The following is a 50,140-nucleotide window of genomic DNA, read 5'->3' on the forward strand; positions in this document are numbered from 1 at the left end:
AATTCGCTTAATTAAATAAGCTATTTTGAGGCTGGAAAAACGTGTTGATAGCTAGGCAAAAAAATTTGCTATTTAGTTGTTCTAAATGAGAATTTTTTAACGCAGGTAGCGACACGTTTAGCCCCGCAAAATGATTAAGTATTATTGCGGATTGGTATTAAGCTACAAACACAACTCTCTAAATGGTAATGTGGCTGCGCCAATTGATACCGGAAAATTATCAATATTAGAAACCACCAGCTTTGGCATAGGGCGTTTAGCGCCACGTCTAAATTGTGCATAAACCTCAGTTCGTGCAATAACTTTTTCAGCCAACTCTTTTGGAATATGGCCACCAATAATAATCGCCTCAGCATCTAATAAAGCAGAGCAACAGGTTGCCACTAAATCAAATGAGTCTTGAACTTTAAACAGCCACTCTTCAACGCCAGGCCAATCGGGGTCAAAGTTGTCATGCAGGTCGTAAATAGAAGTAACCGCTACGCCATTTTTTTTCAAAATACGTTTTAGTAATTCAAGATTAGGGTGGGCATATAATTTAGGCGGTAGCATGTCGCCAAGCTCACCTGCGTTTCCGTATGTACCGCGCAGTACGTCGCCATTATTTACAATACCACCACCAAATGCGGCCGACACAAACATATAAACAAAGTTTTTATATTCACGACCAATACCAGCAACACCTTCACCTGCGGCTGCGCCTGTAGCATCGTTAACAACCCAAGTTGGGAGCTGAAAATGCTGCGACACAATATCGATAATATCAACCTGCGACCACTCTTCTAGCATATGGTGGGTATTCATTTTCCCATCCATTGAGCTAAAAAAGCCAGAGATACCCACGCCCATTCCCAGTACTTTTTCACTTGGAATGTCACGCTCAGCGCTTATTTCTTCCACCAGCTTTTGTGCACATTTAAGCACATTATTAATGCTCATATCCGACATTAGCTGCATATGGGTGTAAACCACCTTTCCCGTAAAATCCATTACAGCAAGCGAAATAGCATCAAGTAAAATAGCTAAGCCAAAGGTAAATCCGTAATCGGGGTTAAGGGCAATGCCAAACCCCGGCTTACCTTTTTTATTAGGAATAAGCGTATCGCTTTGTACAATTACACCGTGCTGGGTTAACGACTTAAGTAAACGCGACACAGTTTGCTGTGGAATACGAGTTGCGCTCACAATATGACTTTGAGTTACGCACTTTTCCCAAAACACCACTTTTATAATATCGCGCTCAATATCTTGAAATAGCTTTTCGCCTTTTCCAAGCTCAAAACCAGAGCGTAATAAGTTACTGTTGTTTAACGAAAACATAGGTATTAACCCTAACAAAATTGGAGCACAAGATTACGTGAAACCATTATAAAGAACAAGTGGGCAAACTGCGCCTACTCAATCACTATCACTCTAAAATCGTTCACATTTGTGTTAGTTGGCCCAGTAATAATTAAATCATCAATTGCTTTAAAAAACTGATGGCTATTATGACCTTCTAACTGTGCGTGTAAGTTTTCGCCAGCATCTTGTGCGCGAGCAATCGTACTGCTATTTATATACGCACCTGCAACATCTTTACTACCATCTACACCATCGGTATCACAAGCAAGTGCGTAAATACCCGCTTCGCCATTAAGTGCCTCAGCCAACGCCATTAAGTATTCCTGATTGGGCCCGCCATCGCCATAAACATCAGCAACGGTTACTGTAAGCTCGCCACCTGAGAACAACATAACGCGCTTGCCTTGGGCTTTTTGCTCAAGAGCGATAGCCGCATGTTGCTTTGCAACTTCTTTAGCCTCGCCTTGAATATCATACCCTAGTACCTGGGTTTCCCAACCTTGATGTTGTGCAACACTTATAGCGCTATCAATAGCATGCTGTGCATTTGCAACAATAAAGTACTCACCCACGGTATCAGCAACTCGTTCTTGCTCTGGTTTTAATAAATGCGCTTCAACCTCTGCAATTACCGGCCAATTGTACTTTTGTAAAATAGCCAGTGCATCGGCTTTAGTACTGCCATCGCTAATGGTAGGGCCCGATGCTATATCACTTGGTTTGTCCCCTACTACATCTGAAATAATGAGCGTAACGTAATCCGACTTAGCGGCCTGCGCTAACTTACCGCCTTTAACAAGTGACAACTGCTTACGTACTACATTTATTTCATCAACGCTTGCACCACTTCTAAGTAAAAACTGATTAAGCTTTTGCTTTTGTGAAAAAGGCACATCATCAACAGGTAGGCACATCAACGACGAACCGCCCCCCGAAATAATAAACAAAATAGGAATATCAGCTGGATTATTTCTTACAAGCTCCAATAACTCTTTGCCAGCAGCTAAGCTGTTATCGTCTGGTGTTGGGTGGTTTGCACTAAGCACTTTAATTCGCCCAGTATCGCCGCTACTTTCGTAGCCATAACGCGTTACCACTGCGCCAAAACATTTATCACCATAAAAGCGATTAACTTCGGCGGCCATTTCAGCGGCGGCTTTACCCGCCCCCACTACACATAAACCTTTGCTTGCATCTATATTTTCTAAATACTTACTCATGCAAGCACTCGGTTTACAGGCATTTACCGCAGTGGTAAATAAATCAATTAAAAACGACTTTTTAGAATCCATTAGTCACAGCTCACGAAAAAATTGAAGGAATAGCTAAACAAATTAATATCATCACAATAAACATGCTAAGTAGCATAACGATATCTTTGCCAGTTAAAATTGAGTTTGACACTGTCTCGGCATTTTGTACTTTTGTTACTTCGTTTACTTCTCGTGGAATTAAACGACTCGTAACATAAATAATCACAGCAGCGCTTACAAAACCGATAAAATTCCACCAAAACCAGAAAATATCAGGCGCAAATACCGACACCAACAAGTTAATTAATACACCACTAATTAAGCCAATATTGGCATGCAATGCAGCACTGCGTTTACTTAGTACAGCAACTAAAAATACTGCCAGTATTGGGCCATAAAATAACGAGCCGACTTTGTTAATAGCTTCAATAATGGTCGGCGCTATGTCACCGGCAAAAAGTGATAGTACTAAGGTAATTGCGCCCCATGCTAAACCTAAGTATTTAGCTAACTTTAAGTAAGATGGTTGGTCTAGCTCTTTATTAGATATACGGCTGTAATCTTCAATACTTACCGCCGAAAGTGAATTAATTGCAGAACTAAGTGACGACATCGCTGCCGACAAAATAGCGACAACCAATAAACCAATTAAGCCATGCGGTAGGTAATCTAAAATAAATATAGGCATCATCCAATCAGGGTTATCTGCTGGAATTTTTGCTAAAAATTCAGGGTTACTCATTGCCAGAGTGCCAACAATTAAACCCGACACGCAATATAAAATAGTAATAGGAAAGCGCACTACACCATTTGCTAAAATCATGTAGCGTAGGTTTGTAGGATCTTTTGCACTGAGCGCACGTTGCGCTTGCGTTTGATCACACCCATAGTAAGAAGCGTAAAGTACCACACCACCAAAAATCATAGGCAAAAAGCCAAAGCCATCTCCACTAAAACCAAACGAATCAAATTTTATGGCTTCTAATCGGCTCGAATCAACATTAGCAATAAAGGTATCAACGCCACCTAAGTGATAAAGTCCAAAGCCAATACAAGCAATAGTACCCAGTACAATGATGATCATTTGAATTGCATCACCGTACACTACAGCTTTCATCCCGCCTTGCAGTGAATATAAAACGGTTATAACACCCGTTAGTACAATAGCTTGCCATGCTTCTATTCCCATGGTGCCTTGTAAAATAAGCGATACCGCGTAAATCATAATGCCGGTCGCAAACGCACGGCTAAATTGAAAAACCACACTAATAAGTACACGGGTTGAGCGCCCAAAGCGCATTTCTAGATAGTCGTAAATACTGACAATGCCGCTTTTATAAAGCTTGGGTAAAATAGTCGCTAAAATTAAAATCATCGCCAGCGGAACACCCAGCTCATACGAGAGCCATTGCATACCTCCACCTTCACGCAAACCAACAAATGCAGGAGCTGAAATAAAGCTAATAGCCGAAAGCTGAGTGGCCATTACCGACAAAGCCAAAGGTTTCCAACCTAAGCTTTTACCCCCTAAAAAGTAATCATTTTTATTGGTTTGTTCGCGTAGCATAAATCCCATTACCAATAAGGCACCAAGATAAAGAGCAACTATTGAAAAATCTAATATATTCATAATTAATTCGCGTATTCACAATATGAAAACACTGCGCCTTTTCAAAAATAAAATACCAAATGGCTACCTGCCCTTATCTTTTTAATAAACGAGCCTAGTCAAAAAGATAAACCTGTAGCTAACTTAGCTGAAAAATGCATCACAATGCAAAAAACCTATTAACCCCAAAGTGAGTTAATAGGCATAAAGCATTTATTTAAAAGTCGTATTTAACTCTTAAAGTAACGCGTCGTGGGAGAATTGGGCGACCGACAAAGTATGGGTTATCTGCCGTTTGGCTATTACCTAGACGAGGTGAACCTTCAGTAACACCGTCAGAATCAAACAGGTTAAATACCCCAACGCTTAAGCGTACTGTTTGCTCTGGTGCAACTTGCCAGTTATAGCCTGCATCAAATCTAAATAAGTGGAATGAATCAAGTTCTACCGAGTTTGCATCGTTAGCAAAGTTTTTACCTGTAAAGTTATGATAAATAGAAGCATCCCAGTTATCTGCGGTGTAGCTAATAGATGAGTTAAATAATATTTTTGGTTTGCGACGTAATTCGTTACCAATAATAGAAGGGTCTGAGTCAAATTCAGTAAATTCGTGATCGGTATAGGTCATATTGGCATCAACAGCCCACTCATCGGTAATATCGTAACGACCGGTAAGCTCAACACCCGTTGCTTTAGTTGATTGCATAACTGGCAGCTCTAATACACCCCCATTACCATCATTTACAAAGTCTACGCTGCGTCTGTCTTTTAAGTCAGTTCTAAATAACGCAATGCTACCGCTAAAGTCGTTATCAAAAAACTTAATACCAAGCTCGCCTTGCTCAACAATTTCGGCTTCGTAGTTGGCAGGCTCGCCTAAATCATTAAACTGAATACCTCTAATTTCTGGGAAGAAAAACCCGCGAGATGCATTGGCATATACATTTAAATTATCAGTTAAGCGATATAACGCCGCCCCTGATACAGCAAATTCAGACGTGTCGACTTCGCCGTAAGTCATTACACCACTGCCCGTAGTGTTAACTTGTAAGTTAGGTGCAAGCGTTGGATCATCTGAAATCTGAACTACTTGGCTGCCTTCGCGACTAATTTTTCCTTCAATTTCTTCGTAGCGAACACCAAAGTCAAAAATCCAGTCGTCACTTTCCATTTGATCCGCTACGTACAATGCTCGGCGGGTAGCGCTAATGGTTTGGTTAGTATAAGAAATACCTGGGCCACTAATACCATTTTGAGTGTACTGAACCTCGTCGCCATTAACATCTGTATACGTTAAGTCGATTAAGCGAGGATTGTTATTAAACTCACCTAAGTAAGTTGTAATAACGTTGTCGTCGTCGGCTTCACTGTGAGAGAAAAATGTACCGACTGTAATATCATGGCTAAAATCACCTACAAAAATACTTTTGATGATATTAAACTCTGCAGAAAAATCTTCAGCTGGGCGGTCGCGGTCTAAAATACGGTTAGCAAATAGTAAGTCATCACTTGCAAGTGCGACACCTGAATTAACATAAGAAAACTCAGCACCGCTTGCATCACCTAGCCCTCTGTTAGCTAAAAAGTCGTCTTGGCTTTCAGGTACATTAATAATACCGTCGCCGTCTAAAAATAAATTAAATTCGTGTTGGTATTTAGCGTATTTACTGCGCATATTAATGGCAAAATCGTTAGCGAGTTCTTTTTCAAACACCACTGAAATAGAACCACCTTTAGTAACTACACCATCGCTGATTGGCGATTCATAACGACCATTTGCTGTATCGTACGTTAAGTTAGATACTTGCGCCGTTTGCAGTGATTCGACTTCACGACCATCGTTACCAATTAAGCGCTCGCGGCTGTCGCCATCAAGTGGAATAGGTAAGTAAAACTGAGCTTGGTCGTCAATGTACTGTCCGTAAACAGTAAATGAGCCAGAGCCATCATCAAATTCTTTACGAATATTACCACGCAACTGTGTACCTTTAGTCTCAAGGCCTGTATCTAAAGGGCCCTCGTCGTAACGGTAAAAGCCAGAAAGCGCATAATATAAGCCATCTTCGTTAAGCGGACCGCTCGTTGCAAAATCTAAGCGAGTACGCCCTTGGTCAGAAAGCTCCATTTGTACGGTACTTTGCGGATCATCACTGCCCGTTTTAGAAATATAGTTAATAATGCCGGCCACAGAACCTTGGCCAAATAAATTAGATACACCACCACGCACAAACTCTACGCGTTCAATACCCAAATCATTACGGTAATACACATCAAACGCCGATGAGTTTAAACCAAAAACACTCAGTGTAGGTGAACCATCATAAGATAGCGGCGTAAATTGAAACTGACCCGATGAAGGTAAGCCTCTTACTTGTAGGTTAGTAGCGACTTCACCGCCACCGCCTTCTACTTTAATACCCGGAATATAGCGAAGCACATCCGCTTGGCTACTTGAAGACAGCTTTACCAGCTCGTCTTCACTAATAGATGTTACTGATTGTGGAGTGTCTGAAATAACACGCCCTTTACTGGTACCAGAGACGATAATACGCTCAACGTTGTTAGCTTTTTTTGCTGTATCTGGTGCAGCTTCTTCTGCTGCATAAGCGCCCTGTGCAAGGCATAAAGATACAATAGAGGCGATCGTTGTTTTATTCACGGGTATTCTCCAATTGTGCTAGTTGTCAGTGTGTATTTACTTAGAGTGTGGCTAAGCAAAGCCGAAATAATCAAGTAAACATGTTAGTTTTTTGTTACTTCGAACAGGATTTAAGCACAGAAAAAAAACATTTACAACCCATAATGAGTGCTTTAATATTATCAAAATCGGGAATAACACACAAAGAGCACCCAATATGACTACTATAAACAGCGGTAAAATTGACTCAGCAACGGCTTCATCGCTTGCAGACCTTGCTACTAAAACACTTATAGCAAATGACTTAGGTGGCTATACAGTACCAACACATGGCCTATACCCGTTTCAGTGGAACTGGGATTCAGCCATTACAGCACTAGGCTGGATGAAATCAGACGAAAGCCGCGCATGGCAAGAAATTGATGTGTTATTTTCAGGCCAATGGGATGATGGCATGGTGCCGCACATCTTGTTTCATAAAGATTCTGATACTTATTTTCCTGGTCCTGACGTATGGGGTTCGGATAAAAAAATTAAAAGTACGTCTATTTCACAGCCGCCAGTAGTCGCCACCGTAATGAAAGAAATGCTTGCCAGCGCTAAAGATAAAGCACTTGCAGAACAAAAAGTTAAAGCGTTATTTTCACAAGTAGTTGATTATCATTTATGGTGGTACAACGACCGAGATCCTGAAAAAACAGGCTTAGTAGTAACCTACCACCCGTGGGAATCGGGCATGGATAACAGCCCATCGTGGGATGATGCTCTTCATGCTGTGCCATGTGTAGATTGGGAATATACGCGCCGTGATACAAGTCATGTAGATTCTTCTCAGCGTCCACATAAAAGTGAGTACGACCGCTTTTTATACCTTGTAGACTTTTTCAAACGTAACAACTTTGACAGCAAAGTAATTTACGAAACCTGTCCGTACAAAATGAATGACCTAGGTATTATTGCTATTTTGCATCGTGCAACCAAAGATTTACTCAAAATGGGTGAACAACTTGGCTTAATCGATGCTCGCACTGATTACTTAGCACAGCGTTTACAAATAACAGAGCAAGCCATAAATACTTTATGGTGTGAACAAAGCCAGTACTTTTATTGCAGAGATGTTTTAACTAACAGCTTGGCTAAAGTTAAAACATCAGCCGCGCTATTAACTGTATATGCAGGTTTAACAAGCGATGAGCAAACTAAAATAATTAATACAGCCACCGAAGACTTTATTGAGTCGAGCCAATTTAGTGTGGCTTCTACTCACCCTAAAGAAGAAAAATACGAGCCACAACGCTACTGGCGTGGCCCGATTTGGTTACACATCAACTGGATGATAGCCATAGGCCTTAAAGAAGCCGGCTTTGTAACAACCGCCGAAAAAATTCAAGATGATACGCGCAACCTAGTTGTTAAGTCAGGCTACTACGAATATTTTAACCCAGAAACAGGTGCAGGCTGTGGTGGTAAAGATTTCTCGTGGACAGCTGCAATAGCATTACATTGGCTACTTGACTAACAACTAAGGCAAGATCATGAAACACACAATATGCTTTGGTGAAGTACTGGTTGATTTACTTTCAAATAAATTAAGCCAAAACAGCAACAAACACGAAGCGTTTACAAAGTTTGCAGGCGGTGCGCCTGCAAACGTAAGCGTTGCCATTGCAAAGCTAGGCGGTAATGCCTACTTTGCAGGAATGCTAAGCACTGATAGCTTTGGCGACTTTTTACATAATGCATTAAAAGAGCAAGGTGTAAAAACCGACTTTATGCGTTTTACCAACCAAGCAAAAACAGCTCTCGCGTTTGTATCACTCGATAACGATGGCGATCGCACGTTTGAGTTTTACCGTGATAACACCGCCGATTTGCACTTTAGTAACGATGACTTTAGTCGCGAATGGTTTGAGCAATGCGATATTTTTCATATTTGTTCAAACACATTAACCGACAAAAACATCAGAAACACCACCACTTACGGTGTTACATTTGCAAAACAAAATAACTCAATTGTGAGCTTTGATATTAACTTGCGCCTCAATTTATGGCCAAGCGATGCCAACCCTCGCGAGCATATTTTACCGTTATTAAAAGACTGCTCAATTATTAAAGCCTCAAAAGAAGAGCTTGAATACTTAGCGGGTGAGCAATCGAGCGATGAGTTTATTGCCCAAACACTTAATAACGGTTGTGAGCTATTTGTAGTTACCGATGCAGGCAACCCTATGCATTGGTATACAAAAAATGCCAAGCAAACGCTTCACCCTAAAAAGGTTACTATGGTTGATGCCACCGCTGCAGGAGATGCGTTTGTAGGTGGACTGCTATATCAACTAGGCTTACAAAACCTGACACCCAGCTCTTTTAGCGAGCTTTGCAACACGCCTGAAATACTAACAACTATTTTTGAATTTGCTTCGTTATGTGGTGCCCATGCCGCATCTTACAAAGGGGCATTTAACTCCCTACCTAACCAAAAGTCTCTACACGATTTTAGGAGCGAACTATGAAAAGCACACCTGATAACTTTAAAAGCCGTGAATTTTTAACGCAGCACATTAGCGACACACTAGCGTTTTATGAGCCAAATATTGACGACGAACATGGTGGGTTTTACCAAAACTTTTCTGATAACGGTGAGGTGTTTGATAAACACACGCGCCACTTAGTAAGCTCTACTCGCTTTGTATTTAACTATGCGCGTGCGTACCAAACCTTTAATGACGAAAAGTACCTAAACCGTGTTAAATCGGGGATTGAGTTTATTCGTAAGCATCACCTTGTTGAGCAAACAGGTGGCTACAACTGGTTATTAAAAGTTGAAAACGGCCAAGCCACCGTGCTTGATAACACCAATCATTGCTATGGCTTTGCATTTGTTATTTTAGCGTACAGCTGGGCATATCGCGCAGGTGTTATAGAGGCGCGCGAATACCTAAACGATACATTTCAAACAATGGAAACACATTTTTGGGATGCAAAAGCCGGTTTATATAAAGATCAGCATAACAGCGACTTTACAAAATGTGATTCATACCGCGGCCAAAATGCCAACATGCATACTTGTGAAGCACTTATTGCCGCCTATGAAGCCACAAAAGACGAAATATTTTTAAACCGTGCGCTCACACTTGCCGACAACATGGTTAACCGCCAAGCTAATTTAATGGGCGGATTAATCTGGGAGCATTACGATATAAATTGGCAGGTCGATTTAGAGTACAACAAAGACGATCCTAAAAATTTATTTCGTCCGTGGGGCTTTCAACCTGGCCATCAAACAGAGTGGTCAAAACTGCTTATGTTTTTAAATAAGCATAAGCCACAAAAATGGCTTATTGAACGCGCTCAAGCCTTATTTGATAACTCAATAAATGTAGCGTGGGATAAAAAGTACGGCGGTATTTGCTACGGCTTTGCTCCTGATAAAACTATTTGCGATGACGATAAATACTTTTGGGTGCAAGCCGAAACTCTGTGTTGTGCCGCGTATCTTTATCAAGCAACAGGGGATGAAAAATATCAGCAATGGTATGGCAAAATTTGGCAGTATTCGTGGCAGCATTTAGTTGATCATAAATACGGAGCCTGGTTTAGAATTTTAACCGCTGACAATAAAAAAATAGACACGATGAAAAGCCCAATAGGTAAAACTGATTACCATACAATGGGTGCCTGTTTTGATGTGCTCGAACTATTAAAGTAACTATGTAGTTATAACTTTTACAGTATTGTGTAGACCTTTTAACCGCCAGTTTGGCGGTTTTTTTCTTAAGTGTTAGCCCATTTTTAAAAATACAATTCCAAAAATCTCTAACTACTTACTTATTTACGATATAGATAACTTTAAAAACATTAACGATATCTATGGTCGTTTAGTAGGTAATAGCGTTTTAAGTGAATTTACCAATATACTAAAAAATTAAATGCCAAATAGCTCTCTAATTGCACGATGGGGAGGTGTAGAGTTTACTGTTATTTTATCAGGCACCTCCATAACCGATGCGATGGCACAAGCCAAGGAGCTAAAAGAGTATGTGGGCACTCATCCAATTGCAAATGTAGCATTTACTATAAGTATTGGGTTAGCAACGATACAAAAAGACGATACAGTGCTAAAACTACTGGAGCGGGCTGATACAGCGCTATATAAGGCTAAAAATAATGGACGCAATAAAGTATGTGTTAGCGATAACGATTCAACCGTTATCGCTCAATCAACTTACTTAAATGGGTTTATAGCCTAAGCTTAAGCGTGCTGCCCACAAGCAAATCCACAGCTCCACGCATATTGGAAGTTGTAGCCTCCAAGCCACCCTGTTACGTCAGTTACTTCGCCTATAAAGTATAGGCCTTTAGCTTTTTTAGCTTCAAAGGTTTTTGAGCTCAACTCGTCGGTATCTACACCGCCCAATGTTACTTCTGCTGTTCTATAACCTTCTGTGCCATTGGGTTTAATTTGCCACGCATGAATATAATTTACTAACTCATTTATTTGAGCATGGGTAAGCTGATTAATATTACAATCTGGTATCGCTTTGCTTTCGTGCAGTATTTCTATAAAGCGTTTAGGTAAAATAGTTGCAAGGCTATTTTTTAACGACTTTTGGGCTTGCGTTTCTCGCCAATCAGCAAGTTGCTGCCTTAAATCAATTTCAGGTAATAAGTTTATAGTTACAGCCTGCCCTGCTCGCCAAAATGAGCTTATTTGCAATATTGCTGGGCCCGATAACCCTCGATGAGTAAAGAGGATGTTTTCTTTAAATACGGTGCCGTCTTCGCTTGAAACTTCACAAGGGATACTAATTCCCGAGAGCCCTTCAAAACGCTCTTTATCATGCTGATGCAAAGTAAACGGCACAAGTGCAGCCATAGTTGGTAACACACTTAAGCCAAACTGCTCTGCAATTTTATAACCTATTGGTGTAGCCCCTAGTTTTGGCATGGTTAAGCCACCTGATGCTATAACTAACGACTCACAGCTTAAGGTTTCTTGCTCTGTGGTAACGCTATAGCCGGTTTCGGTTTTTGATACACTGATCACTTCACTGCGTAGCTTTATATTTACTCCGGCCCACTCACATTCGGTTAGTAAAATATCAACAATGTCTTGTGCATTGTTATCGCAAAAAAGCTGGCCTAGTGTTTTATGGTGATACGCCAAGCCATGTCTGTCGACCAGCTCAATAAAGTCATGCTGTGTATAACGACTTAAGCATGATTTAACAAAATGAGAGTTTGTGCATAAGTAGTTATCCGGGGTTGCATTTTCATTTGTAAAATTGCAACGCCCACCACCACTTATTAAAATTTTACGACCTGGTTTTTTCCCCATATCAAGTACTGTAACGCTTCGGCCACGGTATCCAGCTTGCGCTGCACACATTAATCCTGCTGCTCCCGCACCTATTACAATTACATCTACTTGGGTCATTTATTTATCTCATTAAAAAATTTGCTCGATTATAGCAAAGTTTAATAGCTAACAACGCAGCATTTGAATTATTAGTAATAACACAACAAAAACACATCAGTAATAAGTAGGGAATAATTACCCTCACAATAAAACAACCCTTTATACTTATTTTTAATTTATATGACAAATACTAAACAACGAGTAAACCGCTAAAAACCTGGGTTATAACTAAATGAAAGAGGTACATAATAAATTGATATTTTAACCTGGTTAACAGATCGTTTACTTTTGTTCCCGCATCGTGATCTTATATCACGAAATAATAAATAAAAATCTAGGGATAATTATGACAACTAGTAAAACTTTTAAAAGATGCGCAATTGCAATTACAGTTAGTACGCTTTTTGCAGCAACATCTGGCATGGCTCAATCAGTTTCAAGTTCAATGGCTGAAACATCGGCTAAACTACAAAGCCAAGGCAGTTTCGAAACTCAGTTCATTATTAAATATAAAAATAATAACGAAATGGCGAGCTTTTCAACTGCTGACGCAAGCCCGTCTAGCATGAAAAAGCGCGCACAAAGCTTTGTTAAAAACTTCGCTTCTAAAAAAGGCAAAGTAAAAGCAAAATATATTCGTGCAATGGCACTTAATAACCACCACGTAATGCGTGCTGATAAAAAATTAAGTGCGGCAGAGGCCCAAGAGTTTATGCAAGAAATGGTTGATTCAGGCAATGTTGAATACATTGAAGTGGATCAAATGTTAAAGCCGTTTTCAACTCCTAACGATCCACGCTTTGATGACCAATGGCATTACTACGAGCAAGCCGGTGGTTTAAACTTACCTACTGCATGGGATACCGCAACGGGTAGCGGTGTAGTTGTAGCTGTACTAGATACGGGTTACCGCCCACATGCCGATTTAAATGCTAACATTTTACCGGGTTACGATATGATCTCTAACCTATCGGTAGCTAACGATGGCGGTGGTCGCGATAGCGATGCACGTGATCCTGGTGATGCAGTTGCTGCGAATGAATGTGGCACTAACGGTGCACAAAACTCTAGCTGGCACGGCACGCACGTAGCCGGCACAGTTGCTGCGGTAACCAATAACGGTGAAGGTGTTGCAGGCGTAGCTTATAACGCAAAAGTAGTGCCTGTTCGTGTACTAGGTAAGTGTGGTGGTTTAACCTCTGATATTGCAGATGGTATTATTTGGGCATCTGGCGGAAGTGTTTCAGGCATTCCTGCTAACTCAAACCCTGCAGATGTAATAAATATGAGTTTAGGCGGCAGCGGTTCATGTAGCTCGACAACTCAAAATGCAATTAACACCGCGCGTAGTAACGGCACTGTGGTAGTTATTGCTGCAGGTAACGATAACGATAACTCAGCAAACTACAATCCAGGTAACTGTAATGGTGTAGTAAACGTAGCATCAGTAGGTCGTAATGGCGGTCGAGCTTATTACTCAAACTACGGTAGCAATATTGATGTTGCAGCACCGGGTGGCGCGCAAAGCTTTGCAAACGACTCAGAAGGTGTTCTATCAACTTATAACTCAGGTTCGTCTACACCTTCAAGCGACAGTTACGGTTATTCGCAAGGTACATCAATGGCTGCGCCTCACGTAGCAGGTGTTGCGGCACTTATTAAGCAAGCAAAACCAGATGCAACGCCTGACGAAATAGAAAGTATTTTAAAATCAACAACCCGTTCGTTCCCTGCTACATGTACTAGCTGTGGTACGGGTATTGTTGATGCTGCCGCAGCTGTTGCAGCAGCAAGTGGCGGCACTACTCCACCTACAGGTGGCGATAGCGAGCTTATTAATGGTGAAGCTAAAACAGGTTTAAGTGGGGCTGCAAATGCACAAGCGTTTTACACGATGACCGTACCAAGCGGTGCAACTAATGTAACATTCACTATGAGTGGTGGTACTGGTGATGCTGATTTATACGTACGTGCGGGCAGTAAACCTACAACTACTACCTATGACTGTCGCCCTTATAAAGGCGGTAATAGCGAAGAGTGTTCTATTGATAACCCTACAACAGGCACTTACCACGTAATGCTTAACGGCTACTCTGCGTATTCAGCTGTGAGCTTGGTAGGTAATATTACTGGTGGTTCATCGTCTGGTGGCGGTACAGGCACTCCACAAGCTGGCGGCGGCACTATAAGCGATGTGACAGCCAATACTGGTCAGTGGAAACATTACACGTTAGATGTACCTGCAGGAATGAGTACGTTTACAGTAACAACGTCGGGTGGAAGTGGCGATGCAGACTTATTTGTAAAATATGGCAGCCAACCAACAACCACTACGTACGATTGTCGCCCTTATAAAAATGGCAACGCAGAAACATGTACATTTACCAATCCACAAGCAGGTACTTGGCACTTGAGTGTTAACGCTTATAGCACTTTCTCTGGTTTAACACTTAGCGGACAATACCAACCGTAATTTAAAGTTTGAGCCGTAAATAAAAAACCGATGTTGTTTCCAACATCGGTTTTTAAATAGTAAGTAGCTGATTAATTAAAGCTAGAACCTACACTTTATTACTGTTATAGCTTCTCTAGTACTGATTCTGCGCGGCTTACAACAAACTCTTTGTCTTGCTCTACAAATAAACCAGTTACTACTGCATTTTCAACAATCATAGCGTAACGCGTTGAACGTAAACCACCAAAACTAGCGGTATCTTTATCAAGCCCTAACGATTTAGTGAAACTTCCATCGCCATCAGCAAGCATTGTAATTTCTTGCGCGTTTTGCGAGTCGCCCCATGCTTTCATAACAAATGCGTCATTAACAGATACACAGTAAATAGCATCAACACCTTTTGCTTTAATTTTATCAGCAAGAGTAATAAATTCAGGTAGATGTGCATTTGAACACGTTGGTGTAAATGCACCTGGGACTGCAAATAACACGACTTTTTTACCTTCAAACAACTCTTTATTTGTAAGAGATTGCATACCGTCGTCAGTTAATTGCGTTAACGTAACCGATGGTAATTCTTGGCCTTGCTCAATCATGGTGGTTCCTTTAAAAGATCAATACAGAATAAGTAACAATCATACTACGTAACCTATTACAGTGTAGGTAAAGTGTAACTAACTTAGTAACTCAGAGTAGTCTAGCAAAGGTTTGTAGACCGCGTTCACTACATTTTATGAAAACTATTTTAGCTTCTATAGTTTTCATAAAATTTATTGCTCTGTAGTTAAGGTAAATTCAAATCATTTATAAAGCGAGAAAAGTCATTACCTAACTTTTTATCCCGCATGCTGTACTCTACAATTGCTTTTAAATAGCCTAACTTATCTCCGCAATCGTGAGAGCGACCACTCATATGGAATGCTTCAACGGTTTCTTGTGCCATTAATGCGTCAATAGAATCTGTAAGTTGTATTTCACCGCCAGCACCTACAGACGTTTTTGCAAGTAGAGGCCAAATATTCTTACTCAGTACATATCGCCCTACAACAGCAAGATTTGAAGGTGCTAAATCTGCATCAGGTTTTTCAACCATTGCTTTAATTGCAGCACTTTTACCTGGCATTAACTCAACACCGTTTATATCAGCAATACCATATTTACTAACGTCTTCTTTAGCTACTGGCTCAAGCATTATTTGACTTGCTTGAGTTTCTTTAAAGCGTTTAATCATGGCCGCTAAGTTTTCAGTTTTTTGGTCCGCTGTATAAGCATCAAGTATCACATCAGGCAGGAGCACTACAAAGTTATCGTCACCAACTATTGGCTTAGCACACAAAATAGCATGCCCTAGCCCTTTAGCTTCACCTTGGCGTACACTCATAATGGTGACATCAGGCGGACAAATAGAACGAATCTCATCTAATAAAGCACGTTTAACACGTTTTTCAAGAGTAGCTTCTAGCTCGTAACTTGTATCAAAATGGTTTTCGATTGCATTTTTAGAGCTGTGTGTAACTAATACAATATCTTTAATACCGGCAGATACACATTCGCTGACAATATATTGAATTAGAGGTTTATCAACTATAGGGAGCATTTCTTTTGGAATAGCTTTTGTCATAGGGAGCATTCTCGTCCCTAAGCCTGCTACTGGAATTACAGCTTTCATATCTATCCTTAGTGATTAAGTTTGTAAATAAACTAGCAGATACAAAATAGATACCAGCTGAATAAAGTTACTTCTTTTGAAGGAGTAAATTTGAAGCTGCTTTTAAAGTGAAGACTCTACACTTTGGGAATATAAAATAGATAGGTAAATAGTGAACTTATTAATGATTTTGTTGGGGGGGTGAGATTACATTAGCTAAATAAAAAAGTCTGAAGTTGTTATTAATAACAACTTCAGACTAATCAATATTTAACAACACCTTACTGAAGGTAGAGTTATAAAACCTTTTTATAATTAAAGACCAGCGCGATCTTTAATTACTGCAATAAGTGGTGAGCTAGCAAAGTTGCCTTCAGCCCAAGCAATATCAGCACCATCTGTTAGAGCACTTTTTGATAAGTTTTTAACTATATACTCACCAGTATCCACTGCATTACTAGCAACAGCATGGCGTAATAAGTTATTACCATTACATTGTACTGCATCATAAATATTACGAATTTTTACACGAGAGCTTTTAAGCTTGCTGCGTAATCGGTTTTTATCGTCTGCCGCAATATATTCACAAATAGATACTGCTAATTGATCTTCAGCATTTGCAGGTGCTGTATACGAAAAAGAACTTACAGCGACAACAGCAGTAAGTGCAACTAGCTTTGGTAATTTAAACATGACAAACCCTTTATAATACTTTGTTCTTATATAGACTATCAAATATTATATCAATCTATCAAAAATTACGCAATAATGTTAATGTTCTTTATACAAAGTTACGAATTTATAACTAGATTTGTTTTTTTCATCAGGAAGGTTTTCTTGCTCTTCTTTCACGTCCCAATTAGCAACTTTATTGTAATCAGGAAACTGTGTATCGCCTTTAATATCTAAATCAATAAAGGTTAAATACAAGCGTTCTGCTTTTGGTAAAAATTGCTCATAAATATTACCGCCACCAATAATCATTACTTCTTCAACAGCACAAACTAGTGCTAGTGCGGCCTCTGGTGTAGTTACCACTTCAATACCCTGTGCAGTATATTCGCTGTTTCGAGTAATAATAATATTACGACGCCCAGGTAAAGGACGGCCTATTGACTCAAAAGTTTTACGACCCATGATCACAGGTTTACCCGTAGTTATTTTTTTAAAATGCTGAAGATCCGCAGGTAAATGCCATGGCATTTTATTATCTAGGCCAATTACACGGTTATTTGCCATTGCTGCAATCATTGAAATTATCATAATAAACACCTAGTACTTTATTCTTAAACAAAGAAAAAGGAGCATAAGCTCCTTTTTAATAAATTCTATTTAATTAACGCTCGTAGACAACTTCTACGTCGTAATCATCTTCATCCCAGTCGTCCCAATCATCATCATTGCCTTTACCTTTAGTGGCTTTTTCATGATAGGTATCCCACTTGAATTCAACTTCTTCATCTTCAACTTGTACAAACTTCTCTTTAGGCATGCTATCAAGTAGTGTCATTATGTTGTGGATTAAAGGTTGAGTATTAAGTTTATTAATTGCTGAAATGTGATAAATATTTTCAGTTTCGCCCAGCTCTTCTGCAATCGCTTCGCATAGCGCTTTTGCTTCATCTTCTGGTAATAAATCTATTTTATTAAACACTAACCAGCGTGGTTTTTCAGCTAATTTAGGACTGTATTGGTGTAGCTCGTTAATAATCGAGAATGCATTATCAACAGGGTTTGAACCATCTACCGGCATTACATCAATAATGTGCAATAACACACGACAACGCTCTAAATGCTTCAAGAAGCGAATACCTAGGCCTGCACCATCAGATGCACCTTCAATTAGACCCGGAATATCGGCTATAACAAATGATTTATTTGCTTCAGGACGTACCACACCTAAATTAGGAATAAGCGTCGTGAATGGGTAATCAGCTACTTTTGGTCTTGCTGCAGATACACTGCGGATAAACGTAGATTTACCTGCATTTGGTAATCCTAGTAAGCCTACATCAGCCAATAATAGTAACTCTAACTTTAAGTTACGTACTTCACCGGGTGTGCCCAATGTTTTTTGACGAGGTGCTCGGTTAGTACTTGATTTAAAACGTGCATTCCCCAAGCCGTGGAAACCACCTTTTGCAACCAAAATTCGTTGACCATCTTGAGTTAAGTCGCCAAGTCCCTCTTGGGTATCAACATCCATGATGCGCGTGCCTACAGGCACCATAACAAATAAGTCATCGGCTTTTCGGCCTGTACAGTTACGGCTACGACCGTTAGTACCACGTTCAGCTCTATGAAAGCGCTCAAACTGATAATCAATTAGGGTATTTAAGTTTTCATCAGCTTGTAGATAAACACTACCACCGTCTCCACCGTCACCGCCGTCTGGTCCACCATCTGGAACATATTTTTCACGACGGAAAGACACGATGCCGCTGCCACCGTCTCCAGCTTCTGCGCGAATTTCTACTTCATCTACAAACTTCATGATTACTCACTTTAGGGATTGGCTTGTTTAATAACTCTATTATATACCCAAGCCAACACAAATGCAGGCTTGGGTATATATTTTGACTGACTACAAAACAAAAAACCCCGCAAAGGCGGGGTTTTTAACTACCTTACTGATTACTCAGTTACGATAGTTACGTATTTACGGTTTAAAGGACCTTTTTGTTCAAACTGAACTTTACCATCTGCTTTTGCGAAGATAGTGTGGTCTTTACCGATACCTACGTTAGTACCAGGGTGGAAACGAGTTCCACGCTGACGAACAATGATGCTACCCGCTAGAACTGATTCGCCACCAAAACGCTTAACACCTAGGCGTTTGCTTTCTGAATCGCGACCGTTACGAGTACTACCAGCTGCTTTTTTATGTGCCATTTCTAAGTACCTCTAATTAAGCGCTAATGCTAGTGATTTTAACTTCAGTGAACCATTGACGATGGCCCATTTGCTTACGAGAATGCTTACGGCGTCTAAATTTAACAACCTTAATCTTCTCACCGCGACCATGTGAAACAACCTCAGCTGTTATCTTGCCACCGTTTACGAACGGTACACCGATCTCGATTTTCTCACCATCAGCAACTAAAAGTACTGAATCAAATTCTACTGCCGCACCAGTTTCAACGTCTAATTTTTCAAGACGAATCGTTTGACCTTCAGTCACACGATGCTGTTTACCACCACTTTGGAAAACCGCGTACATAATTAACTCCGTCTGTGCACCCTCAAATCGGCGCAACTAAAATATTCTTCGATAGGGCGCGAAGTTTACGCTAACGCGAAATAACTAGCAAGCCTATTTTGTAATTAAAATGAATAAAAAGTAGCTGCTTTGAGAGCAATTCAATATTTACCCCATTTTATATTAATTAGCCCTTTTGCCAAGCGCTTTTTAACTCTTAGTCGAAATAAATTAATGTACTCAAATATGACCCTCACAGCTTAATATCTAAGCACACCATAAACTGTATATTGATTATCAATTAATCAGTTATCTTGGCTAATTCAGTCTAAATTAAGTACTTTAATAGTGTTTTTTCAATCAATCGTCACAAAATATCGAGCTAGTGCATTTTTTGTTGTACAATCTGCGCCGTTCACACATAAAAATTGGCTCGGAGATCAATGGATATAAAAGCTATCCAGGCGTTAATCGAAAGCGATATGAATGACGTCAATCAACTTATACATGCGCAAATGCGCTCAGATGTGGCGTTAGTTAATCAGCTTGGTTTATATATAGTTAGCAGTGGCGGCAAACGCGTTCGTCCAATGCTCGCGATTTTAGCAGCCAAAGCGCTCGGTTATCAGGGTAAAGATCACATAACACTTGCAACAATTGTTGAGTTTATTCATACAGCAACGCTATTGCATGATGATGTTGTAGATGAATCAAACTTACGACGTGGCACACCTACAGCAAATGCTGAATTTGGTAATGCTGCTAGCGTATTGGTTGGTGACTTTATTTACACTCGTTCATTTCAGCTTATGGTTGGCCTTGGAAAAATGCAGGTTATGCAAGTACTTGCCGATGCAACAAACATTATTGCTGAAGGTGAAGTATTGCAGTTAATGAACTGCAACGACCCAGATACGACCGAAGCCAGTTATATGCAGGTTATTTACTCTAAAACAGCTAAGTTGTTTGAAGCAGCGACAGGCCTTGCTGCCATTATTACTGAGCAAGACCAAACTACTCTCGATGCACTAAACCTATATGGTATGCATTTAGGTACTGCGTTTCAGCTAGTAGATGATGTACTCGATTACAATGCAGATGCTGAGCAGTTGGGTAAAAACATTGGTGATGATTTAGCTGAAGGCAAACCAACGCTTCCACTTATTTATGCTATGCAACATGGTAGTGAGCAGCAAACGCAGCTTATTCGTGATGCGATAGAGCACAGTAATGGTATGGAGCATTTAGAAGACATTCTATCGGCACTAAAGCAAACTAATGCGCTTGAATTTACAATGCAAAAAGCAGAGCTTGAAGCTGACAAAGCTATTGCGTGTTTAGACTTTTTAGCTGAGTCTGACTATAAGCAAGCACTCATAAGCCTTGCTCGTATTGCGGTTGACCGCGACCACTAGTTTTAACTAGTTACACAGTGTGAAATTAATTCTGAGCAATAAAAAAGCCTGCAAATGCAGGCTTTTTTGTTATTCTACTTTGGCTATTACGCCATGAAATCAACACCTTCTTTGATGTCTTTTTTCAGTGTTTCAAGCATGTCATTTTTTGCTTTTGTTTCAAATGCGCTTAGTTCGCCGTAAGAAAGAATTTCTTCTACGCCGTTTTTACCTAAACGTACTGGATGTGCAAAGTACTCTGCATCGCCATTTTCAACAGCAACGTAAGCGTAATCTACAACTTCTTCACCTTGTAGGCCTTTAACTAAAGACATACAAAAACGAGCTGCAGCAGCACCCATAGATAGCGTAGCTGAACCACCGCCTGCTTTAGCATTTACAACTTCAGTACCCGCATTTTGGATACGTGGAGTAAGTGCAGCAACTTCTTCATCAGTGAAAGAAACACCTTCAACTTGAGAAAGTAGAGGAAGAATGGTTGTGCCTGAGTGACCACCAATTACTGGTACTTTAACAGTTGCTACGTCTACGCCTTTAAGTTCAGCAACAAATGCTTCTGAACGAATAACGTCAAGCGTAGTAATACCGAATACGCGTTTAGCGTCGTAAGTACCTGCTTTTTTGAATACTTCAGCAACGATTGGAACTGTGCCATTTACTGGGTTAGTAATAATACCTACTAACGCTTTAGGACAACTAGCAACAATGCCTTCTGCTAAAGTTTTGATGATACCAGCATTTACATTAAATAAATCAGCACGATCCATACCTGGTTTACGTGGCATACCCGCTGGGATAAGAACGATGTCAGAGCCTTCAAGCGCTTTGTTTAATTCGTCTGCGCCAAAGCCTGCTACTTTAACATCTGTTGGGATGTGAGAAAGGTCAACCGCAACACCTGGTACTACTGGTGCAACATCATAAAGTGATAATTCAGAGCCAGCTGGTAAGCCTGTTTTTAATAATAAAGACAACGCTTGGCCGATACCGCCTGCAGCACCTAATACAGCAACTTTCATTGGAATTCTCCGTAATTTGAGGTAGGAAACATTTGTGGCTCTTAAGATAATGAAATTAGCGACTAAAAACAAATTTATCCTGTCTATTTCAAGTATATTTTCGACCATAGTCGTAAACTTTTGTGATTTAACGCATCAAACTGGCAAGTTAACTAAACAACTGCTGCATAATTATTCATTTTTGTGTAGAATTTGCGGCATAAATAACAAAAACGAATAAAGACTATGCAACCACAAGATAAACAAGAAGCACTGGTAAAAGCATTTAAATCACTATTAAAAGAAGAAAATTTTGGCTCTCAAGGCGAAATAGTTGATGCATTAAAAGATCAAGGCTTTGACAATATAAGCCAAAGTAAAGTATCGCGCATGCTAAGTAAATTTGGTGCTGTACGCACACGTAACGCCAAACAAGAAATGGTTTACTGCTTACCAGCTGAAATGGGTGTACCTACGGCTAAAAGCCCATTACGCCAATTAGTAATCGACATTATGCACAACGAAATGATGATCATTATTCGTACCAGTCCAGGTGCTGCTCAGCTTATTGCGCGTTTATTAGATTCATTAGGTAAAGCAGATGGCGTACTAGGAACAATTGCAGGCGACGATACTATTTTTATCGCTCCTGCTAAAATATCTGAAATAGATGTAACACTTGAACGTGTTCGCATTTTATTTGATACGGTTTAATAGCAAACTAAATTTGTTTTAAAAACCCGACTGAAGGCGCAAAGAAAGCAGAACCCATATCGGCTTGAGTAAAATCAAGCCAGTGGTCGTAACAATCCCCTTCCCCTAAACGACTATTAAGTACTTTTTCAAATGCGGTGCCCGTACAAGCGCATGTAATTGATAACATTCCCTGCTCATACACATCGCCATAAGGCATGCTCTGATTTAATAATAGCGGTTGTCCGTCTTCGTCTTTTAGCTCACTTCGCGAAGCATGGCTGGTTTCGATCGCGGGGGTAATTAGCGTGTTATCAAGGCGCGTACGCCCCATTATTTGTTCTTGCTCGCTCAATGATAAGTGCTGCCACATAGTTAAATCATGCTTATAACGCTGTACATGAATATAACTCCCCTGATCTTCAAAATTGCCAGGGTTACTAATTAAAGCCGTAGCGCGCTTTTTTCTTCCATGTGCGGTGTCGCCACCATAAACAAAACCATTAAAATCACGACCATCTAAAAAGCGAAAATTACGAATTTGCTCCACCAGCTCAACATCGGGGGCAAATAATTTTAAAATTTGCAGCGCAAATAAATGGTTAACGTCTTCACGGTCAGAGCGAATTTGCACAAATAAATCGCACGGTTGTACGCTCATTTGATGATCGCTATGGTTTATATTAGGAAAGCTCTGTAATTCGCTTGGGATGTATTCAGGGAGGATATGCGGCCAATATTGCGCACCAATAGCAACCATACAAGAGAGCATTGATTCTGAAAATTGATCGCTAAATTCTTCTTCAATAGCGCTTACTTGTTTTAACTTTGCGCGAAGTGATTCATCTTGACCATCAAACACATTAAAAAATAAGTGCAAACCGTGTAAGTTTGCTTCAGCACAAATCCCTGATTGCGCTTGCGCCATTGTTATTCCTTAGTTTTACAGATAAAAACACAGCGAATAACAAATTAATTACGATTCGAAAAAATTCACCGTGTGAGGTTTTATTTTTATTATAACCTGTTCATTATTTTCAAATGACTGGCCATATTGTGCAGCAACTTCAATTTCTTGTTTATCAATAACAAGTGAATAAACATACGCCGAACCAATAAAGCGACGACTTATGATTGTAGCTCGCTTGCTGAGTTTGTCACTTTGGTTATCTGCCACTAATTCTATTTGATGAGGGCGCACATATATAAGCCCTACGCTTACGTTTTGCTTACTCTCAACATAGGACTCGACTAAACCAAATGGTGTTTTGTATTCAGTTGCTGTTAATACTTCTGCGCTCAAGTATATGCCTTGACCCAGAAACTCTGCAACCTCCTTTGAACATGGAGCTGCAAAAAGCTGCTCAGGCGTGCCTTGTTGCTCAATTTTACCGCGATGCATAATGGCAAGTGTATCTGAAAAGGCAAACGCCTCTTCTTTTGAATGTGTAACAAACACAGCAGATACTTGGGTTGCCTTAATAATTCGACGTATATCGGCAATTAATTCAAAGCGTACTTGTGTGTCGATATTTGAAAAGGGCTCATCAAGTAGCAATAAACTAGGCTTATAAGCTAATGCACGAGCAATAGCTACACGCTGCTGTTGACCACCCGATAACTGATGCGGGAACCTGTCGGCACAGCCAATTAAATGTACCAGCTTAAGCATTTCATCAACGCGTTGCTGCTTTTGAGCTTTACTCATTTTACTAAGCCCAAATGCGATATTATTTGCTACCGTTAAATGCGGAAACAATGCATAATCTTGAAACATCATGCCGATGTTACGGTGCTCAGGCGAGACAAACGATTGCTCATCACTCACTAATTTACCGTCTATAAAAATAGACCCTTGCTTAGCTTCAATTAAACCTGCAATCGCTTTTAACGTGGTCGTTTTGCCGCACCCACTCGCTCCGAGTAGACAAACAATTTCATCTTTACCCACCGTTAAATCTAAATCGTGAATAACCTTTGTGCCGTTATAGTGATAGCTCACGCCTTGTAAAATTAAACTACTCATTTAACTACGCTGCTCCATAGAACGATTAATAAAATACAAAGGAATAAACCCAACAATAACAATAAATAATGCCGATATAGAAGCAAGCTCTAACTGCTCGTCACTCACATACTGAAATACATGAGTAGCTAAGCTTTCAAAATTAAACGGTCTGAGCAATAGCGCAGCCGGCAGTTCTTTCATGCACTCAATAAATACCAATAACGCAGCAGTAAGCAATCCTCTTCGCAGTAAAGGTAGGTGCACTAAACGCAGTGTTTGTCCTTGGCTTTTACCCATTGATTGGCTTGCCATATCAAGTGATGGGCTAATACGTAAAAAACTCGACTCAATTGCTCCGTGTGCAATGGCGTAAAACCTAACAATATAAGCAATAATAATAGTAAAAATGCTACCTGTAAGCAGCAAGCCAATATCTAAATTATACGGCTCGAGCGCTGTGTTAATGGTGTTCTCTAATAACGTAAGCGGTAATAAAACCGCAATAGCGAGTACAGTTCCTGGCAACGCATAACCTGTGCTTGCTAAACGCCCGGGAATAAGCGGATACGCTTGCTTTGCCACACGCTGATAAAAAACGACAAAAACACTCAACGTAATCGTTATTAGGCTCACAACCCCAGCCACTTTTAAACTTTGCCAAGCGTAACTAAAAAACTCTACATTCCATGCTTTATCAAAGTAGGTAATGGCGTAATTTATAAGTACTGCAATAGGGATTACAAACGCGATAAATAAAATAAAGCTGCAAAATGCCGTTGCGAGCCAAGCTGACTTTCCTTTTAATACATAGAGAGATTCACTATTTACACTTGATTGGCGCTCAAATACCGCTTGGTTACGACGACTAAAGCGCTCTGCCATTAATGCTAAAAATAACAGTAATAACATCACACCCGATATTTTAGCTGCCGCTGTAAGTGAGTAATAACCAAACCACGTATCGTATACGGCAGTCGTTAATGTACTTACGGCAAAATAACTCACTGTTGCAAAGTCAGCCATGGTTTCCATACTTATAAGCGCAAGAGCCGCCACAATAGCCCCACGAGAGAGTACTAAGCTTACTTTAAAGAAACTTTGCCAAGGAGATAATCCCATTAACTGGCTAGCTTGTACTAATTTGAATGACTGCTCGCGAAGAGCCGTTTTAAAAATCAAAAATAAATACGGATAAAGCACCAAGGCAATCATAACGATGGCGCCGGGTAATGTACGTATATCAAAAAACCAATAGTCATTAGGCGATTGCCAACCAAACCATTCTCTCAGCGCTATTTGCACCGGGCCCGCATAATCTAATAAATCAGTGTATACATAGGCAATAATATAGGTGGGCATAGCAAGGGGCAGCATAAGTGCCCATTCAAACTGTTTTTTACCCGGGAAACTACAGTAAGCCGTTAGCCATCCAAGTGGCAAAGCTATGGCGCAGCTAAGGACGCAAACACCTAAAACAAGCAATACGGTATTGGTTATGTAATCCCAAAGCACGGTATCCCACAGGTGGGAAAACACCTCAGAGCTACCTTGTAGAGATTCAAAAAGAAGAAAAAACAACGGGGCCGATAGAATTAAGCCAGTCGACCACGCAAAGAGCTGCCATTTAGACAGCTTAAATTTATTAGTCATTAAAGATCGAACTTCACCTCATCAATTAGCTTAAGCGCTAACGGACGATATTTACTAATCTCATCAAGTGGCAAGCTGTCTTCTTTAAAACTCCCCCAAGAGGCAACCAAACTTGATAGTTCAACACCCGACTTAACTGGATACTCCATATTTAATGAGGCATACATGTTTTGTGCTTTGCTGTCGGTCATATACTCTATGAGCTTTAATGCATTTTCAGGGTTTTTAGCATATTTGGTAATAACCGCACCCGAAACATTTATGTGTGAGCCACGATTAGTTTGATTCGGAAAGTTAATATTTACGGCTTCAGCCCAACCTTTTTGTTCTTTATCTTCTAGCATTTTACCAAGGTAGTAACTATTACCTAATGCCAAGTTACATAAACCTTCTTTAACGGCTTTAACTTGAGCACGATCGTTACCTTGAGGTTTACGTGCTAAATTAGCCTTAACACCTTCAAGCCACTCTTTGGTTTGCGCTTCACCATGGTGTGCAATCATAGAAGCCACTAAACCTAAGTTATATGGATGCTTGCCAGAACGCGTACAAATTTGTCCTTTGTATTTAGGATCTGCTAAATCTTCATAAGTGAGCTTAGGTAACGCACCAATTCGCTCTTTTGATGAATACACATTACGCACTCGCTTAGTGAGCGCGACCCATTGGCCATCACCGCCACGAAAAGCTGCAGGCACGTTATTATTTACACTGTCACTTTTTATAGTTTGTGTTAATTTTAAATCTTCTAATTGAATAAGCGCACTAAAGTTAGAGGTTAATACTAAATCGGCTTTACTATGTTTACCTTCGCGTTTAACACGCTCAATTAACCCTTTTTTAGCAAAAACAACATTGGTTTTTATTCCCGTTTGTTTTGTAAAATCGTCTAAAATTGGCTGAATCAAAAACGGCTGACGAAAAGAATAGATATTAACAACGTCACTTGCAAAGGCTGGTGCCGATGCTGCTAATCCTAAAACAAGTGTAAATACTGTCTTCATTATTTCACCTAAATAATTGTTATTATCATCGAATTCTACCGCGCTCATTCAAAAAGTGCACACTTTAAATAAATGTAAATATGTAAATAACACCCAAAAAGGAAATGCCGTGTAAGAGATGTCTCACGGATGTGACAGCTAATGAGTAAAAATCAAGATAAAAAACACACAAAAACAACCTAACCAACTGTATTTATTGGATATTCACATTATTACTATTGCATAAATACTAATTGAACGTAGTTTTATCCCTATTTTAGTTGCTCTATTGCACTATAATTTACGCATCAACCAAGCAATGACGCTTATTGAGTAAAAGGAAATGGACTGCTTACTCAACCAACCAATGATTAGGTTACCAGGACAACACGGATTTTAGGACAGGCTCAGGATGAGTATCACAACGCGATGTTGTAAAAAGGACAGCGTCAGGAAGATGCGAAAAGGATAACAACACGGCTAAGTTGTTTAACAGGATGTTTAAGGAATAAGTGGACAGGCCTTTAAGGCAACACAATGGATTGGTTAAAATAGGGATACACTAGGAAGTGTAATTAAGGATTTGGTAATAGTATTTACCCTACAGGATGTTTAGGAATTTAAGGATACAGGCCCGGATGGTCTACATTACATAGAACTAAAAAGTAATATAGTAATAAACATGGATTAGTAAAAATTGGAGTTGATTAAGTTCAATTGCAGGATGCAGAAAATTAGAAGATTCCGCAAGCGCGCCTAGAGATAGAGCGCGCTTTTCTTTGCCTAAAATTTGGGTTTAGTAAAGCTCTAAGCAACTACCACTAACTTTTGCAGGGTAATACTGCATCCCAGCTAATCAATATTAATACCTTCAAATACTTTATTAATATTTTAAATTTCGCTAAGTTTTTCATTAATTGCGCCGATAACTAAGTAACGCAAGGATCATAAATACTCAATGGATATGAATTTTAAAATGCCGCAAAGCAATACCTTTTTATGTAAAGTATCAGACGCAAGTACAGCAAAACCAATTGGTGTTTTTAGTGCCCAAACTCCCAACGAAAATCCGTATAAAGCTTTATTTAGCCCCAAAGGTTATAACTTTTTAAATATGCCAATGAGTGAGTTTAAAAACATACTTAACGTAATTATCCAGTTAGAAAGCGATATTTCTATTAGTAAATGGGGTGAGGGTTCTCGACCTGATGAATTTAGTTATCAGCTTAATAGAATAGCAAACGCTATTGCGACTACTCACTTTAAGGGAAAAACCGATATTAGCTGTTACTTTTTAAAGCGAGTCGAAGAGGCTAAGGATATGATTGGTGAGGACTGCACCTCGTTTATTCAGGCTCACAATAGCGTAAGCCAATTATATAATACGGTTTTACAATTAACATCTGAAGAAGGCTTCAGAGCAATTCAAAATAAAGCACTTGCTCACTTAAAAGAGCAGCAAGCTTTCGCTTAACTGCGTAAAACTACTCTTCTAGCAGTCGGCCTTTATTGCGCTTACCAAGCAAATACGCATCACGAAACTTAATAAAATGCTGTTCTAATTTAGAAGATGCATCCATTTCTCCCGCAAGCGCTAGCACCATAATAGCCACTTCAGCAGTGCCTAGTTGATGCGCATGAGGGGCAACACGTAATCGGTAATCAGATAGTTTATCAGCAGTAACAGAAAGTACAGGCAAGTTATCTAAGTATGGGCTTTTGCGAATCATTTTTTTAGCTTCACGCCAGGTACCATCTAAAAATATAAATAGCGGTTTTTTACCCTCTTCAATACTTATTTCGGTAATGGCCCTGCCCTCTTCTACATCTTCAGCAGGGAATACTACCATTGGCTGATATTGTGAATCGCTTATCAAAGCTAAAAGAGCGGGGTTAGGGTCTGTTCTATCCCATCTAAATGCGTGGTTATCTGGCACTATTTCAGCAATTAAGCGCCCAGTATTAGAAGGTTTAAAACTTTCATTGTGATACATTAATAAGCACACAGCGGCTTTACAATCTGCATGCTCAACACCTTTACAAATACAGTAGTGCTTAGCTATTAAGCATTGCTCACAGCGATCTAATTTACCGCCTCGAGCATTAAACTCTCGACGGGATTCACTTATTTGTTGAGCGCGTAATGCTAAAACTGAGTTTTTCACTGTATTTACCTTCAATTAATTAAGCGCGCATTGTAGCTATATTTGGTGATAATAGATATGTAAGGGCTGTGAGATGGATATTCTAGCGCTCAGGTTAGGCATCAACAAAGTAATAAAAACCCGTATGCGGAGTTTACCTCGCGCAAGTTTTTAATTTAACAAGCGCCCCCGTAGTCGCGAGTTTACCTCGCGCAATTTTTTGAATTTAAAAAACGCGGCATAAAGCCGCACCTACGCATAATTAAAACCTGCTCTTTCACCCATAAAAAAACCCAAGCCAGGCTTGGGTTTTTCAAACAAATGCTAAAAAGTTAAATTACTTCTTTTTAACTGCTTTTTTGTTTGGTAAGTCAGTGATCGAACCTTCAAAAATTTCAGCTGCAAGGCCGATTGATTCATTCAATGTAGGGTGAGCATGAATAGTAAGCGCTAAGTCTTCACCATCAGCACCCATTTCAATACCTAAACCGATTTCGCCAAGCATTTCGCCCGCGTTAATACCGATCATAGCACCACCGATTATACGGCCACTTTCTTTATCAAAAATAAGTTTAGTAGAACCTTCAGTACGAGATGATGCAATAGCACGACCAGAAGCTGCCCACGGGAATACCGCAGTTTCAATTTTTAGGCCTTGCTCTTTTGCTTCTTTCTCAGTAACACCTACCCAAGCGATTTCTGGGTCAGTATACGCAATCGAAGGAATACATTTAGGGTCGAAGAAATGCTTCTGACCAGAAATAACTTCTGCAGCAACATGACCTTCATGAACCGCTTTATGCGCAAGCATAGGCTGGCCAACTAAGTCACCAATTGCAAAAATATGGCTTACGTTAGTACGTAGTTGCTTATCAACATTAATAAAGCCACGCTCATCAACGTTTACGCCCGCTTTTTCAGCATCAAGTAAGTTACCGTTTGGAGTACGGCCAACTGCAACAAGCACTTTGTCGTAACGTACAGGTTCTGCTGGTGCATTTTTACCTTCAAACGTTACGTATAAGCCATCTTTTTTAGCTTCAACACCAACAACTTTAGTTGAAAGCATTACGTTGAATTTTTTGCTTACGTATTTTTGGTAAATTTTGATAATGTCTTTATCAGCTGCTGGAACTAATTGGTCAGCAAATTCTACAACATCAATTGCAGAACCTAGTGCACGGTAAACCGTACCCATTTCAAGACCGATAATACCACCACCAAGTACAAGTAGCTTTTCTGGTACATCTTTAAGCTCTAGCGCGCCAGTTGAATCAATTACACGGTCATCTTGTGGGATGAAAGGTAAGTTAACTGGTTTAGAACCTGCTGCAATAATCGCGTTATCAAACGTGATAGTTGTAGAGTCTTTCTCGCCTTCAACTACTAAAGTATTGCTGCCAGTGAATTTGCCGTAACCAGATACAACTTTCACTTTACGCATTTTAGCCATGCCCTCTAGTCCACCAGTTAACTGGCCAACTACAGAATCTTTCCAAGTACGAACTTGGTCAAGATCGATCTTTGGTGCGCCAAAAGTAACACCATGAGATGACATTTCAGCTGCATCATCAATCACTTTAGCTACGTGTAAAAGTGCTTTTGAAGGAATACAACCAACATTAAGACATACGCCGCCTAATGTTTCACGAGATTCTACCAATGTAACTTCTAAGCCCAAGTCAGCAGCGCGGAATGCCGCAGAGTAACCACCAGGACCACCGCCTAGTACAACAACTTGAGTTTTTAATTCGTTGCTCATGCTATTACCTTAATTGTTTGAACGGGACACTGCCCTAAAGTTTAACTGCCATGTTTCTGCAAGGCAGAAAGTGAGAGCAGATCACAAATTTGTGCAAAGATTGTATCATTGCAAATGGTAAAAATCCCAGCTAAAAACAACTGGCTGGGATTTGATTCTATTCATTGTCCAGCGATTACATCACCAATTGGCGAATATCGCTCATGTAACTTGCAAGAGTCACAGTAAAGCGTGCAGCTAAGGCTCCGTCAATAACCCTATGGTCGTATGACATAGACAGCGGAACCATTAGTTTTGGTTCAAACTCTTTGCCATTCCATTTAGGTTTCATTTCAGATTTAGACACACCTAAAATAGCAACTTCTGGTGCATTAACAATCGGCGTAAATGCCGTACCGCCAATACCGCCAAGGCTAGAAATAGTAAAACAACCACCTTGCATATCAGACGATGTAAGCTTCCCGTCACGTGCTTTAACAGATACTTCCATTAATTCGCGTGATAGTTCAATAATGCCTTTTTTATCAACATCTTTAAACACTGGTACAACTAAACCGTTTGGCGTATCAACTGCAACACCAATGTTAATGTACTTTTTAAGGATTAAGCTTTCGCCGTCCTCAGAAAGCGATGAGTTGAATTTTGGAAATTCAGCAAGTGCTTTTGCAGCTGCTTTCATTACAAACACAAGCGGCGTAATTTTAACACCCAGCTTTTTCTTCTCGCTAAGCACATTTTGCTCTTTACGGAATACTTCAAGGCTTGTGATATCAGCTTCGTCAAACTGTGTAACATGTGGGATTTGCACCCAGTTACGGTGTAAGTTTTTGCCTGATAGCTTTTGAATACGAGACAGCTTTTGCTCTTCAATTTCGCCAAACTTAGCAAAATCAACTTTAGGCCATGGAATAAGACCAAGCTCGCTACCACCAGCGCTACTACCTGCTGACAATTGACCAGACTCAACTTGCTTAACTAAGTTTTTAACGTAGTTTTGCACGTCTTCTTTAACTATACGGGCTTTGCGACCAGTGCCTTTAACATTAGCTAGGTTAATACCAAACTCACGCGCTAAACGGCGAACAACAGGTGATGCATGAGCATACGCGCTGTTTTCTGTGAAGCTTTCATTACTTGCTTTTGCAGGTGCTGCTTGAGCCGGTGCCGACTCAGTTTTAGCCGCAGCTGCAGGTGCTGATTTTTCAGCTGGTGCAGGTGCTGCTACTGGCGCGCTGCCTGCAACTTCAAATACAAAAATTAATGAGCCAGTCGATACTTTATCGCCAGCGGCTACTTTAATTTCTTTAACTGTACCTGCAAATGGAGCTGGTACTTCCATTGCAGCTTTGTCGCCTTCAACGTTTAAGATTGATTGATCTTCTTCAACCGTATCGCCAACTGCAACCATAATTTCAGTTACTTCAACTTCATCGCCACCAATATCAGGTACATTAACTTCTTTAGTACTTGGTGCTGCATTTGCTGTTGAGCTAGCTGCTGGCGCTTCTACAGGAGCCGACTCTTTAGCCGGTGCTGCAGATTCACTTCCTGCTACTTCAAAAACAAACACTAATGAGCCTGTTTTAACTGTATCGCCAGCGGCGACTTTAATTTCTTTAACTATACCGGCAAATGGAGCGGGAACTTCCATTGCTGCCTTGTCGCCTTCCACGTTTAAGATAGATTGCTCTTCTGAAACGGTGTCGCCAACAGCAACCATGATTTCAGTTACTTCAACTTCATCATCGCCAATGTCTGGTACGGTTACTTCTTTAGTTGAAGAACCTGTAGAAGCAGCAGGTGCTGCCTCTTCAGATTTAGCTGGAGCAGCGGCTGATGCTTTTTCTTCACCAGTGCTTTCACTCTCGCCTTCAAACAAAAATACTAAAGAGCCAGTTGTAACGGTGTCGCCAACGTTTACTTTAATCTCTTTCACTGTACCCGCTTGCGAAGCAGGTATTTCCATTGATGCTTTGTCGCCTTCAACATTAAGTAATGATTGGTCAACATCTACTTTGTCGCCAACGCTTACTAATATTTCGGTTACTTCTACTTCGTCGTCACCAATATCTGGTACTTTAATTTCAATACTCATTGCAAACCTCTTATGCGTACAGTGGGTTAAGTTTGTTAGTGTCGATGTTGAACTTTTTAAGTGCTTCAACAACTACTGACTTCTCAACTTCACCGCGTTTAGCAAGTTCAGATAACGTAGCAACAACAACGTAGCCCGCGTTAACTTCAAAGTGACGACGTAGGTTTTCACGGCTATCAGAACGACCGTAACCATCTGTACCTAGCACTTTGTAGTTGCTGCTTGGAATAAATGAACGCGCTTGTTCTGCGTAGTTTTTCATGTAATCCGTTGCTGCAACAGTCACAGAGTCGTTTAATACGCTTGTGATGAATGCTGTTTTTTGCTCGCCTTCAGGGTTAAGCATGTTGAAACGTTCAACATCTTGACCTTCACGCGTTAATTCGTTGAAAGACGTTACAGAGAACACGTCAGACGCAATGCCATACTCTTCGCTTAGAATCGTAGCGGCTTTACGTACTTCAGTCATAATAGTACCTGAGCTTAATAGCTGTACGTTGGCTTTTTTACCTTCGTAACTTTCAAGCTTATAAATACCTTTACGAATACCTTCTTCAGCGCCTTCTGGCATAGCTGGCTGATGGTAGTTTTCGTTCATAAGCGTTAGGTAGTAGTAAATATTTTCTTGGTCATCACCGTACATACGACGAATACCGTCTTGTACAATAACAGCTACTTCAAACGCGTAAGTTGGGTCATATGAAATACAGTTAGGAACCGTATTAGCAAGAATATGACTGTGACCATCTTCGTGTTGCAAGCCTTCACCATTTAGCGTTGTACGACCCGCAGTAGCACCTAATAAGAAACCACGTGCTTGTTGATCGCCCGCCATCCATGCCATGTCACCAACGCGTTGGAAACCAAACATAGAGTAGTAAATGTAGAATGGGATCATTGGTAAATCGTTAGTGCTGTATGAAGTTGCAGCAGCAACCCATGACGACATTGCACCTAACTCATTAATACCTTCTTGAAGCACTTGCCCTGATACAGTTTCTTTATAATAAGAAACAATATCACGATCCTGTGGCGTATAGTTTTGGCCATGCGGGTTATAAATACCGATTTGACGGAATAAACCTTCCATACCAAATGTACGCGCTTCATCGGCAATAATTGGTACGATGTTTTTACCAATGCCTTTATCTTTTAATAAGATATTAAGTGCACGAACAAAACCCATAGTGGTTGAAATATCACGCTTTTGCTCTTCAAGTAGCGGCTTAAACGCGTCTACTTCTGGCAACTTAAGTTTTTCACTAAAACGTGGGATACGCTTAGGTGTATAACCTTTAAGTTCATCACGACGAGCATGTAGATATTTATACTCAGGTGAACCTTCTTCAAGCTCTAAATAAGGTAGTTCTGCAAGTTGCTCTTCAGATACTAAATCATCAAGACCAAGGCGTGAACGTAAATGCGCAACATGCGACATGTCCATTTTTTTCACTTGGTGCGCAATGTTTTTACCTTCAGCTGCTTCACCCATGCCGTAACCTTTTACAGTTTTAGCAAGAATTACAGTTGGACGGCCTTTAGTGTCTTCTGCTTTTTTAAATGCAGCAAATAATTTTGATGACTCATGACCACCACGCTTAAGCGCGAAAATTTCGTCATCTGTCATGTCAGCAACAAGTGCAGCTGTTTCTGGGTAACGACCAAAGAAGTTTTCGCGTACATACGCGCCATCTTTAGCTTTATATGTTTGGTAATCGCCATCAACAGTTTCGTTCATTAACTGTAGTAATTTACCCGTTGTGTCTTTAGCTAGAAGAATATCCCAACCGCTGCCCCACACTAGTTTAATTACGTTCCAGCCAGCGCCTTTAAACAAGCCTTCCAGCTCTTGAATAATTTTACCGTTACCCATAACTGGGCCGTCTAAACGCTGTAAGTTACAGTTAACTAAGTAACAAAGGTTATCTAGTTTTTCACGTGCAGCAAAAGAGATTGCACCGCGTGATTCTGGCTCATCCATTTCACCGTCACCTAAAAACGCGTATACACGTTGGTTTTTAGTATCTTTTAAGCCACGACCATCTAAGTATTTTAAGAAGCGCGCTTGGTAAATAGACGAAATAGGACCTAAGCCCATTGATACCGTAGGGAACTGCCAAAATTCAGGCATTAACTTAGGGTGTGGGTACGATGGTAAGCCTTCGCCATCAACTTCTTGGCGGAAGTTATCTAGTTGTGCAGCCGATAAACGACCTTCAACAAATGCACGTGCATAAATACCAGGAGAAATATGACCTTGGTAATAAACTAAGTCACCACCGTCTACATCATTTGGCGCTTTAAAAAAGTGGTTAAAACACACTTCATAAAATGCAGCAGATGATTGGTAAGACGCCATATGGCCGCCTAAGTCGAGATCTTTTTTAGATGCACGTAGAACGATCATAATCGCGTTCCAACGTATAATTGAACGAATACGACGCTCAAGATTTACATCACCTGGGTAAGCAGGTTCTTGATCTACAGGAATAGTATTAACGTAGTTCGTGGTAATACCCGTTGGCATATCAACGCCGTCTAAACGGGCTTGCTCTAATACTTGCTCAAGTAAAAACTGAGCTCGTTCAACACCTTCTTCGCGCACAACTGATTCAAGAGCTTGTAACCACTCTTGTGTTTCTAGCGCGTCTACGTCAATTTTATTGACTTCAGACATATGGAGGTTTCCTTATGTTTAAAATACGAATATTGTTAATTTAATATCACAGCTACTTAATTTGTGTGTTCAAAGTAGTTATGTACTAACTTAATTTTGTTTAGTGCGTCTTAAACTACGTTCAATTCGCGAATGTTCTTTGCCTGCTTCAAGTAGTGCTTCTTCGATAAATGCTAAGTGCGCATTACTTGCTAAACGGGCTTGTTCTGGATTACCGTCAATAACGGCATCCATTAATAAACGCCTGTGTTGGGCTAATTGACTGCTAATATCTGACTTTTTTAATAAAACAGTTAAATTTTGCAATACATTTTGCTCAAGCAGCGCTTTCATGCCTCTTACTAAATGCAGTAACACCACATTATGCGAAGCTTCTGCCACGCTAAAGTGAAATGCATTAATTGCTTTTGCTTTTTGCTGTAAATCATCATTAACTAGGGCAATTTTATCAAAGCTTTCTTTCACTTTGCTAAAATCGTTGCTGGTCCCGCGCAGTGCCGCGTAGTAAGCAGCAATCCCTTCTAATGCATGACGAAATTCAAGTAAATCAAACTGCGACTCAGGGTGTTTACTAATCAAATCAAAAAGTGGATCAGTAAGCCCTTCTTCGAGCTGATTTTTTACAAACGTGCCGCCACCCTGGCGACGCGTAACTAAACCTTTCGCTTCTAATTTTTGAATTGCCTCACGCAGTGACGGGCGAGACACTTCAAATTGCTTTGCTAGTTCACGCTCTGGTGGCAACTTTTCACCTGGTGCTAACGAGCCTTCAAGAATCATGTTCTCGAGTTGCTGTAAAATAACATCAGATAACTTTGCTGCTTTGATCTTTAAAGACATGAATCAACGTCCGCGTTGTATAAATACCAAGAGCCCATAAAGCGGGGCTTTGAGTAGTATGATTTACCCAAAAGGTAAATTGGTCATACCAAAAATTTTCAATACGGTATCAAAAACCTTATTAGCTGTCAATTTACAGGTAACTTGAGCAATTAAAGTAGCGTAACGCATTTTGAACGAAGATTAAACAATGCGCAATTTACAAAAATTGTTATAACGTTAATAGGATGAAAACAATTGGTCTGACCAGAAGAAATTAGAATATTAGCTCTATTTTATTGTGTTTAAAAATTGCAGGAAGAGATTAAAGTACCTTACATTGCATAAGGTACTTTATTAAAAAGGTATTAACTTAAGACAGTCCACCAAATAATGTAAGTAGTGCTATAAGTACTAAGTAAAATAATACATTGCGCTTAACAAGCTTAATCATACAAGTGGCCTCGTAGGTACAGCCGTAATAACGCTTTTCAACTTGCTCTGCAGCCAGCGCAGTACATGTTACTACTTCTCGGTTTGGAGATTTAAAGTTAAGTACGTAACGTAGCCAACAGCTTGTGCCTTTATTAAAGTTACCTATTACTAAATAACCAAAGCTGGTAATACGTGCAGGTAACCAGTCGAGCCAAAACAATAATTTATGTATAAGTTTAAAACGCTTAGCAAATATTACTTTATGATCTTCTCGTACTAAATCAGCTAAAGTACGTACCAGTGCATATAAAACCGCACCTGGCGCGCCTAAAACAACAAACCAAAAAATAACCGCGCAGTAAAATCTAAAGTTTACCCACGCCAATGTTTGCCCAAAGGTTTCGCCACCATCTTGATCATCAGTACGCTTTTGACCTATTTGCAACGCATATAAAGATGCAGCAGTACCGTCATCTCGCGTTAACGCATTTAAATACGACTTATATAAAGCACGCTGCTTAGCACAACCAAAGCAAACCAAAAGCACCGCGATATTAATGCCCAACTGCCACAAAACAAAATCAGATAAACAATAAATTAGTGCCATCGCAATCACTGGAAGTAAAAGCCAAATTAAAAAGCCCGGTGCTGAGCTAAATAAGCCCTTATCACCAAGTAATTTATTAGAGCGATTTAAATAACCATTTGCGTAATAACTTATCTGCCAGTAATTAGACCGAGCGCCTAAGCGCTCTAGTATTAATGCAATTATTATAGAAACTAAAATCATGGGAATAACTCTCTTAACTTAGTTGTTCAAGCATATTAAAAAACAATGGCCAATTAAAGCTACTGCCAGGATCGGTTTTACGCCCAGGGGCAATATCGCAATGCCCAACAATACGCGAAGGGGTAATTTTTGGATAGCGTTGCATTATAGATTTACTAATAATAGTTAATGTTTTGTACTGTGCTAAAGAATATGGAGCGGTGTCGGTACCTTCAAGCTCAATGCCAATGCTAAAGTTATTACAAGCAGGTACCCCCTCAAACTCAGATTGCCCTGCATGCCAAGCGCGCTTTTCAAAAGGCACGTATTGTATAACCTCACCGGTGCGCTTTATAAAGCAATGGGCCGATACACGTAAATTCTTTAAGTCACTAAAACTCGGATGAGCATTGCAATCAATGCACCCCATAAATAACTCATCAACGAAAGGTGTACCAAACTGCCCTGCTGGCAATGATATATTGTGAATCACCAATAAAGAAATATCAGCCTCATCAGGGCGCTCATCAAAATGCGAACAAGGCCGCTGCGCTACCGTACTTAAAACACCGTCTAAATCTATTTTCATGATACGTTTATTATATAAATATCAAGATATACATAGCACTGATGCTAATGGATTTATTAAAAAAATGATAGTAACAAGCGAGGTATAAAACCTCACCTACAAATAATTCAAACCCACACGTAGGTGCGAATTTACATCCGCTCATGTAACATAACTTTTGAAATTAAAAGCGAGGTATAAAACCTCACCTACAGATAATTCAAACCCATAGGTAGGTACGAATTTACTTCAAGCGCTTATCTTTATATTAGCGAAAAGGCAATCGCTTCTCTTTCTTTTATAAACATAGTAAAATTTGCTTAATTTATTAACGCTTATGAGCTTTTATTATGTCTATCCCGCACTCTTTAGTTAGCCAACTTGTCACTCTTGCACTCGACGAAGATCTAAATTATCAAACAGCTCAAGAAGGCGATATTACCGCGCAGCTTATCCCTCAGAGCGAGCAAGCCAACGCAAAAGTAATCACCCGCGAAGACTGCATTTTTTGCGGAAAAGACATCATCCTTGAAGTATTCAAACAAGTAGACCCAAGCGTTAAAGTTAATGTACTAATAAACGACGGCGACGCAGTTAAAGCAAACAGCACATTATTTACCGCTATTGGCTCGGCTCGTTCAATATTAACTGCCGAACGTACAGCACTTAACTTTGTGCAAACGTTATCAGGCACTGCAACTACTACAGCACATTATGTAAAAGAGCTGAGCGGTACAACTACGCAACTACTCGATACACGCAAAACCATACCTGGTCTGCGCGCTCTTCAAAAATACGCAGTAAAATGTGGAGGGGGTGCAAACCATCGAATTGGATTATTTGACGCTTTTTTAATTAAAGAAAATCATATAGCGGCTTGTGGCACAATAAACAAAGCAGTAGCTCAAGCTAAACAAAACCACCCAAACAAACCTGTCGAAGTAGAAGTAGAATCACTCCCTGAACTTAAGCAAGCGATTGAGGCAGGTGCCGACATAGTAATGCTCGACAACTTTAGCGTAGAACAAATTAAACAAGCCGTAATTTTGACCAACAAGCGTGCAAAATTAGAGGTTTCAGGCAATATGACCCTAGAAACGCTCAAAACTTATTCACAAGCCGGCGTCGATTTTATATCAAGCGGAGCGTTAACAAAAAACTTACAATCAATCGATTTATCGATGCGTTTTGAACAATTTTAAAGCAACAACTGCCAATTAATACCGCTAATCGATTGACAAGTTAAGTAAAAAAGCATTAAATAACCCGAAAGGCTTACTTTGTAACATTTTGTTAAATAAAATCGCTTTTTTATAAGAAGATACGTGCTAAATACTAAAATAAAATGGTAGACTAATTCTGTTGTACTATTTTATTTTAAAAGGTAGTCATAAATAACTAGTACCTTTAGTTTTTAAAGACATAATTAAAAACTAAAGCAACTAAACTACTTACTTTATGCCTATACTATTTGTTGCTACAACATGTAGTGCACTTAGTAAACTTTTATAATTAGTACTAAACATAATGAATTCACATACGGCTTTTGTGTTTCATACTCTAAAGCTAAAGTGTAATAAAATTAATTTTAAGTAAAACTGTAAAGTAAATCAGTTAAATTAAGTGAGGCATTTTGCCGCTTAAATGATTTAAGTTACAAAAATCTATCCTTTAGGAGAGGAAACATGAAAACAATGACTCAAAAACAACAGGGTTTCACCCTAATTGAATTAATGATTGTAGTAGCAATCATCGGTATTCTTGCTGCAATTGCATTGCCACAGTATCAAGGTTACACGGCAAAATCTCAAGCAACTGCTTGTTATCAAGAAATTGCGCCAGGTAAAACTCAGTTTGAAATTTTAACATTAGACGGTACCGGAGTTACTCCTAATGCTGCGAGTGGCTCAGAAATTGGTTTGGGAGATGCAAAATCATGTTCTCTTCATGCTGTTACAGCAACTACAATTGTAGGTACTTTGCAAGGTAGTGCACCTATAGATGGAGAAACACTTACACTGACTCGTAATGCTAATAGCGGTGCATGGACTTGTACTGCGAGTGGGACTATCGATGATTCATTATTACCTGAAGAATGTAGATAGAAGTAAAACTTAGTTCAAAGTAAGTTTGAGCCATAAGTACTATGAACAAAAATGGCTTTACAACAATTGAACTAATGATATCAATACTTATACTCGCTATTATAGCGAGTATAAGCTTTTCTATATATCAGAAGTTTTACTCTAAAACTCTTATTTTTGGTTGTTTCGCCGAAATATCAACCGCGCGTTCGGCTTTCGAAATAATAAAAAATGAAAACATAAATATCATACCGTCCGATAATTTAAGCCAATTAAATATTAATTCGGCAGCATCCTGCAAATATCATCAAATAAAAGTAGATGAGATAATCGGCCACATAGCGGATGGGAATAATATCTCTGGTTCAAAAATAAGTTTAACTAGAAATCCTGTTAGTGCAGAATGGCAATGTCAAATTTATGATACCCCTTCTAAATTTCAAAGTGATTATTTACCTAATAGTTGTACATTAAAGTAAGTTATACACCGATTAATTAAGGCTCTACGATGTCTAAAAAAAGTGATAAAAAAGACATAAGTACATTTCAGTGGGTAGGCGTTAGCGCCAGAGGGAAACGCCTTGAAGGAGAGCTTAGCGGGAATAGTATCGCACTAGTAAAAGCACAACTTCGAAAACAAGGTATAACGCCTTCAAAAGTAAAGCGTAAAGCAAAGCCCTTATTCGGTCTTCAAAGCGTTCAAAAAATCACCCCTAAAGATATATCCCTAGTCACTCGTCAAATTGCCACCATGCTGATGGCGGGCGTTCCGTTAATACAATCTATTGAGATGATAGGTACCGGTGCAACAAATAAGAGCCTTGGTAAACTCATGGAAACCATTGCAGATGAAGTTAAGGCAGGCCAACCATTATCTACAGCACTTAGAAAACACCCCCGCTATTTTGATGATTTATATTGTGATTTAGTTGCATCAGGCGAGCAGTCAGGTGCGCTTGATAGAATATTTGATCGCGTGGCTTTATACAAAGAAAAGTCTGAAGCACTAAAATCGAAAATTAAAAAAGCGATGTTTTACCCTATTTCAGTATTAGTTGTTGCTCTTATAGTAACCTCTATCCTGCTCATTTTTGTTGTACCCCAGTTTCAAGAAATATTCGCAGGCTTTGGTGCTGAGCTTCCTCCATTCACTTTATTTGTTATTGGCATATCAGACTTTATGCAAGCGTATTGGTGGATTATTCTTATTGGAATGTTTGCTTTTGGATACGCGTTTAAAGAAGCTAAATTAAGAAGTTTAAAATTAAGAGATGCAACCGACCGAGCAATACTAAAACTGCCTGTTATTGGCATGATTTTAAATAAAGCAGCAGTTGCTCGTTATGCACGAACGCTTTCGACCACTTTTGCTGCTGGTGTGCCGCTGGTTGATGCGCTTGACTCTGCCGCTGGGGCTTCCGGCAATGCAGTATATCGTTATGCCATTTTAGATATTAAAGTGGAAGTGAGCTCTGGTAATCAGATGAACTGGGCTATGCGCAACTCTAAAATTTTCCCTGATATGGTAATACAAATGGTCGCTATTGGTGAGGAGTCCGGCTCATTAGACGGCATGCTCGCGAAAGTGGCTACTATTTACGAACAAGAAGTTGATGATGCAGTAGATGGCCTTTCAAGCTTGCTTGAGCCACTTATTATGGCCGTACTTGGTGTACTTGTTGGTGGCTTAATTATCGCGATGTACTTGCCTATTTTCCAACTTGGCGCTGTAATTTAATTACCAAAAATAGCAATTTACAGGAAATAAAAGAGAAGCTTACTTTTTTGATAAGGTATAGCTATTAATGTCCTCTCATTTACTCTCTTTTATTTCTCTTTGTGATAATAATTTCACTTAATTTTTAGAACAATTTTCAGGTAATATGATGCAAAGTATTATTGAAGTAATGCAAAGCCAATTGTGGTTTTATTTAACAACAGTTGGCTTAGTAAGTTTATGTATTGGTAGTTTTTTAAATGTGGTTATTTATCGCTTACCATTGATGATGCAACGTGAGTGGCAAAGTGAATGCAGATTACTGTTAGAAGATGAACTTACAGCTAATAAACCTAGACAAGCCAATATCAGCGAGCCTTTTAACCTATTAAAACCCAATTCTACCTGCCCCAAATGTAAAACTGCCATTAAGCCTTGGCAGAATATTCCTATTATTAGTTGGTTAGCACTTAAAGGTAAATGTGCAAGCTGCAGTAACCCTATTTCGGCTCGCTATCCTGCTGTAGAACTAATTACTGCCCTATTAAGTTTAATTGTTGCCTATAGCTTTGGTGCGACCGAGCAAGCCCTTTTATATATTTTTGTAACGTGGATTTTAGTTGCACTGACCTTTATTGATATTGACCACATGCTGCTGCCAGATCAACTTACACTTCCGCTAGTATGGCTTGCACTTATTGCTTCTGTAATGGGTTACACAATTACACCAACCGATGCCATTATTGGTGCTGCTTGCGGTTATTTAAGCTTATGGAGTGTGTTTTGGTTATTTAAGTTACTAACCGGAAAAGAAGGCATGGGCTATGGCGATTTTAAACTACTCGCTGTATTTGGGGCATTACTTGGCTGGCAGTCATTACTTACTATTATTCTGCTTTCGAGCGTAGTAGGTGCCATTATAGGTATTGCGCTGTTGAGCATACAAGGTAAAGACAAAGCGACCCCTATCCCTTTTGGGCCTTATCTAGCGATAGCTGGCTGGATCACAATGCTTTGGGGCAACCAAATTCAAGGCGTTTATTTTAATTTAATTGGTTATTAAAATGAGTGAGCAAATTACTAAAGTACACAGCTGGGTATTAGGTTTAACAGGCGGTATTGGCTGTGGTAAAACAGCCGTCAGTAACATGTTTGAAGATCTTGGTATTACAATTGTTGATGCCGATATAATTGCGCGCGAAGTAGTACTCCCAAATAGTAAAGGGCTAAGAGCGATTACCCAACACTTTGGCAAAGATATTTTACTACCCGATGGCACATTAAATAGAGCAGAGCTTCGCGCAAAAATATTTACTAACAACAGTGACAAAGAATGGCTCAATGCGTTACTACACCCTCTTATACGGATAAAAATACTAAACGATTTAAATAATGCAACTAGCCCTTATGTTGTTTTAGTAGCGCCTTTATTGTTTGAAAACAACCTTGATAAATATTGCGACCATACCCTACTTATTGACGTACCAACCTCAGTACAAATAGCGCGTACGGCAAAACGTGACAACACAAGTAGTGAGCAAGTTAAAAGTATTATTGCCTCGCAAATGTCACGCGCCGATAAACAGCAAAAAGCGGATGATATTTTAAATAATGACCGAAGTTTAAACCTAGTGCATATAGAACTTGTTGATCTTCATAAAAAGTACCTACAATATGCATTACACAACAAAACTAACTCACATTAACACTGTCCAAACTCACACAAACTCGTATTTTAGTTAGTAAAATCACAACAAAGAATGAAAGGTGATGTAATCACCTTCTTTTTTCTGATAAATTGCTTACTATTGAAGGAATAAAACAGGTGCGCAATGAATATTAACTCACCGTTATTGAGAAAATTTATAACCCTTGGCCGCATTGATGCCGACACGGTTAAAAACAAACAAAATGAATTTGCCTCAACAGCTGAGCTTATTTCTAAATGTGGAAAAATCGATAGTAAAGATTTAGCTGAACAATGTATTGATTTGTTTCGCGTACCTTATTTTGATTTAAAAGACTTTGATCCTACAAGAATCCCGGCCGATCTCGTAAAAGAAAAACTTATACGTAAACATCATATTTTGCCGCTTGTTCAAAAAGATCGAAAAGTTTATATCGCAGCATCAGACCCAACAGATTACGGCGCATTCGAAAACTTTGAGTTTAGTACCGGTCTTTCATGCGAAATTGTTGTTGTTGATTATATTCAACTCGATACCAAAATCGAGCAATTACTAGATGCCACTGGCAGCTTAAATCTAACTGATGACGAGTTTCAAGAATTTGCTGATTTAGACTCAGAAAGCCAAAGAGATACAGCACCACAAGATGACGATAAAGATGATGCGCCTATCATCGTATACATCAACAAAATTTTAATGGATGCCATTAAAAAAGGCGCCTCTGATTTACACTTTGAACCGTATGAGCACAAGTACCGTATTCGCTTTCGTATTGATGGCATTTTGCATGAAGTGGCAAGCCCACCTAATACATTAGCAACCAAGCTTTCTGCACGTATTAAAGTAATGTCGCGACTTGATATTGCCGAAAAACGTAAACCACAAGATGGTCGTATAAAACTAAAAATCACTGAACGCAAAAGTATCGACTTTCGTGTAAGTACTATGCCTACCTTGTGGGGCGAAAAAATAGTAATGCGTATCCTTGATTCATCAAGCGCTATGTTAGGCATTGATGTATTAGGTTACGAGCCTGAGCAGAAAAAGCTCTATATGGATGCACTTGCCCAGCCTCAAGGGATGATACTAGTAACAGGGCCAACGGGTTCCGGTAAAACAGTATCGCTATACACAGGTTTAAATATATTAAACCAGCCAGAGCGCAATATTAGTACTGCGGAGGATCCGGTTGAGATTAACCTTGAAGGTGTAAACCAAGTACAAATTAATATTAAAGCCGATATGACTTTTGCCAATGCACTGCGTGCTTTTTTACGTCAAGATCCTGATGTAGTTATGGTAGGTGAAATACGTGACCTAGAAACCGCAGAAATATCAATAAAAGCGGCGCAAACAGGTCACTTGGTTTTATCAACATTGCATACAAACTCAGCGCCGGAAACAATCACTCGTTTATTAAATATGGGTGTGCCGGCTTATAACGTAGCAAGTTCGATCAGCTTAATAATAGCCCAGCGTTTAGCACGTCGTTTGTGCCCTAAATGTAAAACGCCAGAACAACTTCCGAGTGAAGAACTGGCTCGCCAAGGATTTAGCGCCGAGCAAATTGAAGAAATGACGTTATATATGCCTAAAGGGTGTGATAGCTGTACTGATGGTTACAAAGGGCGTGTGGGTATTTACGAAGTAATGCAAATTACTCCTGAAATTGCCCAAATTATTATGCGCGGTGGTAACTCGCTTGAAATAGCTGACGTTTCACTTAAAGCCGGATTTAATAATTTACGTTTATCAGGTTTACGCAAAGCAGCCGATGGCCTTACATCCCTTGGTGAAATTAATCGCGTGACTAATTTTTAAAGGTCCATAGTAAAAGTGATAAGGTTCTGAATACTAAACTCAGAGCCTTACTTATACCTAGAGACTCATATCTAAGTAATGTAAAATGCAGAAAAAGATTGTAAAGAGTAAATTATGCCTACTATTGTAAACTGCCCAACCTGTAAAACTAAAGTTGAATGGTCAGAGCAAAGCCCATTTCGTCCTTTTTGCTCAAAGCGCTGTCAGCTAATTGATTTAGGTGAATGGTCGTTTGAAAATAACAGAATTTCTGCACCAATCACGTCCGCAGAAGAGTTTAGCCAAGACATGATTGAAGATATTGAAGCTATGCTGGCTAAAAATGAAGATGACTTTTTTAAGTAATTTATCTTCATTATGCCCTAAATACGAAAACCAGCATTAAGCTGGTTTTTTAGTATTTACAAAAAGTATAATTAACTTTTTTGTTTACTGTGCTTTTTATTCATACGCTTTTGCATTTTAGCAAATTTCTCTTTTTGCTCAGCGTTAAGAACTTGCATTACTTGGTGCTGCGTTTTTAGTTTAATTAAACCAAATTGATCACCTTTTTCATGACGTTCATTTAATAGCTCTTTTGCTGCATTTTCGTCAAATGTTGCCGCCGAAAGTAACGCATCCATTTTAGCTTTATGCGCTTCACGCATCGCTTTACGGGCTTCTTTATCGTCGCCACGCAACGCTTTCATCTGTGTTTTTTGCGCTTCAAAAATAGCTTTTAGCTTAGTTTGCTGCTCATCTGTTAAGCTTAATTTTTCAACGCCGCGCTCAGAAAGTAAAAAGCGAGCTTGAGAATGGCCTTGTTTATGTCCGTCGCCTTTAGCTAATACGCTACCAGCACCAAGAGTTGCTGTTGCTAAGCCACAGATAAGTACTAATTTTGAAAGTGTATTTAATTTAGTCATAATCATTACCTTAATATTGGGTTGGTTGTGGCTGCTAAGCCAGTGAGTTAACTATACCTAACTCAATGCAAAGTAACGCAAAGCAGTGTAAAGGTTGTGTAAAGATTCACCTTTGCACTATTTAGCGGGTAAAATAACGCTATAAACAACTCTAAGGGTTTGTAAATGAAACTATTAATGATTGATGACGATACTGGTCTTTGTGAGCTATTAAGTGAATATTTAACTGCCCAAGGGTTTGAAATACAAAGCGTACACGACGGTGAGCAAGGCCTTAAACTAGCACAAGCAAATGACTACGCCCTTATATTGCTAGATGTAATGTTACCAACGCTTGATGGTTTTGAAGTGCTTAAACAACTTAGGCAAACAAAACTCACACCGGTCATAATGCTTACTGCAAAAGGTGAAGACTTTGACCGTATTTTTGGCCTAGAGCTAGGCGCTGACGATTACATACCAAAGCCTTTTAATCATCGTGAATTACTAGCCCGCGTAAAAGCGATAACACGCCGTATAGAGCACATTAATAGCTTAAATGCAGCTACAACGAGTAAGTTACTCGTTAATGGTATTACTGTTAACCTTGCTGCGCGAGAGGCCTCAATCGACGGATCTACACTGACCCTTACTGGTACAGAGTACGAAATACTCACACTATTGTGTAAAAATGCAGGCGAAGTGGTTAGTAAAGAGCAAATTAGCGAAGAAGTACTAGGCAGGCGTTTAGCTTCTTTTGATCGCTCTATCGATATGCATGTAAGTAATATCCGTAAAAAAATAGCTGAGCATATTCCAGGTGAGCGAATTAAAACAATGCGAGGTACGGGTTATGTCTTTATCCAAGGCGAATAAAAGCACTTACTTTGCTTGGTTAAAACACCCTGGGCACTACCTGTTTTTTAAAGTATTTATTTGGTTTTGGTTAACTATAATCGGCACCGTAGCAGCGCTTATATTTTTAAGTAATATAACCGCTATTAATGCGGTATCTAACGAGCCACTTTATGGCCCGATGAAAAAAAACCTAATATACACCGCCAAAAGTATTGAGCGCACTGCTATTAAACATAAGCGCAGCCTAAGCGAAGTATTAGTACACCCTCGCCTATCAAAGCGTAAACTTTTATATTTAAGCGCAGCTCAAAGCGAGGACTCTCTTAGTAGTAAAGAGGTGCCAGAGAGCATCGACTTAAGTTTATTAAACTTCACTCAAAATATGTCACCGCAAATTATTTTCACTGAAAAATATCAAGCCTTTGGCCCTGTTAATATAAACGTGCCTGAAGGGAGTTTTTATCTTTATGAAATAGATATTAACCATCAACCACCGCTAATAATGCGCTTTAAGCTAATGCCTAATTGGATGAAAATAGTCATCGCAATTGTTGCCTCTCTTATTTTAAGCTTTGTATTTAGCCGGAACTTAATAGCCCCTATAAATAGTCTTAAAAAAGCGGCAATTAAACTATCAGCGGGTAACCTAAGCGCAAGAGCCGACATTTCTGTAAACCGAAAAGATGAGCTAGGAATACTAGGGCGAGATTTTAACAGCATGGCTAATCAGTTAGAGCTTTTAATCAGCTCACAAAAACGCTTATTAGCCGACATATCACATGAATTACGATCGCCTCTTACACGTTTAAAAATGGCTACCGGGCTTGCACAAATGCAAGCTAACGACGCTAGCCAATCGTATTTATTACGCATAGAAAAAGAAGCAAACCAGCTCGATAAGATGATTGCCGACGTGCTTCAAGTTTCTCGCTTAGAAGCAAAAAGCCAAGCGCTTTCACTGCAAAAACAATCATTACAAATAATTGTAGATCACGTTATTAACGATGCGCAGTTTGAAGCAAAACAAAATAATAAGCAGCTAAATATAGTGGGCGCTTTAGACATCAATATTAATTGCGACGAAGGCCTTATTGCCAGTGCGCTTGAAAACCTACTTCGCAACGCCATTAAATACGCAAATAATACGATTAGTATTACTCTAAAGCATGCTGATGCCATTTATATAGAAATATGTGACGATGGCTCTGGTGTGCCAGATGATCAACTGAGCAAGCTTTGCGAGCCCTTTTTTAGACAGTCAGATGCGCGGGATCGCGTAAGTGGTGGCACGGGTTTAGGTCTTGCGATTGCTAAAAATGCTATTACTGCGCATGGCGGCAGTTTAGTATTATCAAATAAAGAACTAGGTGGCTTGTGTGCTAATATAACCTTGCCATTAATAAAAGAGTAAAGCATGTTTTATAGTAGTGAGCGTGAGCTTAAGAGTAATCAAATAACAATTAATAACTTTTATAAAAACACGCTAATTAAAGCTTATTTAGATACACCTAACGGGCAATTATTTTATGCTTATGCCATACCAGATAAAGCCAAAAATGCCATTGTAATAAGCTCTGGGCGCCTTGAAGGGTTAGATAAATATAAAGAGTTGTTATGGGAGCTGTATAACAATAATTTTGCCATATTCATAGCCGATCACCAAGGACAAGGCCGCTCTTATCGCCACCTACTAAATAAGCACAAAGGCCATGTTAATCAATTTAAAGATTACAGCGCAGACCTAAACTTATTTAATACACAAATAGTGGATACTCATTGGCAAGGTAAAAAGGTGTTAGTGAGTCATTCAATGGGCGGCGCCATAGCATTTGACTATCTTGCGCATTTTGAACACAATTTTAGTGGCGCGTTTTTATCAGCGCCTATGCTTGATATTTATACAAAAAATACACCAAAGCCTTTAGCTAAATTAATAGCAAGTACTGCAACCCTTTTGGGTCAAAAAGACAATTACGCACTAGGGCAAACCGATTACATACCCGATGAGTTTGCTACAAATGTATTAACCAGCAGCCCAGTGCGTTACGAGCTATTTAGGCAAACATATCAAGAAGAGCCATTACTACAGCTCGGCGGTGTTACTTACGGCTGGCTAAATGCGACGTTTGCATTTATAACCTCTGTGGATAACTTAAGCGTGACTATTCCACTTTATATTGCCAGTGCGCAAAACGACGAAGTGGTTGATAACAATGCCCAATATAAATTAGCAAACAGGCACGTAAACACTGTACTTAAAAGCTTTGAAGGCGCTAAACACGAGCTGTTTTTTGAACGTGATGAAATACGCCAGCCATTGCTTAAGAGCTTGTATCAGTTTTGTGAGTCGGTGACGGCTTAACAAGTACCGACAAAGGGTCGAGGTGGATCAGTATATCTACCTCAGACTCAAAGCGTTCTTTAAGCATTGCCTCTACTTCATCAGCTACGTTATGTGCGCGAATCAAACTTAAATGATCATCAAGCTCTAAGTGCATTTGGATAAA

The 50,140-nt window shown here is 39.6% G+C and carries 44 protein-coding genes and 1 pseudogene; 19 read left to right on the forward strand and 26 right to left on the reverse strand.

The window, feature by feature from the left end; genetic code table 11:
- Nucleotides 1-162: 162 nt before the first annotated feature.
- The 4 genes from P20429_RS03385 to P20429_RS03370 all read right to left on the reverse strand — a co-directional run bounded on the left by P20429_RS03385 (nt 163) and on the right by P20429_RS03370 (nt 6,865).
- Nucleotides 163-1,320 carry an ROK family transcriptional regulator gene (locus P20429_RS03385; RefSeq protein WP_007586058.1) on the reverse strand — a complete coding sequence of 386 codons (1,158 nt, stop codon included), beginning with the start codon at nt 1,318-1,320 and terminating at the stop codon, nt 163-165.
- Nucleotides 1,321-1,394: 74 nt separating this feature from the next.
- A complete protein-coding gene (locus tag P20429_RS03380) occupies nt 1,395-2,636 on the reverse strand; it encodes a glycerate kinase (protein ID WP_007586060.1) in 1,242 nt (413 codons plus the stop codon).
- Nucleotides 2,637-2,646: 10 nt separating this feature from the next.
- On the reverse strand, nt 2,647-4,227 hold the full coding sequence (locus P20429_RS03375; RefSeq protein WP_033027098.1) for a sodium:solute symporter: 1,581 nt from the start codon (nt 4,225-4,227) through the stop codon (nt 2,647-2,649).
- 196 nt (nt 4,228-4,423) lie between these two features.
- Nucleotides 4,424-6,865 (reverse strand): TonB-dependent siderophore receptor, encoded by a 2,442-nt coding sequence (locus P20429_RS03370; RefSeq protein ID WP_007586065.1) that lies wholly within the window; start codon nt 6,863-6,865, stop codon nt 4,424-4,426.
- A gap of 196 nt (nt 6,866-7,061) precedes the next feature.
- Between P20429_RS03370 and P20429_RS03365 the strand changes: the two genes are divergently transcribed.
- The 4 genes and pseudogenes from P20429_RS03365 (at nt 7,062) to P20429_RS19875 (ending at nt 11,094) form a co-directional block, all read left to right on the forward strand.
- Nucleotides 7,062-8,363 carry a trehalase family glycosidase gene (locus tag P20429_RS03365; RefSeq protein WP_007586071.1) on the forward strand — a complete coding sequence of 434 codons (1,302 nt, stop codon included), beginning with the start codon at nt 7,062-7,064 and terminating at the stop codon, nt 8,361-8,363.
- A gap of 16 nt (nt 8,364-8,379) precedes the next feature.
- On the forward strand, nt 8,380-9,357 hold the full coding sequence (locus P20429_RS03360) for a carbohydrate kinase (RefSeq protein ID WP_007586073.1): 978 nt from the start codon (nt 8,380-8,382) through the stop codon (nt 9,355-9,357).
- Entirely contained in the window at nt 9,354-10,553 is a 1,200-nt protein-coding gene (locus tag P20429_RS03355) for an AGE family epimerase/isomerase (protein WP_007586074.1), read from the forward strand. The genes P20429_RS03360 and P20429_RS03355 overlap by 4 nt, the downstream gene beginning before the upstream one ends.
- A gap of 157 nt (nt 10,554-10,710) precedes the next feature.
- Nucleotides 10,711-11,094 (forward strand): annotated as a pseudogene (locus tag P20429_RS19875) (GGDEF domain-containing protein).
- Between the two features lie 2 nt (nt 11,095-11,096).
- Here P20429_RS19875 and P20429_RS03350 read toward each other — a convergent pair.
- Nucleotides 11,097-12,281, reverse strand: a complete 1,185-nt coding sequence (locus P20429_RS03350) for an NAD(P)/FAD-dependent oxidoreductase (protein WP_007586076.1) — start codon at nt 12,279-12,281, stop codon at nt 11,097-11,099.
- Between the two features lie 328 nt (nt 12,282-12,609).
- On the opposite strand from P20429_RS03350, the gene P20429_RS03345 reads away from it, so the two are divergent.
- Nucleotides 12,610-14,736, forward strand: a complete 2,127-nt coding sequence (locus P20429_RS03345) for a S8 family peptidase (RefSeq protein ID WP_007586077.1) — start codon at nt 12,610-12,612, stop codon at nt 14,734-14,736.
- Nucleotides 14,737-14,840: 104 nt separating this feature from the next.
- Here P20429_RS03345 and P20429_RS03340 read toward each other — a convergent pair whose 3' ends face one another.
- The 7 genes from P20429_RS03340 to rplU form a co-directional block, all read right to left on the reverse strand.
- Nucleotides 14,841-15,314 carry a peroxiredoxin gene (locus P20429_RS03340; protein WP_007586078.1) on the reverse strand — a complete coding sequence of 158 codons (474 nt, stop codon included), beginning with the start codon at nt 15,312-15,314 and terminating at the stop codon, nt 14,841-14,843.
- A gap of 188 nt (nt 15,315-15,502) precedes the next feature.
- Complete coding sequence (galU, locus tag P20429_RS03335) at nt 15,503-16,387, reverse strand: UTP--glucose-1-phosphate uridylyltransferase GalU (RefSeq protein WP_007586080.1); 885 nt, start codon at nt 16,385-16,387, stop codon at nt 15,503-15,505.
- 294 nt (nt 16,388-16,681) lie between these two features.
- Nucleotides 16,682-17,059 carry a DUF3718 domain-containing protein gene (locus P20429_RS03330; protein ID WP_007586082.1) on the reverse strand — a complete coding sequence of 126 codons (378 nt, stop codon included), beginning with the start codon at nt 17,057-17,059 and terminating at the stop codon, nt 16,682-16,684.
- Between the two features lie 78 nt (nt 17,060-17,137).
- Nucleotides 17,138-17,629, reverse strand: a complete 492-nt coding sequence (gene folA, locus P20429_RS03325; protein WP_007586084.1) for a type 3 dihydrofolate reductase — start codon at nt 17,627-17,629, stop codon at nt 17,138-17,140.
- A gap of 73 nt (nt 17,630-17,702) precedes the next feature.
- Nucleotides 17,703-18,860 carry an Obg family GTPase CgtA gene (gene cgtA, locus P20429_RS03320; RefSeq protein ID WP_007586086.1) on the reverse strand — a complete coding sequence of 386 codons (1,158 nt, stop codon included), beginning with the start codon at nt 18,858-18,860 and terminating at the stop codon, nt 17,703-17,705.
- Nucleotides 18,861-19,000: 140 nt separating this feature from the next.
- Nucleotides 19,001-19,258, reverse strand: a complete 258-nt coding sequence (rpmA, locus tag P20429_RS03315; protein WP_002957747.1) for a 50S ribosomal protein L27 — start codon at nt 19,256-19,258, stop codon at nt 19,001-19,003.
- A 16-nt stretch (nt 19,259-19,274) separates the two neighbouring features.
- Nucleotides 19,275-19,586 carry a 50S ribosomal protein L21 gene (gene rplU, locus P20429_RS03310; RefSeq protein ID WP_002957748.1) on the reverse strand — a complete coding sequence of 104 codons (312 nt, stop codon included), beginning with the start codon at nt 19,584-19,586 and terminating at the stop codon, nt 19,275-19,277.
- 422 nt (nt 19,587-20,008) lie between these two features.
- Between rplU and ispB the strand changes: the two genes are divergently transcribed.
- Nucleotides 20,009-20,980 carry an octaprenyl diphosphate synthase gene (gene ispB / locus P20429_RS03305; protein WP_007586099.1) on the forward strand — a complete coding sequence of 324 codons (972 nt, stop codon included), beginning with the start codon at nt 20,009-20,011 and terminating at the stop codon, nt 20,978-20,980.
- Between the two features lie 86 nt (nt 20,981-21,066).
- On the opposite strand, the gene mdh is transcribed toward ispB, so the two are convergent.
- Nucleotides 21,067-21,999 (reverse strand): malate dehydrogenase, encoded by a 933-nt coding sequence (gene mdh, locus P20429_RS03300; RefSeq protein WP_007586102.1) that lies wholly within the window; start codon nt 21,997-21,999, stop codon nt 21,067-21,069.
- A gap of 225 nt (nt 22,000-22,224) precedes the next feature.
- On the opposite strand from mdh, the gene argR reads away from it, so the two are divergent.
- The gene (gene argR / locus P20429_RS03295) at nt 22,225-22,692 is read left to right on the forward strand and encodes a transcriptional regulator ArgR (protein WP_002957753.1); all 468 of its coding nucleotides are present in this window, start codon (nt 22,225-22,227) and stop codon (nt 22,690-22,692) included.
- 7 nt (nt 22,693-22,699) lie between these two features.
- On the opposite strand, the gene P20429_RS03290 is transcribed toward argR, so the two are convergent.
- Genes P20429_RS03290 through P20429_RS03275 form a run of 4 tightly spaced genes read right to left on the reverse strand, consistent with a single transcriptional unit; the run spans nt 22,700 to nt 27,333 of the window.
- Nucleotides 22,700-23,599 (reverse strand): Dyp-type peroxidase, encoded by a 900-nt coding sequence (locus P20429_RS03290; RefSeq protein WP_007586108.1) that lies wholly within the window; start codon nt 23,597-23,599, stop codon nt 22,700-22,702.
- A 48-nt stretch (nt 23,600-23,647) separates the two neighbouring features.
- On the reverse strand, nt 23,648-24,697 hold the full coding sequence (locus P20429_RS03285) for an ABC transporter ATP-binding protein (protein WP_007586110.1): 1,050 nt from the start codon (nt 24,695-24,697) through the stop codon (nt 23,648-23,650).
- A complete protein-coding gene (locus P20429_RS03280; protein WP_033027100.1) occupies nt 24,698-26,329 on the reverse strand; it encodes an iron ABC transporter permease in 1,632 nt (543 codons plus the stop codon).
- Nucleotides 26,329-27,333 (reverse strand): Fe(3+) ABC transporter substrate-binding protein, encoded by a 1,005-nt coding sequence (locus P20429_RS03275; RefSeq protein ID WP_033027102.1) that lies wholly within the window; start codon nt 27,331-27,333, stop codon nt 26,329-26,331. The genes P20429_RS03280 and P20429_RS03275 overlap by 1 nt, the downstream gene beginning before the upstream one ends.
- Nucleotides 27,334-28,270: 937 nt before the next feature.
- Between P20429_RS03275 and P20429_RS03270 the strand changes: the two genes are divergently transcribed.
- Complete coding sequence (locus P20429_RS03270) at nt 28,271-28,786, forward strand: hypothetical protein (protein ID WP_007586114.1); 516 nt, start codon at nt 28,271-28,273, stop codon at nt 28,784-28,786.
- A 10-nt stretch (nt 28,787-28,796) separates the two neighbouring features.
- Here P20429_RS03270 and P20429_RS03265 read toward each other — a convergent pair whose 3' ends face one another.
- The 7 genes from P20429_RS03265 to ampD all read right to left on the reverse strand — a co-directional run bounded on the left by P20429_RS03265 (nt 28,797) and on the right by ampD (nt 38,602).
- A complete protein-coding gene (locus P20429_RS03265) occupies nt 28,797-29,477 on the reverse strand; it encodes a tRNA-uridine aminocarboxypropyltransferase (protein WP_007586117.1) in 681 nt (226 codons plus the stop codon).
- A gap of 316 nt (nt 29,478-29,793) precedes the next feature.
- The gene (gene lpdA / locus P20429_RS03260; protein WP_007586124.1) at nt 29,794-31,218 is read right to left on the reverse strand and encodes a dihydrolipoyl dehydrogenase; all 1,425 of its coding nucleotides are present in this window, start codon (nt 31,216-31,218) and stop codon (nt 29,794-29,796) included.
- Nucleotides 31,219-31,393: 175 nt separating this feature from the next.
- Nucleotides 31,394-33,313 (reverse strand): pyruvate dehydrogenase complex dihydrolipoyllysine-residue acetyltransferase, encoded by a 1,920-nt coding sequence (aceF, locus tag P20429_RS03255; protein ID WP_007586126.1) that lies wholly within the window; start codon nt 33,311-33,313, stop codon nt 31,394-31,396.
- Nucleotides 33,314-33,323: 10 nt separating this feature from the next.
- Entirely contained in the window at nt 33,324-35,990 is a 2,667-nt protein-coding gene (gene aceE, locus P20429_RS03250) for a pyruvate dehydrogenase (acetyl-transferring), homodimeric type (protein ID WP_007586128.1), read from the reverse strand.
- A gap of 90 nt (nt 35,991-36,080) precedes the next feature.
- A complete protein-coding gene (pdhR, locus tag P20429_RS03245; protein ID WP_007586129.1) occupies nt 36,081-36,830 on the reverse strand; it encodes a pyruvate dehydrogenase complex transcriptional repressor PdhR in 750 nt (249 codons plus the stop codon).
- Nucleotides 36,831-37,182: 352 nt separating this feature from the next.
- The gene (gene ampE / locus P20429_RS03240) at nt 37,183-38,034 is read right to left on the reverse strand and encodes a beta-lactamase regulator AmpE (RefSeq protein ID WP_007586130.1); all 852 of its coding nucleotides are present in this window, start codon (nt 38,032-38,034) and stop codon (nt 37,183-37,185) included.
- A 13-nt stretch (nt 38,035-38,047) separates the two neighbouring features.
- Nucleotides 38,048-38,602, reverse strand: a complete 555-nt coding sequence (gene ampD / locus P20429_RS03235; protein WP_007586132.1) for a 1,6-anhydro-N-acetylmuramyl-L-alanine amidase AmpD — start codon at nt 38,600-38,602, stop codon at nt 38,048-38,050.
- A gap of 329 nt (nt 38,603-38,931) precedes the next feature.
- Here ampD and nadC point away from each other — a divergent pair, with 329 nt between their 5' ends.
- The 8 genes from nadC to yacG all read left to right on the forward strand — a co-directional run bounded on the left by nadC (nt 38,932) and on the right by yacG (nt 46,236).
- Nucleotides 38,932-39,783: a carboxylating nicotinate-nucleotide diphosphorylase gene (nadC, locus tag P20429_RS03230; protein WP_007586134.1), complete on the forward strand. Its 852-nt coding sequence runs from the start codon at nt 38,932-38,934 to the stop codon at nt 39,781-39,783.
- A 483-nt stretch (nt 39,784-40,266) separates the two neighbouring features.
- Nucleotides 40,267-40,686, forward strand: coding sequence for a pilin (locus P20429_RS03225; protein WP_007586136.1), 420 nt, complete (start codon nt 40,267-40,269; stop codon nt 40,684-40,686).
- A 41-nt stretch (nt 40,687-40,727) separates the two neighbouring features.
- On the forward strand, nt 40,728-41,144 hold the full coding sequence (locus tag P20429_RS03220; protein ID WP_007586138.1) for a pilin: 417 nt from the start codon (nt 40,728-40,730) through the stop codon (nt 41,142-41,144).
- 29 nt (nt 41,145-41,173) lie between these two features.
- Nucleotides 41,174-42,403, forward strand: coding sequence for a type II secretion system F family protein (locus P20429_RS03215; protein ID WP_007586140.1), 1,230 nt, complete (start codon nt 41,174-41,176; stop codon nt 42,401-42,403).
- A gap of 148 nt (nt 42,404-42,551) precedes the next feature.
- Nucleotides 42,552-43,445 carry an A24 family peptidase gene (locus P20429_RS03210; protein WP_007586141.1) on the forward strand — a complete coding sequence of 298 codons (894 nt, stop codon included), beginning with the start codon at nt 42,552-42,554 and terminating at the stop codon, nt 43,443-43,445.
- Between the two features lies 1 nt (nt 43,446).
- A complete protein-coding gene (coaE, locus tag P20429_RS03205; protein WP_007586142.1) occupies nt 43,447-44,088 on the forward strand; it encodes a dephospho-CoA kinase in 642 nt (213 codons plus the stop codon).
- A gap of 126 nt (nt 44,089-44,214) precedes the next feature.
- Complete coding sequence (gene pilB, locus P20429_RS03200) at nt 44,215-45,891, forward strand: type IV-A pilus assembly ATPase PilB (RefSeq protein WP_007586143.1); 1,677 nt, start codon at nt 44,215-44,217, stop codon at nt 45,889-45,891.
- Nucleotides 45,892-46,005: 114 nt separating this feature from the next.
- Nucleotides 46,006-46,236 (forward strand): DNA gyrase inhibitor YacG, encoded by a 231-nt coding sequence (yacG, locus tag P20429_RS03195; protein WP_007586146.1) that lies wholly within the window; start codon nt 46,006-46,008, stop codon nt 46,234-46,236.
- Between the two features lie 71 nt (nt 46,237-46,307).
- Here yacG and P20429_RS03190 read toward each other — a convergent pair whose 3' ends face one another.
- The gene (locus P20429_RS03190; RefSeq protein ID WP_007586148.1) at nt 46,308-46,796 is read right to left on the reverse strand and encodes a Spy/CpxP family protein refolding chaperone; all 489 of its coding nucleotides are present in this window, start codon (nt 46,794-46,796) and stop codon (nt 46,308-46,310) included.
- A gap of 165 nt (nt 46,797-46,961) precedes the next feature.
- On the opposite strand from P20429_RS03190, the gene P20429_RS03185 reads away from it, so the two are divergent.
- The 3 genes from P20429_RS03185 to P20429_RS03175 are packed head-to-tail and all read left to right on the forward strand — an operon-like array spanning nt 46,962 to nt 49,995.
- A complete protein-coding gene (locus tag P20429_RS03185; RefSeq protein ID WP_007586150.1) occupies nt 46,962-47,651 on the forward strand; it encodes a response regulator in 690 nt (229 codons plus the stop codon).
- Nucleotides 47,629-49,044, forward strand: coding sequence for an ATP-binding protein (locus P20429_RS03180; RefSeq protein ID WP_007586152.1), 1,416 nt, complete (start codon nt 47,629-47,631; stop codon nt 49,042-49,044). Before P20429_RS03185 ends, P20429_RS03180 begins: the two co-directional genes overlap by 23 nt.
- 3 nt (nt 49,045-49,047) lie before the next feature.
- A complete protein-coding gene (locus tag P20429_RS03175) occupies nt 49,048-49,995 on the forward strand; it encodes an alpha/beta fold hydrolase (RefSeq protein WP_007586153.1) in 948 nt (315 codons plus the stop codon).
- Here P20429_RS03175 and P20429_RS20430 read toward each other — a convergent pair.
- Nucleotides 49,955-50,140 (reverse strand): cation transporter dimerization domain-containing protein (locus P20429_RS20430; protein ID WP_304647639.1); only part of this gene is annotated, 186 nt, incomplete at its 5' end. The genes P20429_RS03175 and P20429_RS20430 overlap by 41 nt on opposite strands.

Origin of the sequence: Pseudoalteromonas sp. BSi20429, from assembly GCF_000238895.1 — a bacterium.
GTDB classification, from domain to species: domain Bacteria; phylum Pseudomonadota; class Gammaproteobacteria; order Enterobacterales; family Alteromonadaceae; genus Pseudoalteromonas; species Pseudoalteromonas arctica.

Bases quoted from the DNA above. Each gene is read 5' to 3' on its own strand.
- P20429_RS03285 (WP_007586110.1), bottom strand. From the start codon at position 24,697: ATGAGTAGTTTAATTTTACAAGGCGTGAGCTATCACTATAACGGCACA.
- P20429_RS03350 (WP_007586076.1), bottom strand. From the start codon at position 12,281: ATGACCCAAGTAGATGTAATTGTAATAGGTGCGGGAGCAGCAGGATTA.
- yacG (WP_007586146.1), top strand. From the start codon at position 46,006: ATGCCTACTATTGTAAACTGCCCAACCTGTAAAACTAAAGTTGAATGG.
- ampD (WP_007586132.1), bottom strand. From the start codon at position 38,602: ATGAAAATAGATTTAGACGGTGTTTTAAGTACGGTAGCGCAGCGGCCT.
- P20429_RS03345 (WP_007586077.1), top strand. From the start codon at position 12,610: ATGACAACTAGTAAAACTTTTAAAAGATGCGCAATTGCAATTACAGTT.
- P20429_RS03330 (WP_007586082.1), bottom strand. From the start codon at position 17,059: ATGTTTAAATTACCAAAGCTAGTTGCACTTACTGCTGTTGTCGCTGTA.
- ispB (WP_007586099.1), top strand. From the start codon at position 20,009: ATGGATATAAAAGCTATCCAGGCGTTAATCGAAAGCGATATGAATGAC.
- galU (WP_007586080.1), bottom strand. From the start codon at position 16,387: ATGAAAGCTGTAATTCCAGTAGCAGGCTTAGGGACGAGAATGCTCCCT.
- argR (WP_002957753.1), top strand. From the start codon at position 22,225: ATGCAACCACAAGATAAACAAGAAGCACTGGTAAAAGCATTTAAATCA.
- rplU (WP_002957748.1), bottom strand. From the start codon at position 19,586: ATGTACGCGGTTTTCCAAAGTGGTGGTAAACAGCATCGTGTGACTGAA.
- pilB (WP_007586143.1), top strand. From the start codon at position 44,215: ATGAATATTAACTCACCGTTATTGAGAAAATTTATAACCCTTGGCCGC.
- P20429_RS03280 (WP_033027100.1), bottom strand. From the start codon at position 26,329: ATGACTAATAAATTTAAGCTGTCTAAATGGCAGCTCTTTGCGTGGTCG.
- ampE (WP_007586130.1), bottom strand. From the start codon at position 38,034: ATGATTTTAGTTTCTATAATAATTGCATTAATACTAGAGCGCTTAGGC.
- P20429_RS03220 (WP_007586138.1), top strand. From the start codon at position 40,728: ATGAACAAAAATGGCTTTACAACAATTGAACTAATGATATCAATACTT.
- lpdA (WP_007586124.1), bottom strand. From the start codon at position 31,218: ATGAGCAACGAATTAAAAACTCAAGTTGTTGTACTAGGCGGTGGTCCT.
- P20429_RS03275 (WP_033027102.1), bottom strand. From the start codon at position 27,333: ATGAAGACAGTATTTACACTTGTTTTAGGATTAGCAGCATCGGCACCA.
- P20429_RS03175 (WP_007586153.1), top strand. From the start codon at position 49,048: ATGTTTTATAGTAGTGAGCGTGAGCTTAAGAGTAATCAAATAACAATT.
- P20429_RS03180 (WP_007586152.1), top strand. From the start codon at position 47,629: ATGTCTTTATCCAAGGCGAATAAAAGCACTTACTTTGCTTGGTTAAAA.
- P20429_RS03225 (WP_007586136.1), top strand. From the start codon at position 40,267: ATGAAAACAATGACTCAAAAACAACAGGGTTTCACCCTAATTGAATTA.
- aceF (WP_007586126.1), bottom strand. From the start codon at position 33,313: ATGAGTATTGAAATTAAAGTACCAGATATTGGTGACGACGAAGTAGAA.
- P20429_RS03355 (WP_007586074.1), top strand. From the start codon at position 9,354: ATGAAAAGCACACCTGATAACTTTAAAAGCCGTGAATTTTTAACGCAG.
- P20429_RS03210 (WP_007586141.1), top strand. From the start codon at position 42,552: ATGCAAAGTATTATTGAAGTAATGCAAAGCCAATTGTGGTTTTATTTA.
- P20429_RS03360 (WP_007586073.1), top strand. From the start codon at position 8,380: ATGAAACACACAATATGCTTTGGTGAAGTACTGGTTGATTTACTTTCA.
- P20429_RS03270 (WP_007586114.1), top strand. From the start codon at position 28,271: ATGGATATGAATTTTAAAATGCCGCAAAGCAATACCTTTTTATGTAAA.
- mdh (WP_007586102.1), bottom strand. From the start codon at position 21,999: ATGAAAGTTGCTGTATTAGGTGCTGCAGGCGGTATCGGCCAAGCGTTG.
- rpmA (WP_002957747.1), bottom strand. From the start codon at position 19,258: ATGGCACATAAAAAAGCAGCTGGTAGTACTCGTAACGGTCGCGATTCA.
- P20429_RS03190 (WP_007586148.1), bottom strand. From the start codon at position 46,796: ATGACTAAATTAAATACACTTTCAAAATTAGTACTTATCTGTGGCTTA.
- aceE (WP_007586128.1), bottom strand. From the start codon at position 35,990: ATGTCTGAAGTCAATAAAATTGACGTAGACGCGCTAGAAACACAAGAG.
- nadC (WP_007586134.1), top strand. From the start codon at position 38,932: ATGTCTATCCCGCACTCTTTAGTTAGCCAACTTGTCACTCTTGCACTC.
- folA (WP_007586084.1), bottom strand. From the start codon at position 17,629: ATGATAATTTCAATGATTGCAGCAATGGCAAATAACCGTGTAATTGGC.
- P20429_RS03340 (WP_007586078.1), bottom strand. From the start codon at position 15,314: ATGATTGAGCAAGGCCAAGAATTACCATCGGTTACGTTAACGCAATTA.
- P20429_RS03375 (WP_033027098.1), bottom strand. From the start codon at position 4,227: ATGAATATATTAGATTTTTCAATAGTTGCTCTTTATCTTGGTGCCTTA.
- coaE (WP_007586142.1), top strand. From the start codon at position 43,447: ATGAGTGAGCAAATTACTAAAGTACACAGCTGGGTATTAGGTTTAACA.
- P20429_RS03185 (WP_007586150.1), top strand. From the start codon at position 46,962: ATGAAACTATTAATGATTGATGACGATACTGGTCTTTGTGAGCTATTA.
- P20429_RS03380 (WP_007586060.1), bottom strand. From the start codon at position 2,636: ATGGATTCTAAAAAGTCGTTTTTAATTGATTTATTTACCACTGCGGTA.
- pdhR (WP_007586129.1), bottom strand. From the start codon at position 36,830: ATGTCTTTAAAGATCAAAGCAGCAAAGTTATCTGATGTTATTTTACAG.
- P20429_RS03385 (WP_007586058.1), bottom strand. From the start codon at position 1,320: ATGTTTTCGTTAAACAACAGTAACTTATTACGCTCTGGTTTTGAGCTT.
- P20429_RS03365 (WP_007586071.1), top strand. From the start codon at position 7,062: ATGACTACTATAAACAGCGGTAAAATTGACTCAGCAACGGCTTCATCG.
- P20429_RS03215 (WP_007586140.1), top strand. From the start codon at position 41,174: ATGTCTAAAAAAAGTGATAAAAAAGACATAAGTACATTTCAGTGGGTA.
- cgtA (WP_007586086.1), bottom strand. From the start codon at position 18,860: ATGAAGTTTGTAGATGAAGTAGAAATTCGCGCAGAAGCTGGAGACGGT.
- P20429_RS03290 (WP_007586108.1), bottom strand. From the start codon at position 23,599: ATGGCGCAAGCGCAATCAGGGATTTGTGCTGAAGCAAACTTACACGGT.